The sequence below is a fragment of the Nocardioides sp. genome, from assembly GCF_036274455.1.
In the GTDB taxonomy this organism is placed as follows: Bacteria; Actinomycetota; Actinomycetes; order Propionibacteriales; family Nocardioidaceae; genus Nocardioides.
The window spans coordinates 1-54,943 of sequence record NZ_DASUFR010000120.1 but is presented as its reverse complement, the minus strand read 5'-3'; the positions used below and the strand labels follow the sequence as shown (position 1 = coordinate 54,943).

Annotated in this window: 52 protein-coding genes and 1 tRNA gene; 33 read left to right on the top strand and 20 right to left on the bottom strand. The window is 71.0% G+C overall.

Annotated elements, in window-relative coordinates; translation table 11 throughout:
• Positions 1–785 (bottom strand): acetamidase/formamidase family protein (locus VFV89_RS11505; protein ID WP_329706076.1); only part of this gene is annotated, 785 nt, incomplete at its 3' end.
• Positions 786–799: 14 nt separating this feature from the next.
• Positions 800–2,017, bottom strand: a complete 1,218-nt coding sequence (locus VFV89_RS11500) for an alpha-hydroxy acid oxidase (RefSeq protein WP_329706075.1) — start codon at positions 2,015–2,017, stop codon at positions 800–802.
• Positions 2,018–2,144: 127 nt separating this feature from the next.
• Between VFV89_RS11500 and VFV89_RS11495 the strand changes: the two genes are divergently transcribed.
• Positions 2,145–3,602, top strand: a complete 1,458-nt coding sequence (locus tag VFV89_RS11495) for an APC family permease (RefSeq protein ID WP_329706074.1) — start codon at positions 2,145–2,147, stop codon at positions 3,600–3,602.
• A gap of 23 nt (positions 3,603–3,625) precedes the next feature.
• Here VFV89_RS11495 and VFV89_RS11490 read toward each other — a convergent pair whose 3' ends face one another.
• The 5 genes from VFV89_RS11490 to VFV89_RS11470 form a co-directional block, all read right to left on the bottom strand.
• Positions 3,626–4,285 (bottom strand): glycerophosphodiester phosphodiesterase, encoded by a 660-nt coding sequence (locus VFV89_RS11490; RefSeq protein WP_329706073.1) that lies wholly within the window; start codon positions 4,283–4,285, stop codon positions 3,626–3,628.
• Positions 4,251–5,063, bottom strand: coding sequence for a phosphatase PAP2 family protein (locus tag VFV89_RS11485; protein ID WP_329706072.1), 813 nt, complete (start codon positions 5,061–5,063; stop codon positions 4,251–4,253). Before VFV89_RS11485 ends, VFV89_RS11490 begins: the two co-directional genes overlap by 35 nt.
• A gap of 123 nt (positions 5,064–5,186) precedes the next feature.
• Positions 5,187–6,053: a lysylphosphatidylglycerol synthase domain-containing protein gene (locus VFV89_RS11480; RefSeq protein WP_329706071.1), complete on the bottom strand. Its 867-nt coding sequence runs from the start codon at positions 6,051–6,053 to the stop codon at positions 5,187–5,189.
• 89 nt (positions 6,054–6,142) lie between these two features.
• The gene (locus tag VFV89_RS11475) at positions 6,143–7,585 is read right to left on the bottom strand and encodes a glycosyltransferase (protein WP_329706070.1); all 1,443 of its coding nucleotides are present in this window, start codon (positions 7,583–7,585) and stop codon (positions 6,143–6,145) included.
• 11 nt (positions 7,586–7,596) lie between these two features.
• Positions 7,597–8,073 (bottom strand): GyrI-like domain-containing protein, encoded by a 477-nt coding sequence (locus VFV89_RS11470; protein WP_329706069.1) that lies wholly within the window; start codon positions 8,071–8,073, stop codon positions 7,597–7,599.
• A 202-nt stretch (positions 8,074–8,275) separates the two neighbouring features.
• On the opposite strand from VFV89_RS11470, the gene leuS reads away from it, so the two are divergent.
• On the top strand, positions 8,276–11,149 hold the full coding sequence (leuS, locus tag VFV89_RS11465; RefSeq protein ID WP_329706068.1) for a leucine--tRNA ligase: 2,874 nt from the start codon (positions 8,276–8,278) through the stop codon (positions 11,147–11,149).
• A gap of 25 nt (positions 11,150–11,174) precedes the next feature.
• Complete coding sequence (locus tag VFV89_RS11460) at positions 11,175–12,752, top strand: Na+/H+ antiporter (RefSeq protein WP_329706067.1); 1,578 nt, start codon at positions 11,175–11,177, stop codon at positions 12,750–12,752.
• Between the two features lie 44 nt (positions 12,753–12,796).
• On the opposite strand, the gene VFV89_RS11455 is transcribed toward VFV89_RS11460, so the two are convergent.
• Positions 12,797–12,882, bottom strand: a tRNA-Leu gene (locus tag VFV89_RS11455).
• Positions 12,883–12,970: 88 nt separating this feature from the next.
• On the opposite strand from VFV89_RS11455, the gene VFV89_RS11450 reads away from it, so the two are divergent.
• A complete protein-coding gene (locus VFV89_RS11450) occupies positions 12,971–14,281 on the top strand; it encodes a M20/M25/M40 family metallo-hydrolase (RefSeq protein ID WP_329706066.1) in 1,311 nt (436 codons plus the stop codon).
• A 4-nt stretch (positions 14,282–14,285) separates the two neighbouring features.
• The gene (locus VFV89_RS11445; RefSeq protein WP_329706065.1) at positions 14,286–14,780 is read left to right on the top strand and encodes a GNAT family N-acetyltransferase; all 495 of its coding nucleotides are present in this window, start codon (positions 14,286–14,288) and stop codon (positions 14,778–14,780) included.
• Here the strand turns inward: VFV89_RS11445 and VFV89_RS11440 are convergent.
• Together VFV89_RS11440 and VFV89_RS11435 are read right to left on the bottom strand one after the other, a co-directional pair.
• Positions 14,755–14,979: a DUF5703 family protein gene (locus VFV89_RS11440; RefSeq protein WP_329706064.1), complete on the bottom strand. Its 225-nt coding sequence runs from the start codon at positions 14,977–14,979 to the stop codon at positions 14,755–14,757. The two genes, VFV89_RS11445 and VFV89_RS11440, sit on opposite strands and share 26 nt — an antisense overlap.
• Positions 14,976–15,926, bottom strand: coding sequence for an aldo/keto reductase (locus VFV89_RS11435; protein WP_329706063.1), 951 nt, complete (start codon positions 15,924–15,926; stop codon positions 14,976–14,978). Before VFV89_RS11435 ends, VFV89_RS11440 begins: the two co-directional genes overlap by 4 nt.
• Before the next feature lie 78 nt (positions 15,927–16,004).
• Between VFV89_RS11435 and VFV89_RS11430 the strand changes: the two genes are divergently transcribed.
• On the top strand, positions 16,005–16,832 hold the full coding sequence (locus VFV89_RS11430) for an undecaprenyl-diphosphate phosphatase (protein WP_329706062.1): 828 nt from the start codon (positions 16,005–16,007) through the stop codon (positions 16,830–16,832).
• A gap of 9 nt (positions 16,833–16,841) precedes the next feature.
• Here VFV89_RS11430 and corA read toward each other — a convergent pair whose 3' ends face one another.
• Positions 16,842–17,822 carry a magnesium/cobalt transporter CorA gene (corA, locus tag VFV89_RS11425; protein ID WP_329706061.1) on the bottom strand — a complete coding sequence of 327 codons (981 nt, stop codon included), beginning with the start codon at positions 17,820–17,822 and terminating at the stop codon, positions 16,842–16,844.
• A gap of 32 nt (positions 17,823–17,854) precedes the next feature.
• Between corA and VFV89_RS11420 the strand changes: the two genes are divergently transcribed.
• Genes VFV89_RS11420 through mshC form a run of 4 tightly spaced genes read left to right on the top strand, consistent with a single transcriptional unit; the run spans position 17,855 to position 21,239 of the window.
• Positions 17,855–18,562, top strand: coding sequence for a histidine phosphatase family protein (locus tag VFV89_RS11420; RefSeq protein ID WP_329706060.1), 708 nt, complete (start codon positions 17,855–17,857; stop codon positions 18,560–18,562).
• 33 nt (positions 18,563–18,595) lie between these two features.
• Complete coding sequence (locus VFV89_RS11415; RefSeq protein WP_329706059.1) at positions 18,596–19,171, top strand: DUF3090 domain-containing protein; 576 nt, start codon at positions 18,596–18,598, stop codon at positions 19,169–19,171.
• Positions 19,168–19,938 (top strand): SCO1664 family protein, encoded by a 771-nt coding sequence (locus VFV89_RS11410; RefSeq protein ID WP_329706058.1) that lies wholly within the window; start codon positions 19,168–19,170, stop codon positions 19,936–19,938. Before VFV89_RS11415 ends, VFV89_RS11410 begins: the two co-directional genes overlap by 4 nt.
• A 59-nt stretch (positions 19,939–19,997) precedes the next feature.
• Positions 19,998–21,239 carry a cysteine--1-D-myo-inosityl 2-amino-2-deoxy-alpha-D-glucopyranoside ligase gene (gene mshC, locus VFV89_RS11405; RefSeq protein WP_329706057.1) on the top strand — a complete coding sequence of 414 codons (1,242 nt, stop codon included), beginning with the start codon at positions 19,998–20,000 and terminating at the stop codon, positions 21,237–21,239.
• 51 nt (positions 21,240–21,290) lie between these two features.
• Here mshC and VFV89_RS11400 read toward each other — a convergent pair whose 3' ends face one another.
• Positions 21,291–22,139: a PAC2 family protein gene (locus VFV89_RS11400; protein ID WP_329706056.1), complete on the bottom strand. Its 849-nt coding sequence runs from the start codon at positions 22,137–22,139 to the stop codon at positions 21,291–21,293.
• 233 nt (positions 22,140–22,372) lie between these two features.
• On the opposite strand from VFV89_RS11400, the gene metH reads away from it, so the two are divergent.
• Together metH and VFV89_RS11390 are read left to right on the top strand one after the other, a co-directional pair.
• Positions 22,373–26,107 carry a methionine synthase gene (gene metH, locus VFV89_RS11395; RefSeq protein ID WP_329706055.1) on the top strand — a complete coding sequence of 1,245 codons (3,735 nt, stop codon included), beginning with the start codon at positions 22,373–22,375 and terminating at the stop codon, positions 26,105–26,107.
• A gap of 15 nt (positions 26,108–26,122) precedes the next feature.
• A complete protein-coding gene (locus VFV89_RS11390; protein WP_329706054.1) occupies positions 26,123–26,773 on the top strand; it encodes an HAD family phosphatase in 651 nt (216 codons plus the stop codon).
• 135 nt (positions 26,774–26,908) lie between these two features.
• Here the strand turns inward: VFV89_RS11390 and VFV89_RS11385 are convergent, their stop codons facing one another.
• Positions 26,909–27,799: a PD-(D/E)XK nuclease family protein gene (locus VFV89_RS11385; protein WP_329706053.1), complete on the bottom strand. Its 891-nt coding sequence runs from the start codon at positions 27,797–27,799 to the stop codon at positions 26,909–26,911.
• Positions 27,800–27,871: 72 nt separating this feature from the next.
• Between VFV89_RS11385 and VFV89_RS11380 the strand changes: the two genes are divergently transcribed.
• The 7 genes from VFV89_RS11380 to VFV89_RS11350 all read left to right on the top strand — a co-directional run bounded on the left by VFV89_RS11380 (position 27,872) and on the right by VFV89_RS11350 (position 34,459).
• Positions 27,872–29,014, top strand: coding sequence for a site-2 protease family protein (locus VFV89_RS11380; RefSeq protein WP_329706052.1), 1,143 nt, complete (start codon positions 27,872–27,874; stop codon positions 29,012–29,014).
• 15 nt (positions 29,015–29,029) lie between these two features.
• Complete coding sequence (locus VFV89_RS11375) at positions 29,030–29,989, top strand: tRNA (adenine-N1)-methyltransferase (protein ID WP_329706051.1); 960 nt, start codon at positions 29,030–29,032, stop codon at positions 29,987–29,989.
• Between the two features lie 91 nt (positions 29,990–30,080).
• Positions 30,081–31,295, top strand: coding sequence for a hypothetical protein (locus VFV89_RS11370; protein WP_329706050.1), 1,215 nt, complete (start codon positions 30,081–30,083; stop codon positions 31,293–31,295).
• A gap of 169 nt (positions 31,296–31,464) precedes the next feature.
• Complete coding sequence (gene arc / locus VFV89_RS11365; protein WP_329706049.1) at positions 31,465–33,207, top strand: proteasome ATPase; 1,743 nt, start codon at positions 31,465–31,467, stop codon at positions 33,205–33,207.
• 78 nt (positions 33,208–33,285) lie between these two features.
• Positions 33,286–33,477 carry a hypothetical protein gene (locus VFV89_RS11360; protein WP_329706048.1) on the top strand — a complete coding sequence of 64 codons (192 nt, stop codon included), beginning with the start codon at positions 33,286–33,288 and terminating at the stop codon, positions 33,475–33,477.
• A 7-nt stretch (positions 33,478–33,484) separates the two neighbouring features.
• A complete protein-coding gene (locus tag VFV89_RS11355) occupies positions 33,485–33,607 on the top strand; it encodes a hypothetical protein (RefSeq protein ID WP_329706047.1) in 123 nt (40 codons plus the stop codon).
• Positions 33,608–33,727: 120 nt separating this feature from the next.
• Positions 33,728–34,459, top strand: coding sequence for a hypothetical protein (locus tag VFV89_RS11350; RefSeq protein WP_329706046.1), 732 nt, complete (start codon positions 33,728–33,730; stop codon positions 34,457–34,459).
• 53 nt (positions 34,460–34,512) lie between these two features.
• Here VFV89_RS11350 and VFV89_RS11345 read toward each other — a convergent pair whose 3' ends face one another.
• Positions 34,513–34,977, bottom strand: a complete 465-nt coding sequence (locus VFV89_RS11345; RefSeq protein ID WP_329706045.1) for a YbaK/EbsC family protein — start codon at positions 34,975–34,977, stop codon at positions 34,513–34,515.
• Positions 34,974–35,597, bottom strand: a complete 624-nt coding sequence (locus VFV89_RS11340) for a class I SAM-dependent methyltransferase (protein WP_329706044.1) — start codon at positions 35,595–35,597, stop codon at positions 34,974–34,976. Before VFV89_RS11340 ends, VFV89_RS11345 begins: the two co-directional genes overlap by 4 nt.
• A 40-nt stretch (positions 35,598–35,637) precedes the next feature.
• Here VFV89_RS11340 and dop point away from each other — a divergent pair, with 40 nt between their 5' ends.
• The 11 genes from dop (at position 35,638) to VFV89_RS11285 (ending at position 45,888) form a co-directional block, all read left to right on the top strand.
• Positions 35,638–37,146: a depupylase/deamidase Dop gene (gene dop / locus VFV89_RS11335; RefSeq protein ID WP_329706043.1), complete on the top strand. Its 1,509-nt coding sequence runs from the start codon at positions 35,638–35,640 to the stop codon at positions 37,144–37,146.
• 212 nt (positions 37,147–37,358) lie between these two features.
• On the top strand, positions 37,359–37,556 hold the full coding sequence (locus VFV89_RS11330; protein ID WP_329706042.1) for a ubiquitin-like protein Pup: 198 nt from the start codon (positions 37,359–37,361) through the stop codon (positions 37,554–37,556).
• A gap of 52 nt (positions 37,557–37,608) precedes the next feature.
• Positions 37,609–38,475 (top strand): proteasome subunit beta, encoded by an 867-nt coding sequence (prcB, locus tag VFV89_RS11325; RefSeq protein ID WP_329706041.1) that lies wholly within the window; start codon positions 37,609–37,611, stop codon positions 38,473–38,475.
• A gap of 2 nt (positions 38,476–38,477) precedes the next feature.
• Positions 38,478–39,392 carry a proteasome subunit alpha gene (prcA, locus tag VFV89_RS11320; protein WP_329706078.1) on the top strand — a complete coding sequence of 305 codons (915 nt, stop codon included), beginning with the start codon at positions 38,478–38,480 and terminating at the stop codon, positions 39,390–39,392.
• Positions 39,393–39,477: 85 nt separating this feature from the next.
• Complete coding sequence (pafA, locus tag VFV89_RS11315; protein WP_329706040.1) at positions 39,478–40,839, top strand: Pup--protein ligase; 1,362 nt, start codon at positions 39,478–39,480, stop codon at positions 40,837–40,839.
• 109 nt (positions 40,840–40,948) lie between these two features.
• Positions 40,949–41,917, top strand: a complete 969-nt coding sequence (locus tag VFV89_RS11310; RefSeq protein WP_329706039.1) for an FKBP-type peptidyl-prolyl cis-trans isomerase — start codon at positions 40,949–40,951, stop codon at positions 41,915–41,917.
• A 319-nt stretch (positions 41,918–42,236) separates the two neighbouring features.
• Complete coding sequence (locus VFV89_RS11305) at positions 42,237–43,238, top strand: helix-turn-helix transcriptional regulator (protein WP_329706038.1); 1,002 nt, start codon at positions 42,237–42,239, stop codon at positions 43,236–43,238.
• Positions 43,235–44,296: a WYL domain-containing protein gene (locus VFV89_RS11300; RefSeq protein WP_329706037.1), complete on the top strand. Its 1,062-nt coding sequence runs from the start codon at positions 43,235–43,237 to the stop codon at positions 44,294–44,296. The genes VFV89_RS11305 and VFV89_RS11300 overlap by 4 nt, the downstream gene beginning before the upstream one ends.
• Positions 44,297–44,358: 62 nt before the next feature.
• On the top strand, positions 44,359–44,655 hold the full coding sequence (gene tatA / locus VFV89_RS11295) for a Sec-independent protein translocase subunit TatA (RefSeq protein WP_329706036.1): 297 nt from the start codon (positions 44,359–44,361) through the stop codon (positions 44,653–44,655).
• Positions 44,656–44,668: 13 nt separating this feature from the next.
• Complete coding sequence (gene tatC, locus VFV89_RS11290) at positions 44,669–45,508, top strand: twin-arginine translocase subunit TatC (protein ID WP_329706035.1); 840 nt, start codon at positions 44,669–44,671, stop codon at positions 45,506–45,508.
• Entirely contained in the window at positions 45,508–45,888 is a 381-nt protein-coding gene (locus VFV89_RS11285; RefSeq protein ID WP_329706034.1) for a hypothetical protein, read from the top strand. The genes tatC and VFV89_RS11285 overlap by 1 nt, the downstream gene beginning before the upstream one ends.
• Here VFV89_RS11285 and VFV89_RS11280 read toward each other — a convergent pair.
• Complete coding sequence (locus tag VFV89_RS11280) at positions 45,881–46,501, bottom strand: hypothetical protein (RefSeq protein WP_329706033.1); 621 nt, start codon at positions 46,499–46,501, stop codon at positions 45,881–45,883. The genes VFV89_RS11285 and VFV89_RS11280 overlap by 8 nt on opposite strands.
• 222 nt (positions 46,502–46,723) lie before the next feature.
• On the opposite strand from VFV89_RS11280, the gene VFV89_RS11275 reads away from it, so the two are divergent.
• Together VFV89_RS11275 and VFV89_RS11270 are read left to right on the top strand one after the other, a co-directional pair.
• A complete protein-coding gene (locus VFV89_RS11275) occupies positions 46,724–47,632 on the top strand; it encodes a diacylglycerol kinase (protein ID WP_329706032.1) in 909 nt (302 codons plus the stop codon).
• Between the two features lie 69 nt (positions 47,633–47,701).
• Positions 47,702–50,539: a DEAD/DEAH box helicase gene (locus VFV89_RS11270; protein WP_329706077.1), complete on the top strand. Its 2,838-nt coding sequence runs from the start codon at positions 47,702–47,704 to the stop codon at positions 50,537–50,539.
• Here VFV89_RS11270 and VFV89_RS11265 read toward each other — a convergent pair.
• Both VFV89_RS11265 and VFV89_RS11260 read right to left on the bottom strand, forming a co-directional pair.
• Entirely contained in the window at positions 50,512–51,183 is a 672-nt protein-coding gene (locus VFV89_RS11265) for an SDR family oxidoreductase (RefSeq protein ID WP_329706031.1), read from the bottom strand. The genes VFV89_RS11270 and VFV89_RS11265 overlap by 28 nt on opposite strands.
• A 113-nt stretch (positions 51,184–51,296) precedes the next feature.
• Positions 51,297–52,199, bottom strand: coding sequence for a 5'-3' exonuclease (locus tag VFV89_RS11260; RefSeq protein WP_414690371.1), 903 nt, complete (start codon positions 52,197–52,199; stop codon positions 51,297–51,299).
• 74 nt (positions 52,200–52,273) lie between these two features.
• Between VFV89_RS11260 and VFV89_RS11255 the strand changes: the two genes are divergently transcribed.
• The gene (locus tag VFV89_RS11255) at positions 52,274–52,732 is read left to right on the top strand and encodes an Lrp/AsnC family transcriptional regulator (RefSeq protein ID WP_329706029.1); all 459 of its coding nucleotides are present in this window, start codon (positions 52,274–52,276) and stop codon (positions 52,730–52,732) included.
• 31 nt (positions 52,733–52,763) lie between these two features.
• Here the strand turns inward: VFV89_RS11255 and VFV89_RS11250 are convergent, their stop codons facing one another.
• Both VFV89_RS11250 and VFV89_RS11245 read right to left on the bottom strand, forming a co-directional pair.
• Positions 52,764–53,726, bottom strand: a complete 963-nt coding sequence (locus VFV89_RS11250) for a GNAT family N-acetyltransferase (RefSeq protein WP_329706028.1) — start codon at positions 53,724–53,726, stop codon at positions 52,764–52,766.
• Between the two features lie 77 nt (positions 53,727–53,803).
• Entirely contained in the window at positions 53,804–54,856 is a 1,053-nt protein-coding gene (locus VFV89_RS11245; RefSeq protein ID WP_329706027.1) for a hypothetical protein, read from the bottom strand.
• Between the last annotated feature and the right edge of the window lie 87 nt (positions 54,857–54,943).

The following is a 54,943-nucleotide window of genomic DNA, read 5'->3' as shown; positions in this document are numbered from 1 at the left end:
CCGATCCGCCACGAGTCCTCCAGCGGACGACTCGAGCCCACCGTCATCCAGTGCGCGTCGTCCTCGATCCTCGGCCAGGTCGGCGCGCCGCCCTTGATCAGCTCGACGATCAGCGTCGTCGTCATGGCGCCCTCGACGGCGGTGCCGCAGGCCTCGCCCTCGCCCTGGCGGTAGTGCCCGTCCCCGATCGAGAACAGTCCGCCTTCGACGTTGACCCCGAGGAAGACCGTCGACCCGGCCCGCATCTCAGGGGTGTCCATGTTGCCGCCGAAGCGGTCCGGCACCAGCGAGGAGCGCGCCTCGCCCCCGGCCGGTGCGACCCCGACGGTGCCGAGCATCGGCGCGACGGGCAGCTGGATGCGGTGGTCGCTGTGCCGGGCCGCGAACGACACCGTGCCGGCCTCGCGGTCGAGCTCGTAGATCCACGTGGTGTCGGGGAGCGGCTCCTGGAGCGTGACCACGCGGTCGGTGCTGGTCATGCCGCCGAAGAACGGGATCGCGGCCGAGGCCCCCCAGTCGCGGGCCGGCTCCAGCGAGACCAGGTGCAGCACGAGCGTGTCGCCGGGCTCCGCCCCCTCGACGTGGAACGGCCCGGTCTGCGGGTTGACGTACCTCAGGTCGACCTTCTCGCTCGACAGGTCGTCGACGCTGCGCAGCACGCCGTTGAACGCGTCCTCCGACCACAGCCGGAGCGCCGTTCCGGGCCGGATCCGCATGGCCGGCGGCGCGCCCCCGAACGTGTACGCGAACTGCTCCCGAGTCGGCGTGTACTCGATGACGTCCATCGACGGAAACTACCTCAGCCGGCACGCAGTCGGACATGGTCGCGGGTGAGCTCCTCGACCCGCGTGACACCCAGCAGGGCGAGCGTGGTGCGGACCTCGGCGAGGAGGATGTCGGCGGCCCGTTGCACCCCGCGCTCGCCGCCGGCCATCAGGCCGTAGAGGTACGCGCGGCCGACCAGGCCGGCGCGTGCGCCGAGAGCGACGGCCGCGACCAGGTCGCTGCCCGACAGGATGCCGCCGTCGACGTAGACCTCGGCCCGGTCGCCCACCGCGTCGACCACCTCGCCCAGCGACTCCAGGGGGACCGGGGCCCGGTCGAGCTGGCGGCCACCGTGGTTGGAGACCACGACCGCGTCGGCGCCGGCGTCCACGACCGCGCGCGCGTCGTCGACGTGCTGGATGCCCTTGACCACCAGCGAGCCGGGCCAGACCGACCGCAGCCACGACACGTCCGACATCGTCAGCGCCGGGTCGAACATCCGCCCGACGAGCTCGGCGACCGTGCCTTCGGACCGGGTGAGCGACGCGAACTCCAGGGGCTCGGTGGTCAGCAGGTCGAACCACCAGGCCGGGTGCAGGACGCCCTCGGCGAAGGTGCGCGCTGACAGGGACGGCGGGATCGTCAGTCCGTTGCGGACGTCGCGGAGCCGCGCGCCGGGGACCGGAGTGTCGACGGTGAGCACCAGGGCCTCGTAGCCCGCCTCGCGAGCCCGCTCGACGAAGTCGCGGCTCGCCTCCCGGTCGCGCCAGAGGTAGAGCTGGAACCACAGCCTCGCGTCCGGCGCCGCGGCGGCGAGGTCCTCGATCGAGGTGGTGCCCATCGTGGAGAGTGCGTAGGGGATCCCGACCCGGTCAGCCACCCGCGCGACCGCAGGCTCGCCCTCGGTGTGCATCATGCGGGTGAAGCCGGTCGGGGCGAAGACCAGCGGCAGCGCCGTCCTCCGTCCGAGGATCGTGGTCGTGGCGTCGACCTCCGAGACGTCCCGGAGCACCCGCGACCGGAACTCCACCCGCCCGAAGGCCTCCCGCGACCGGCGCAGGGCGGCCTCCTCGCCGGCCGCGCCGTCGGTGTAGTCGAAGACCGCCCGAGGCGCCCGCCGGCGGGCGAGCAGCCGCAGGTCGGGGACCGCGGCGGCGCGAGCGAGGCGGCGTTCGGTGCCGCGAAGCTGCACCCTGTTCGGTCGCAGGAGGGGCTCCAGCTCCGACCAGCGCGGCCAGCGCCTGGCGGTCACTCCTGTGTTCTACACGACCGCTCCTGCGCCCGGAAGGAGAGCGCGCTCGTCCATCGACTCCCGGGGTCTCCCGGCGCTAGAGTCAGTCGCCGTTCCACGCAGGCCACAACTCTCGGTGGGAGGCCAGATGGCCGACGTTGCCAGTGAGAACCAGACCGGCGAGCTTCGCAGGGGCGCAGTCGGCTTCAGCGGGGTCCTCTTCCAGTCCATCACCTTCATGGCGCCGGCCATCGCCACCGCGCTCTCGATCCCGGCGGGCATCGCCTTCAGCGGCGGGGGCGCGCCGCTGTCAGTGATCTTCGCCCTCGTGGCGTCGCTGCTGGCCGCGGTCTCGATCGGGCAGCTCTCGAAGCACATGCCGACCGCCGGCTCGTTCTACACCTACGTCAGCAACGGCATCCATCCCGCGCTCGGGTTCCTGGTCGGCTGGGGCTTCCTGCTCGGCATCCTGGTCGGCGGCCCGTTCCTGGCCCTCCAGATGGGCTTCATCGTCGCCGGCACCACCAACTCCGAGTGGGGCTGGTCGACGGACCTCTGGTGGGTGTGGACCGTGCTCGTCTGCCTGCTGGTCTTCGTGCTCGGCTACCGCGGCATCGTGGCCTCGACCGGGGCCGGCATCCTGCTGGGCGCGTTCGAGATCCTGGTCTTCGTCGCGCTGTCGCTGACGCTCATCGTCCAGGCCGGCAGCGACAACACGCTCAAGGTGTTCGGGACCCACTACGCCAACAACTCCGACTACTCCGGCTTCTCCGGGGTCATCGTCGGCTCGATCTTCACCATCCTCGCGTTCATCGGCTTCGAAGAGGCGGCGCCGATCGCGGAGGAGGCGCACGAGCCGCACCGCACGGTCAACCGGGCGATCATCTTCTCCTGCCTCGGGATCGGCGTCTTCTACCTCCTCAACACCTACGCCAGCACGATCACGTTCGGGCCGGAGAAGATGACCGGCTTCGTGAGCGCCGGGGACAGCAACCCCTGGCAGAACCTGCTGGCTCGCGACGCCTGGGGCACGGTCGGCTTCGTGCTCGTCTTCCTCGCGCTCATCAACTCGGTGATCGCCAACCAGAACGCCGCCAACAACTCCTCGACGCGCACGCTGTTCTCGATGGGCCGGATCCGGCTGCTGCCGACGCAGTACGGCGTCCTGACCCGTGGCTCCCCGATGCTCGCGCTGGTCACCCAGCTCGTGGTGAGCGTCGGCATCGCGCTGTGGCTGGGCAACCAGTACGACCCCTACACGGGGTTCGTCATCCTGGCCACGATCCTGGTCGACATCTTCGCGCCGATGTACATCCTGCTGAACATCGCCTGCATCCTCTACTTCGCGCGCCGGCGGCGGGACGAGTTCAACTGGTTCCTGCACGGGCTGGTCCCGCTGCTGGGCGCGCTCGCGTTCATCCCGGCCTTCTGCGCCGGGGCGGGGATCCCGGCCTTCAGCTTCATCGAGGCGCTGCCCAAACCGTTCTCGTACGCCGGTCCGGCGGCGGCGATCTGGATGGTGATCGGCGTGGTCTACCTGGTGGTGCTGATCGTGCGCCGTCCGGAGCGGATCACCGAGACCAGGCGCGTGTTCGCGGAGGACTGACGGCGAGCTCGAGTCGGTGCCTGTCAGGTCGCGCGTGCACGCACCGCCCTCAGCACGTCGGCCTCGTTGGTGATGATGCCCGTGGCGCCGAGGGCGAGGACCCGGTCGAGCGTCGTGGCGTCGTCGACCGGCCACGTCATCACGACCTGGACCCGGTCGTGCAGCCAGGCCGTGAGCGGAGCCCGCAGGAGCGAGGCGTGCAGGGACACGCCATGCGGCCTGGGGCTGCTCGCGGAGGACAGCCGGCGACGAAGGGCGGTCAGCTCCGCGCGGTTCCGCGCGGACAGCACGCTCCGGACGAAGTCCAGCTCGGCCACGTGGTCGACGCTCGGCCAGTACCGTCCGCACACCAGGACATCGCGGTCCGGGGCGCAGTCGCGCAGGAGCTGGGCCACCGCGCGCCCGGTGGCGACGCGCCGACCCTTCAGGTCCAGCATGAAGGTCGCTCCCCGGGCCCCGGCCGCGAGGAGCTCCTCGAGGCCGAGCCGGGGCGCCGACGAGGATCGCAACTCCCAGCGGTCCCAGAGGAACGGCAGCGGCCCCGCGGTCTTCAGGTGGCGGACCTCCAGACGGCCTCGGTAGGCATGCACGTCGCACTCGACCACGTCGGCCCCGGCGAGGTTCGCCGCGTGCAGGCCGGCCAGCGAGTTACCGGCCCGGTGTGCGATGGCCAACAAGGTCATGTCGGTGCGATCCGTGGGACGCCGGGGCGTCGGGACGTCGGGACACCCGGGGGGCGCGAGCCGCGCGCCGACGCTCGAGCAGCAGCGCAGCGGCGTACCCGACCAGGGCCAGTGCCAGCCCGGCCGCCACGTCGAGCACGTAGTGGTTCGCGGTCGCGATGACCGCGAAGGCCATCAGTGGGGGCATCACCCAGCCGGCTGAACGGATCAGCAACGTGCCCCCGGCCGTGGCGAGGGCGATCCCGACGAGCAGGTCCCACCCGGCGTGCAGGCTCGGCAGCGCGGCGTACTGGTTGACGAAGTTGGGCGGCTGCAGCACGCGGTAGGAGTAGGAGTGCTGGGTGACGGTGTCGACAAGGGTGGGATCGGCCAGCCGCGGTGGCGCGACGGGGTAGGTCACGAAGACCACCAGCCCGAGACCACCGGACACGAGCATGGCGTCCCGCAGTCGCAGGAAGGCCCAGCGATGGCGCAGCACGAGCCACACCATGGTGGCCACGATCACCGGCCAGTGACCCCAGATGTAGACCCAGTTGGCGACGGTCTCGAGGCCGACGCTGCTCGCGACCGGAGCTTGCACGGCTGCCTCGACGTCGATCCCGAGCGCCTTCTCGATCTCCACGAGGCGATGCGCGTGCTCGGTCGCCAGGTCCGGGTTCCCAGCGGTCAGCCCGCGGACCTGGAAGTAGCAGAAGATCGCGGCGGTCATGAGGGCGACCTGGCCCAGGATCCAGCGCGCCCGGCGGTGTCGAAGCAGGACCTGTCGCGGCAAGAGCATCGCGCAACCTCCCAGCCTCGTGACCGCACGCCTACCCAGGGACGGGACTTCGGACCTTCTCTGATGCTGCTCGAAGTCCCATTGTCGTGTCGCGGGTCCAACGTCCCGAAGTGACTGGGATCCTCAGGCCGTGGCAGGCGCTGGAGGCGAGAGCCGCTTCACCAGCAGGGAGGTGCCGCCCAGGGCCAGCGCAGGCACCCAGGCCAGGGCGGCCTTCAAGGTCACCGCCGCCAAGGCAGCCGCCCAGGGAACGCCGGCTGCGACGAGACCGACGACCAGCGCGCCGTCCCGCGGGCTCGCGCCGTTCGGGCCGGGAACGGCGCCGGCGAGCTGGCTGGCGCCGAAGGCGCCCAGGACGGCGAGGGCCGACACCGTGTGACCGGTCGCCGCCACGGTTCCCATCAGGAGCCCGGCGATCGACAGCTGGTAGCCCGAGGACAGCACGAGACCGTGCAGCAGCCGCCTCGGTCGGGGGAGGGAGGCGGCCGGGAGCAGGTGCGGGGCGAACCTGCGGAGGACCACGACGGCCAGGATCGCGAGCGCGGAGATGGCGGCGACGGGCAGGAGGAGCCGCAGCGGCACGGCCGTGCCGGCAGCGGCCACGAAGGCGGCGAGACCCAGGGCACCGACGAGGCGGTCGCTGCCCACGCTCATCACGGCGTCGCCTCGACCCATTCCGGTGCCCACCAGGCGTCGCAACCTCCACACGTCGGCGCCCACGTGGCCCGGGGTGAGGAGGCCGATCAGCTCGGACTCGGCGTAGGAGCGGAGGAACCAGCGGCGTGACAGGTCGGCGTCGGTGAGTGCCCGCCAACGCAGCGGACACAGCAGGTACTTGCCGACCACCCAGGGCAGCAATCCGGCCACGACCGGCCACGGAGAGACGTGGGGGAGGCGGGGGAGAGTCACGGCCGGGACCAGCAGGCTCACGACCACGCCGACGACGAGCACCGTGCGGGACTCGAGCACGGCGCGTGCACGATCGAGCATGGGGACCTCGTGGTTCGCAGGTAGGAGCCACGCACAGTGTGACCGAAGCACCCAAGGGCCTGCATGTGCGATGCGACCCGGGGACGGGCTCACCCGAGCAAGGAGGCGAACAGGTCGACGTACTGGATGAGGTGCCGGTCGCCGAGGTACTGGTCGCGGACCCGCTCCCGGGCCGCGGCGCCGAGGCGAGCGCGCAGGCCGTCGTCCCTCATCAGGGTGGTGACCGCGCGGCCGAAGCCGGCCAGGTCCCGCGGGTCGTCCAGCAGCACACCGCTCTCACCGTGGACGATCTGGTCCTGGATGCCGCCCACCCGGCTGGCCAGCACGGCGCGTGCCTTCCACATCGGCTCGGTGACGGTGAGCCCGAACCCCTCGGCCACGCTCTTCTGCACGACGAGGTCGGCCCTGCGCTGGAGGGCGTTGACGATGTGCGCGTTCTCGTCGACGTCATCGGTCGGCACGTTGCACAGGTGGATGCGTCTCCTGGCCCGGTCGGGCAGCTCCAGCCAGGTCACCAGGCACTCCTCCGAGACCTCGGCACCCTCGGGGTCGTCGGACACCCCCTCGGGTCGCGGGCCGGCGACGACGAGGTGGACGTCCTCAGGCATCGAGTCCAGGGCGGCCGCGAAGCCCGTGACGACGCCCGCCATGTCCTTGAGCCGGTCCCATCGGCTCACCTGGAGGACGTACCGGACGTCTGGCGCCATCCCGCCGCCCATGACCACGCCCTTGTGCTGACGCACCCGTGCCTGCGAGCCGTCGCGCCGAGCGAAGTCGAGGTGCGCTTCGTCCGCGTCCCCGTCGACGATGCCGGCCGCCCGGAGTGTCGCCTCGACCTCATCGGGTCCGAGCTCGCGGTTCTTGGGGCTGAACGGGTCCAGTGACGGCGGGATCACGACGACCCGGCCCGGGTCGACCCACCGCGGCACGAACTCGGCCCGCGAGAAGATGACCGCCTCCGCGGCCGAGACGTAGGGGCGGAGGAAGGACCAGCCTGCCTCGGTGACCCTGCTGCTCATGTCCGCGCCGATGTGCGCACGCCAGACGACGTGCGCACCGAGCTCCCGGATCCCGGTGACCAACCCTGCTGTCTGCGGGTCGTGCAGGAGAACCAGGTCCCCAGGGCTGATCAGCTCTGTCAGCCCCTCGAGGTTGGCGGCCAGGACCGCTTCGTAGTGCTGCTGCTCCCGCTCGCCCAGGTCACCCTCGTCCCCCAGCGAACCGTGCAGGAAGTTGTGCAGGCGCTTGGTCGTCCGGAAGAAGTCCGGGTCACCGTTGAGGACGAGCCAGCGGGCATCGACGCCCGCGCCCCGGGCGTAGGCGAGAAGGGCGAGGAGCATCTCGGCCACGCCACCCCCCGAAGCCGTGGCGTTGATGTTCCAGACCACCCGGTCCCCGAGCAGGCCGCGGGCCGCCTCGGCGTACGCCTCCAGCCTGGCGGCGCGCTCGGGCTCGAGGAGGCGCGCGAGCAGCTCGAGGGGCAAGGCACCGACCTGCACCTCGGTGAGGCTCGACCTTTGCTGGGGCTTCATCCTCCCTACACCTAAGCAGGTGCTGTCACCGGCCAGTAGATCTCGGTGCGGTTCTCGTCCTCGGGCGTCCCCGGCTCGCTGCAGTACTCCTCCCACACCGGCTGCCCCCACGCAACCGGCCGGCCGGCCCGTTCGGCCTGCTCCTGGACATCGGCGTACGCCGCGGCCAGCCCGCTGTAGGAGCCGACGTGCGTGGCGTGCACGGCGTCGACCGCGTCGAGGTCCAGACGCTCGAGCCCGGGCGGGGGGACGAAGTCGGGCGCCACGTGGAACCCGGTGGCCACGTCGAAGCCATCCCCGGTGGGTTCGTACACCGCCACAGCGGGGCCGTTCGGGATGACGTGGGCCTCGCCGAGGTCGGTCATCACGGCTGCGAACGCGTGCTCCATCCGCTCGCCGATCGTCGCCAACTCGTCGTGCCGGACGTGGAAACGAAGCACTGCAGCCGTGCGGGCCGGGACGCGGACGATCTCGATCGTGTGTGGCATCTGCCTCTCCTTCCGCCACTTCCATTCCCTCGCGACGGCGACGCGACGGATAGGGGCGAAGGTCCTGTGGCGGGTTGCCGGAGGCCGTGAGCCGTCCTCACGCGTGCATGCTCGGGACATCGGCGAGGTCGCTGGAGTCGACGGGCGTGTGCTCGGAAAGGACTATGTTGACCGAAGCGGACGCGGCCGGGGGAGGCGAGCGATGACCACACCCGACGCAACCGTGAGCGGCACGGGTGCGCTGTCTCCTGAGCACCGCTACACGGCGCGGTTGGCCAACGAGATCGAAGCGCGCTGGCAGGCGCGGTGGCGGGCTGACGGGACGTTCGAGACGGCGAACCCCTCCGGCCCCCTGGGCGTCCCGGCGGGACAGCCGTCGCGACAGAAGACCTACGTGCTCGACATGTTTCCGTACCCGTCGGGAGTAGGGCTCCATGTGGGGCACCCACTCGGCTACATCGCCACGGATGTGTTCGGGCGCTTCAAGCGGATGACCGGACATCATGTGCTGCACGCGTTCGGCTTCGACGCCTTCGGTCTGCCCGCGGAGCAGTACGCCGTGCAGACGGGGCAGCATCCACGGGTCACCACCGAGAACAACATCGCGGCAAGCCGCGCCCAGCTACGTCGACTCGGGCTGGCGCACGACGAACGACGCAGCTTTGCGACCACCGATCCGGCGTTCTACCGCTGGACCCAGTGGATCTTCCTTCAGATCTACAACAGCTGGTACGACGAGCAGGACGGGCGGGCACGCCCGATCGATGAGCTCGTGGCGTTGCTCGCGGCGGGGGAGAGGCCGATGCCCCTCGGCGTGCCCGGCGTGACGCAGGATGTCGCGTGGGCTGAGCTCGACGCGGTGTCCCGGCGCAGGGTCGTCGACTCCTTCCGGCTGGCGTACACCGCCGAGGCCCCGGTGAACTGGTGCCCCGCGCTCGGCACGGTCCTGGCCGACGAGGAGGTGACCGCCGATGGTCGGAGCGAGCGCGGGGACTTTCCGGTGTTCAAGCGGGACCTGCGGCAGTGGATGATGCGGATCACCGCGTACGCGCCGCGGTTGCTCGCCGACCTGGAAGCGCTGGAGTGGCCGGAGTCGATCAAGGCCCAACAACGTGCATGGATCGGCCGCTCGGATGGTGCCCGCATCGGCTTCCAGTCATCGGCCGACGGGCTCGATGTCTTCACGACCCGGCCGGAGACGATCTTCGGCGCGACGTTCCTCGTGCTGTCACCCCAGCATCCCGCCGTGGACGAGCTCGCCGGCGGCGCGTGGCCCGCGAAGGCGCCGCAGGCATGGACGGCGGGGGCATCGACCCCCGCCGAGGCAGTGGCGCACTACCGCGAGGTCGTGGCCGGCGCGCTCCATGGGCACCGTGGTCGGGAGCCATCGACGCCCGGGGTGTGGACCGGCGGGTATGCGCGCAACCCGGTGAACGGACGGCAGATCCCGGTGTTCATCGCAGACTACGTGCTGATGACCTACGGCACCGGCGCGATCATGGGTGTGCCCGGACAGGACCAGCGCGACTGGCACTTCGCCGAGCGGATGTCGCTCCCCATCATCAGGACCGTCCAGCCCCCGGCCGACTGGGAAGGAGAGGCGTACCCGGGCGACGGCACCGTGGTCCGCTCCGCCGGCAGCCTCCTCAGCCTCGAGGGGCTGGGCGTCACCGAGGCAAGGGCTCACGTCGTCGACTGGCTCGAACGGACCGGACACGGCCGGCGCGCGGTCGCCTACCGGCTGAGGGACTGGTTGTTCAGCAGGCAGCGATACTGGGGCGAGCCGTTCCCGATCGTCTACGACGAGCACGACATGCCGATCGCGCTCCCCGAGTCGCTGCTCCCGATCGAGCTGCCCGAAGTCGAGGACTACTCGCCGCGGACCTTCGCGCCGGACGACGCCGCCAGCACCCCCGAGTCCCCGCTCGCACGGAACAGCGCGTGGACGACCGTCGAGCTCGACCTCGGCACCGGCCGCCGGAGCTACCGACGCGAGACGAACACGATGCCGCAGTGGGCAGGCTCGTGCTGGTACGAGCTGCGCTACCTCGACCCCTCGAACGACACCCGCCTGGTCGATCCCGACCTCGAGCACTACTGGATGGGCTCTCGCGGAGCCGGCCACCCCGGCGGCGTCGACCTGTACGTCGGCGGCGCCGAGCACGCCGTCCTGCACCTGCTGTACGCGCGCTTCTGGCACAAGGTGCTCTTCGACCTCGGGCACGTGTCCAGCAGCGAGCCGTTCTTCCGGCTGGTCAACCAGGGCATGATCCAGGCCCACGCCTATCGAGACTCGCGTGGCGTCTACGTGCCCGCAGCGGAGGTGAGCGACGACGGCCAGGGCGGGCAGACCTGGCACGGCCGGCCGGTGGCCCGCACCTACGGGAAGATGGGCAAGAGCCTGAAGAACATGGTCTCTCCCGACGAGATCTGCGACGCCTACGGAGCCGACACCTTCCGTCTGTACGAGATGTCCACAGGACCGCTCGACGCCTCGCGACCCTGGGAGACCCGCGCTGTGGTCGGCTCGCAGCGCTTCCTCCAGCGCCTGTGGCGCAACCTCATCGACGAGGAGACCGGCCAGAGCCGCGTCGTCGACGACCCTGCCGACGAACAGACACGTCGCCTGCTGCACCGGACGATCGACGCCGTACGCAACGACCTCGAAGAGCTCAAGGCCAACACCGCCATCGCCCGGCTCGCCGAGCTGAACAACCACCTCACCCAGCAACCCTCGACACCACGTGAGGTCGCCGAACCCCTCGTCCTGATGCTGGCGCCGCTCGCGCCCCACATCGCCGAGGAGCTCTGGTCCCGGATCGGGCACCATTCCTCGTTGGCCTACCAACCCTTCCCGCAGGCCGACCCCGGGCAGCTGAGCGTCGAGTTCGTCACCGCCGTCGTGCAAGTGGACGGCAAGGTCCGCGATCGGCTGGAAGTCCGGGCGACCGCGACCGCAGACGAGCTCCGCGCTCTCGCGCTGGCCTCGGCCACCGTGCAGCGCACACTCAACGGCCGTCCCGTGCTTCGCGTCATCGCCCGCCCACCCAGGCTGGTCAACGTCGTACCGGAGTAACGCGCTCAGCAGCAAGGATGAGCCGGTGTTCGGACTCGAGGTGGTCGTCCTGCTCGGGGTCGCCCTGGTCGCCTGCGGCGCGTTCGCGCGGCGCTACCCGATCGCGCCCGCCGTCCTCCTCGTGCTGGTCGGGGTGCTGGTCGGCTTCGTGCCGCACCTGCGGCACGCCCAGCTGCCGCCGGAGGTCGTGCTGCTGCTGTTCCTGCCTGCGTTGCTGTACTGGGAGAGCCTGACGACCTCGTTGCGCGAGATTCGCAACAACCTGCGGGTCGTGGTTCTGACCAGCACCGCGTTGGTCTTCGCCACCGCCGCCGCGGTCGCCGCCACCGCACACTGGCTCGGCCTCGCGTGGGGGCCGGCATGGGTCCTCGGCGCGGCACTGGCGCCGACCGACGCCACGGCGGTGGGCGTCCTGGCCCACGACCTGCCGCGCCGCACGGTGACCGTGCTCCGCGCCGAGAGCCTCGTCAACGACGGCACCGCCCTCGTCCTCTATGGCCTGGCGGTGGGCGTGACGGTCGGTGAGGAGCACCTCACCGGCTGGCACGTGACCTGGCTGCTGGTGCTGGCCTACGGCGGCGGAGTGCTGGCCGGCGCACTGATCGGACTGGTGAGCTGGCAGGTCCGCCGCCGGATGGACGACCCGATGCTGGAGTCGATCGCGATGCTGGTGACCCCGTTCGCGGCCTTCCTGCTGGCAGACACCATCCACGCGTCCGGTGTGCTGGCGGTGGTGGTGTGCGGTCTGTTCATCAGCCAGGTGACGCCACGCATCACTGGTGCCGTGACGCGGCAGATCGCCATGCCGTTCTGGGCGCTGTCCACCACGGTCCTCAGCAGTGCACTGTTCGTGCTGGTCGGGCTCTCGGCCCAGTCCGCCGTTCGAGGGTTGAGCAGCGCCTCCATCCAGCGTGCGCTCATCGACGTCATCGTGGTCACTGGCGTCGTGATCGGGGTGCGCTGGGTGTGGACCTATACGACGCCGTACGTCGTCCGGCTGCTCGACAGGCGCCCGGCCCAGCGGTTGCGCCGTGTCCCGGCGCGGCAGCGCACGGTCAGCGCGGTGGCCGGGTTCCGAGGGGCCGTCTCGCTCGCGGCAATCCTCGCGGTACCGCACACGCTCGACTCCGGCGCGCCGTTCCCCGGACGAGACCTGATCGTGCTGATCGCCAGTGGCGTGATCCTGCTGACCCTGCTCCAAGCACTGCTCCTGCCGTGGGTGGTGCGGTTCGCGCGGCTCCCGGTCGACAGCTCGGTCGACGACGAGGTCCAGTACGCCGAGGAGTACACCCTCGACGCAGCCATCGAGGCACTGGAGACCACGGCCAGCGAGCTCGGCATCGACGAGATGGTGATCGAGCGGGTTCGTCACGAGCTGGACAAGCAACGCACGCTGATAGCGGCTGCCGGCGCAGAGGCCGACCCTGCGGTCCAGTACGACGACCAGTACACGAGCCTCCAGCTCGCACTCATCAGCAGGCGGCGTGAAGCCCTCCTCGAGCTGCGCGACGAACAGCGCATCGACGACATCGTGCTGCGCCGCGTACAGGCACGCCTCGACATAGACGAGGTGCGGTTGCTGCGAGCAGACCCTCTCGAGTGAAGGCCGCCCTGCCCTTGGATCCGGCGGGAATGCCCCGGTGTGAGTGTCCGAGGGGGGACTTGAACCCCCACGCCCGTTAAAGGGCACTAGCACCTCAAGCTAGCGCGTCTGCCAATTCCGCCACCCGGACGAGTGCGCCGGGAACTTTAGCACCGGACGAGTGCCGCTCCCGCATCGGCAGGACCCTTCCGCGACGGCGTCCGTGACATGCTCGGGGCATGGCCGACGAGGGCGCTGGGAGCGTGACGCGGACCGAGGTCGTCGACCTGTGCCGCGACCTGATCCGGATGGACACCTCGAACTTCGGTGACGACTCGGGACCGGGGGAGCGCAAGGCGGCCGAGTACGTCGCCGGGCTGCTCGAGGAGGTCGGGATCGAGACCCGGCTGCACGAGTCGGAGCCGGGCCGGACGTCGGTGCTCGCGCACTGGGGCGGCGCGGAGGGCGAGGGGCTGCTGCTGCACGGCCACCTCGACGTCGTACCGGCCGAGGCGGGCGACTGGAGGCTCGACCCGTTCAGCGGGGAGATCGAGGGCGGCTACCTGTGGGGCCGCGGCGCGGTCGACATGAAGGACTTCGACGCGATGCTGCTCACTGTGGTCCGGCAGCGCCAGCGCGAGGGGCGGCTCCCCGAGCGGCCGATCACGCTGTGCTTCACCGCCGACGAGGAGGCCGGCGGCCACCGCGGAGCCGAGGTGCTCGTCAACGACCTGCCGGAGGAGTTCGAGGGCGTGACCGCGGCGGTCGGCGAGGTCGGCGGGTTCAGCACCACGGTGCGCGGCCGGCGGGTCTACCTCATCGAGGCCGCCGAGAAGGGCATGGCCTGGATGAAGCTCACCGCCCGCGGCCGGGCCGGCCACGGGTCGATGCTCAACCCCGACAACGCGGTGGCTCGGATCACGGCCGCGGTGGCCCGGCTCGGGGCCTATGAGTGGCCGGTCCGCCTCACCCCGACGATGCAGGTGCTGCTCGGAACGGTCGCGGACCTGGCCGGCACCGAGGTCACTCCCGACAACGCGCGGGCGCTGGTCGAGGAGTTCGGCGGCGCCACCCGGATGCTGGGCGCGGTCATCAGCAACACCGTCAACCCGACGATGCTCAGCGCCGGTTACAAGGTGAACGTGATCCCCACGGAGGCGACTGCCCACGTGGACGCGCGCAGCCTGCCGGGCTACGAGGACGAGTTCCGCGACACCCTGAAGGAGCTGATCGGCGAGGGGATCGAGGTCAGCTACCTCTCCGACCAGCAGCCGTGGGAGACGCCGTACGACGGTGCGCTGGTCGACGCCATGAACCGCAGCCTGCTCGCCGAGGACCCGGACGCGATCGTGGCGCCGTACCTCATGAGCGGTGGCACCGACGCCAAGCACTTCCGCAGGCTCGGGATGCGCTCCTACGGGTTCGCGCCGCTGCGGCTGCCCGACGACCTCGACTTCACCGCGCTCTTCCACGGTGTCGACGAGCGGGTGCCGACCGACGCGCTGGAGTTCGGGGTGCGGGTGATGGACCGGTTCCTGGACGAGGTCTGACCGCGTGGCCGTCCGGGACGCCGTCGCGGCGGACGCCGAGACGGTGGCCGCCTTCCTCGACGAGCACGGCTCGGCGGTCGTGGCCCGGCACGGCGAGCTCCTCGAGGCGACCGGCCGGCCGGCGCTGCTCGCCGAGGAGGACGGCCGGCTGGTCGGGGTCCTCACCTACGTCGTCACCGGGACCGACTGCGAGGTCCTCACCCTGCACGCCGACCCGCCACAGACGGGCGTCGGCACCGAGCTCGTCGAGGCCGTGGCCACCGCCGCAGCACGCCTGGGTTGCGACCGGCTCTGGCTGATCACCACCAACGACAACGTCGACGCACTCCGCTTCTACCAGCGGCGCGGGTTCCGGCTCGTCGGGCTGCACCCGGGTGCCGTGGACCGGTCCAGGCGCGAGCTCAAGCCACAGATCCCGGAGTTCGCGGACAACGGGATCCCGATCCGCGACGAGCTCGACCTCGAGCGTCCGCTCACGCCGTCCGCACCGCCCGGATGATGCGGCGGCGCAGGATCACCCGCCGGGTTCCGTCTGCGGTGATCCGCACCCGGTCCAGCTCCCAGCCGCCGTGCTCGGCCCGCTCCACCAGGACCTTCGTCACGACGTTGCGCGGGTAGTCCCGCGAGAACGTCACCTTGTCGAACTCCCACTCGACCCCGCGGCTCAGCCGCGGTCGTTGGTCGCGTGGGGTGGTCACCTGCGGTCCGCCGAGACGTCGTCGAGGGCCTCCATGATCTCCGGCGGGAGCACCTTGTCCTCGACCGCGAGGGCCTGACGGAGCTGTGCGGCGGTCCGGGCGCCCACGATCGGTGCGGTCACTCCCGGCTGGTCGCGGACCCAGGCGAGGGCCACCTCGAGCGGGGTCCACCCGAGCCCGTCGGCGGCCTTGACCACCGCCTCGACGACGGCCGAGGACGAGTCGTCGCGGTAGCCGTCGACGAAGCCCGACATCTCCGAGGCGCCTCGGGAGTCGGCGGGGGTGCCGGTGCGGTACTTCCCGGTCAGGACCCCACGGCCGAGTGGCGACCACGGCAGGATGCCGAGGCCGAGCTCGATGGCGGCGGGGACGACCTCGTGCTCGATGCTTCGGTTGAGCAGGGAGTACTCGACCTGGGTGGAGACCAGGGGCGCCCGGCCCGGCACCGCGCGCTGCCAGGTCGCTCCCTGGGCGGTGCGCCAGCCGCTCCAGTTGGAGATGCCGGCATAGACGGTGCGACCGGTCGACACCGCGTAGTCCACGGCGGAGAGCACCTCCTCCATCGGGGTGCGGTCCGACCAGACGTGCACCTGCCACAGATCGAGGTGGTCGACCCCGATCCGGCGGAGGGAGAGGTCGAGGCAGCGCAGCAGGTTTGCGCGGGAGGTGTCCACGCGGCGCTGGTCGTTGGTGCGGACCAGCCCGGCCTTCGACGCCACGACCACGTCCGCGCGCGGGACGACGTCGTCCAGCAGCCGGCCCAGGAGCTCCTCCGAGGCGCCGCCGCCGTAGGTGTGCGCGGTGTCGAGAAGCGTGCCGCCGGCGTCGACGAAGGCGGTCAGCTGGTCGCGGGCCTCGTGCTCGTCGGTCCGGTTGCCCCAGGTCATCAACCCCAGGCCGAGCCGCGAGACCGCGAGGCCGGACCGACCCAGGGACCTGTGGTGCACGCGCACACGGTATCCGGCCCGGGGCTGAATGCGAGCCAAGCAGGGCAATGGCACCCGTCGCCCGTACTCTCCTGTCGCGTGGACTACTTCGATGCGATCGTGCTGGGCGTGGTCGAGGGGCTGACGGAGTTCCTCCCCGTGTCGAGCACGGCGCACCTCACCATCGCCGAGAAGGCGCTCGGCCTGGAGGTCGACGACCCGGCAGTCACGGCGTACACCGCGGTGATCCAGATGGGTGCCATCGCCGCGGTGATCCTCTACTTCGCCAGGGACATCTGGAAGATCATCAGGGCCTGGTGCCTGGGGCTGGTGAGGTCGGAGTACCGCGGGCAGCTCGACCACCGGATGGGCTGGTACGTCATCGTGGCGACCATCCCGGTCGGCGTGGTCGGCCTGCTCGCCAAGGACCTCATCACGGGGCCGCTGCGCTCGCTGTGGGTGATCGCGGTGGCGCTCATCGCCTGGAGCGCGGTGATGTACGCCGCCGAGCGGGTCGCGCGCCAGGACCGCCCGGAGCGCGACCTCAACCTCAAGGACGCGGTCGCGATCGGCCTCGGCCAGGCGGTCGCGCTCATACCGGGTGTCTCGAGGTCGGGGGCGACGATCTCGATCGGCCTGTTCCGTGGCCTGGACCGGGTCACCGCGACCAAGCTCAGCTTCTACATGTCGATCCCGGCCCTGATCGCGGCCGGGCTCTTCGAGCTCAAGGACGCCTTCTCCGGCGACATCGGCGTCGGGGTCGCGGTGGTCGGCGTGGTCGTGGCGTTCGTGGTGGCCTATGCGTCGATCGCGTGGCTGCTGCAGTTCGTGGCCCACCACCCGATCTCGTGGTTCGTGCCCTATCGCGTCGCGCTCGGCGTGCTGCTGCTCGTCCTGCTGGGGTCGGGGGTCATCACCGCCACGTGAGCCGGGTCCCTACAGCCAGCCCGACCTCTTGAACAGCATCCACAGGCCCGCCGAGACCGCGACCATGAGGAGCAGCGCGAGCGGGTAGCCGAAGGTCCAGCTGAGCTCGGGCATGTGCCTGAAGTTCATCCCGTAGATCCCGGCGATCAGGGTCGGCACCACCACGAGCGCCGCACCGGCGGAGATCTTGCGCATGTCGTCGTTCTGCTGGACGGTGATCCGCGCCAGGTGCGCGTCGAAGGCGGTGGAGAGCAGCGAGTCGAGGCTGTCGACGACCTCGGCGGCCTGGTTGAGGTGGTCGAGGACGTCGCGGAAGAACGGCCCGGCCTCGCGCTCGACGCCGTGCACGAGCCCGTCGGCGAACTTCCGCATCGGCTCGCGCAGTGGCATGACCGCGCGGCGCACCTCGGCGATCTCGCGCTTCAGGACGTAGATGCGGCTGGAGTCGTTGGTGCGGGCGGGAGAGAACACCGAGGTCTCGATCTCGTCCACGTCCACCTCGAGCTCGGCCACCACGTCGGTGTAGCCGTCGACGACGGTGTCGCAGACCGCGTAGATCACCGCGGACGGGCCGTGGGTGAGCACCGACTCCTGAGCCTCGAGCCGGGACCGCGCCGAGTGCAGCTCCGAGCCGCGGCCGTGCCGGACCGTGACCACGAAGTCGGCGCCCGCGAACAGGTTGATCTCGCCGGTCTCCACGGCGTCCTCGGCGTCGACGTACCAGAGTGTCTTGAGGGTGAGGAACAGGCTGTCGTCGTAGCGCTCGAGCTTGGGCCGCTGGTGCGCCTTGAGCGCGTCCTCGACCGCGAGCGGGTGCAGCCCGAACGACTTGGCGACGTCGTCGAGCTCGCCCTCGCTGGGCTTGTAGAGGCCCACCCAGACGAAGTCGCCATCCTCGCTGGCCTCCGCTCGCAGCTTCTCGAACTCGTGCGGGAAGCAGTCGACCTCGATGCGCTGCCCCCTGCGGTAGAGCGCGCTGTCGACGATCACGCACCAACGGTAGTGCCCGTAAGGTCTGCGAGGTGGCAACCGTGATCCTCGTGCGACACGGCCGCACGACGGCCAACACCTCGGGTGTGCTCGCCGGTCGTACGGCGGGTGTGCGGCTCGACGACGTGGGGGTCACGCAGGCCGAGCGCACCGCCGAGCGGCTGTCGGTGGTGCCGCTGGTCGCCGTCGTCACCAGCCCGCTCGAGCGGTGCCGGCAGACCGCGCGGGCCATCGCCAGGGCGCAGCAGGGGACGCCGGCCACCGCGACCGAGCGCGGGATCACCGAGTGCGACTACGGCTCCTGGCAGGGCCGTTCGTTGCGGGACCTCGCCAAGGACCCGCTCTGGAAGACCGTGCAGACCCAGCCGTCGGCCGCGGCGTTCCCGGACGGCGAGGCGATGGCGACGATGCAGGCCCGCTCGGTGGCCGCCGTACGCCGCCTGGACGCGCTCTACGAGGCCGAGCACGGCCCGGGCGCGGTCTGGGTGGCGGTCAGCCACGGCGACATCATCAAGTCAGTGCTCGCCGATGCCCTCGGCATGCACCTCGACCTGTTCCAGCGCATCCAGGTGGACCCGGCGTCGGTCTCGATCGTGCGCTACACCGCGACCCGCCCCTACGTCCTGGCAACCAACACCCACGCCGGCGACCTGTCCTGGCTGAAGCCGGCGCAGAAGCGGCGGTCGCGGCGGAAGTCGGACGACGCCGCGGTCGGGGGCGGGGCCGGGCCCGCCTCGTAGGGCCCTCGGGTGCGCTGTGCCTAGGGTGTCGGTATGCCGCTGATCCACGGATACGACCCGCCGGAGCGCTTCGTCACCGGCACGGTCGGCGCGCCCGGACAGCGGACCTTCTTCCTCCAGGCCCGCAGCGGCTCGCGGATCACCAGCGTCTCGCTGGAGAAGCAGCAGGTGGCGGCGCTCAGCGAACGCATCGACCAGCTGCTCGACGAGGTGATGGCCGCCGAGACCACCCAGTCCGTGATCCCGGCAGTCGCCCCGCTCGGGCTGGAGGACTCCGACCCGCTCGAGCAGCCGATCGAGGAGGAGTTCCGCGCCGGCACGATGACGCTGTCGTGGGACCCGAGCGACGAGCGGGTCGTCATCGAGGTCTTCCCCTACACCGAGGCGGCGGTGGTCAGCCCCGACCAGCTCGACGAGGAGCTCACCGAGCCGGAGCCCGACGAGGTGTTCCTGGTGCGGATCGACGCCGGGAGCGCGCGGGCCTTCGTCAAGCGCGCCGAGCAGGTGCTCGAGGCCGGCCGGCCCAGCTGCCCGTTCTGCGGCAACCCCATCGACCCCGACGGGCACCTCTGCGTGCGCGCGAACGGCTTCCGGCGCCGGGACCCGTGAACGCGCTGACGGAGGAGCTGCAGTGCGGCGAGCTCCTCCTGCACGGCCGGATCATGCCGGCGTCGAACGCCACCTTCCTCGGTCAGGTCGCAGAGCACCGGGTGGTCTACAAGCCGATCTCGGGGGAGCGGCCGCTCTGGGACTTCCCGGTCGGCACCCTCGCCGACCGCGAGGTCGCGGCGTACCTGGTGTCGGAGGCGCTGGGCTGGGACGTCGTACCACCCACCTGGCTGCGCGACGGGCCGCACGGGCCCGGGATGGTCCAGCTGTGGCAGGAGCCCGACCCCGAGCAGGAAGCGGTGACCCTGGTCGCCGAGGGCGAGGTCCCGCCGGGGTGGAAGCACGTCTTCGACGGCATCGACGGCCGTGACCAACCGGTCTCGCTCGTCCACGAGGACAGCGAGCCGCTGCGCCGGATGGCCGTCTTCGACGTAGTGGTCAACAACGCCGACCGCAAGGGCGGCCACGTGCTGGAGATGCCCGGCGGCCACCGCTACGGCGTCGACCACGGCGTCACCTTCCACGTCGAGCACAAGCTCCGCACGGTGCTGTGGGGGTGGCTCGGCGACCCGGTGCCGGAGCAGGACCTCGAGGACGTCGCCCGGCTGGGCAAGGAGCTCTCGGGCCCGCTCGGCGACACGCTGTCGGTCCACCTGGTCGACCCCGAGATCGACGCGGCGGTCACCCGGTGCCGGCGGCTCGCCGAGCGCGCGGTGATGCCCGCGCCGCGCGGGTCCTACCCTGCGATCCCCTGGCCGCCGTTCTGACGGGACGGTCGAGACACTCCGAAGCGAGGGCTCCCAACCCACCCCTTAGGCTTCCGCCCATGCGTGCGTGGTCGGCCCCGGAGGTGCCGCAGCTTCGGGAGAAGGGTCCCGCGGTGGCGTTGTTCGACACCGCCACCCAGGCCAAGGTCACGACGGTCCCGGACGGCCCGGCCCGGCTCTACGTCTGCGGGATCACGCCCTACGACGCAACGCACATGGGCCACGCGGCCACCTACGTCGGGTTCGACCTCCTCAACCGGGCCTGGCGCAACGCCGGCCACGAGGTCGTCTTCGTCGAGAACGTCACCGACGTCGACGACCCGCTCCTTGAGCGCGCGGCCAAGGTCAGCGTCGACTGGACCGAGCTGGCCGAGCGGGAGACCGAGCTGTACCGGCAGGACATGCAGGCACTGCGGGTGATCCCGCCCGACCATCTCGTCGGCGCGGTGGAGTCGATCCCACTCGCCGTCGACCTGGTCGAGAAGCTCGAGGAGACCGGCTCGATCTACCGGGTCGACGACGACCTCTACTTCTCGGTGACCGCCGACCCGGCGTTCGGCCACGAGTCGAACCTCGACCGGGAGACGATGCTCGAGCTCTACGCCGAGCGCGGCGGCGACCCGGACCGCCCGGGCAAGAAGGACCCGCTCGACTGCGTGGTCTGGCGCGGACCACGCGAGGGCGAGCCGAGCTGGGAGAGCCCGCTCGGTCCCGGCCGGCCGGGATGGCACATCGAGTGCGCCGCGATCGCCCGCGAGCACCTCGGGGCCGCCTTCGACGTGCAGGGCGGAGGCAGCGACCTGGTCTTCCCACACCACGAGATGTGTGCCGGCCACGCACACGTCGCCGACCCGTCCGCGCCGTTCGCGAAGGTCTACAGCCACGCGGGCATGGTGGCCTACGACGGCGAGAAGATGTCGAAGTCGCGGGGCAACCTGGTCTTCGTCTCAGCACTGCGCAACAGCGACGTCGACCCGATGGCGATCAGGCTGGCGCTGCTTCGCCACCACTACCGTTCCGACTGGGAGTGGCTGGACAGCGACCTCTGGGACGCCGTCGACACGCTGGCCGACTGGCGCCGGGCGCTGTCCCTGGGGGCCGGCGCCCCGGCCGGGCCGGTCGTGACCGAGGTGTTGGCGGCCATGGCCGACGACCTCGACGCCCCGCGGGCGGTGGCCGCCGTCCAGGGCTGGGTGGACGCCACGCTCGGCACCACCGGCCACCTCGCCGACACCTCCGACGAGGACGCCTCGATCACCATCCACGCGCTGCTCGACGCGGCGCTGGGGCTGGCGCTGTAGCTGCCGGCGTCAGCCCTGGGCTGCTGTGTGGAACTGGCCGGGTCAGAGCGGCTACTCGCCGGCCTGGCGGCGCTTGAGGTAGCGCTCGAACTCCCGGGCGATCGCCTCACCGGACGCCTCGGGGAGCTCGGTGGTGTCGCGGGTCTCCTCGAGGCTGCGGACGTACTCCGCGACGTCCTCGTCCTCCTCGGCGAGCTCGTCCACGCCGCGTTCCCACGCGCGGGCGTCCTCCGGGAGGTCCCCGAGCGGGATGCTGGCCTCGAGGAGGTCCTCGAGCTGGCCGAGCAGCGCGAGGGTCGCCTTGGGGCACGGCGGCTGCGCGACGTAGTGCGGCACCGCGGCCCAGTAGGACACCGCCGGGATGTCCAGCCGCGCGCAGGCGTCCTGGAGCACGCCGACGATGCCGGTGGGGCCCTCGTAGGTCGACTGTTCGAGCTTGAGCCGGTCGACCAGCTCCGGCTCGGTGGCGGTGCCTGAGACGGGGATCGGGCGGGTGTGCGGGGTGTCGGCCAGCAGCGCGCCGAGCGTGACCACCAGCTGTCCGCCCAGGTCGTCGCAGGCAGCGAGCAGCTCGGCGCAGAACTGCCGCCACTTCATGTTCGGCTCGATGCCCCGCATCAAGATGATGTCGCGGTCCAGGTCGGGGGGAGAGGCGATCGCCAGCGTCGTCCCTGGCCAGGTGATCCGCCGGTGACCCGACTTGTCACCGCCGACCAGGGGCCGGTTGACCTGGAAGTCGTAGAACTCGTCGGGGTCGATCGCGCCGACGACCCGGGCGTTCCAGACGCGCATGAGGTGGTCGACCGCGGACGAGGCGGCGTCGGCCGCGTCGTTCCACCCCTCGAACGCCGCGATCACGACCGGGTCGACGAGCCCTTCGACCTCATCGAGCTCGATCATCTCGGCGAGCCCCCGCGAAGGCACGCGCTCCCGGCGCGCGGCGCTCCGACCCGTGCAGCTGCGTGGGGTGAGGTCACCCATTGAGTGTAGGTCTCGGGCGGGGATTCGGAGGGCGGGACGGGCCGGTGCCACCATGCGGGAATGCAGTCCAGCACCTGGACGCTGTTCGTAGGCTCGTCACCTGCACGGACCGCACGCGTCCGAGATCCGGGCCGAGCGCGAGAGGAGGCACCGTGAACGACCCGCAGCGCGACTGGCGTCCGGACGCCACCGAGCCCCTGACGGCCGCGCTCTCCGAGCGGATCCTGGTCATCGACGGCGCGATGGGCACCGCGATCCAGCGAGACCGTCCCTCCGAGGCCGGCTACCGCGGCGAGCGGTTCGCGGACTGGCCCACCGACCTGCAGGGCAACAACGACCTGCTGACGCTGACCCAGCCCGAGATCATCGCCTCGATCCACGGCGAGTACCTCGACGCCGGCGCGGACATCATCGAGACCAACACCTTCAACGCCACCGCGATCTCGCTGGCCGACTACGGCATGGAGGAGCTGGCCTACGAGCTCAACCTCGAGGCGGCCCGCCTGGCGCGCTCGGTCGTGGACCGGGTGTCCACGCCCGAGCGGCCACGGTACGTCGCGGGAGCGCTCGGCCCGACCACGCGCACCGCCTCGATCTCGCCGGACGTCAACGACCCGGGCGCCCGCAACGTGACCTTCCACCAGCTGCGCGCGGCGTACGCCGACGCCGCCCGCGGCCTGCTCGACGGCGGCGCCGACCTGCTGTTCATCGAGACGATCTTCGACACCCTCAACGCCAAGGCCGCGATCTTCGCGGTCGAGACCCTCTTCGAGGAGTACGGCCGCCGCTGGCCGGTCGTCGTGTCCGGCACCATCACCGACGCGTCCGGCCGCACCCTGTCCGGCCAGGTCACCGAGGCGTTCTGGGCCTCCATCCGGCACATCCGCCCGCTCGCGGTCGGCCTCAACTGTGCCCTGGGGGCCAAGGAGATGCGGCCCTACATCGCGGAGATGTCACGGGTCGCCGACTCCTTCGTCTCCTGCTACCCCAACGCCGGGCTGCCCAACGCGTTCGGGGAGTACGACGAGGTGCCCGAGGAGACCGCCGCCGTGCTCGGCGAGTTCGCCGAGGCGGGCTTCGTCAACCTGGTCGGCGGCTGCTGCGGCACCACGCCGGCGCACATCGCGGCGATCGCGAAGGCGGTCGAGGGCAAGAAGCGGCGCGAGACCCACGGCATCGAGCCGGCCATGCGGCTCTCCGGGCTGGAGCCGTTCACGATCACCGAGGACAGCCTCTTCGTCAACGTGGGGGAGCGGACCAACATCACCGGGTCGGCCCGGTTCCGCAACCTCATCAAGGCCGGCGACTACGACACCGCGCTGTCGGTCGCTGCCCAGCAGGTCGAGAACGGCGCCCAGGTCATCGACATCAACATGGACGAGGGCATGATCGACGGGGTCGCGGCGATGGACCGGTTCACCCGGCTCGTCGCGAGCGAGCCCGACATCAGCCGGGTCCCGGTCATGGTGGACTCCTCCAAGTGGGAGGTCATCGAGGCCGGGCTGAAGAACATCCAGGGCAAGCCGATCGTCAACTCGATCTCCATGAAGGAGGGCGAGGATAAGTTCCGGGAGCAGGCCCGGCTGTGCCGCAAGTACGGCGCAGCCGCGGTCGTCATGGCCTTCGACGAGGACGGGCAGGCCGACAACCTCGAGCGCCGCAAGGCGATCTGCGAGCGGGCCTACCGCATCCTCGTGGACGAGGTCGGCTTCCCGCCCGAGGACATCATCTTCGACCCCAACGTGTTCGCGGTCGCGACCGGCATCGAGGAGCACGCGTCGTACGGCCGGGACTTCATCGAGGCCACCCGCTGGATCAAGCAGAACCTCCCCGGCGCCAAGGTGTCCGGCGGCATCTCCAACGTCAGCTTCTCCTTCCGCGGCAACAACCCGGTCCGCGAGGCCATCCACGCGGTCTTCCTCTACCACGCCATCAACGCCGGCCTGGACATGGGAATCGTCAACGCCGGCGCGCTGGCGGTCTACGACGAGGTCGAGCCCGAGCTGCGGGAGCGGATCGAGGACGTCGTCCTCGACCGCCGCCCCGACGCCGCCGAGCGACTCCTCGAGATCGCGGAGGCGCACAACAAGACCGGTGAGGCCGCCGAGGAGGCCGCCGAGGAGTGGCGCTCGCTGCCCGTGCACGAGCGGATCACCCACGCACTGGTCAAGGGCCTCGACGGGTACGTCGAGGAGGACACCGAGGAGCTCCGCCGGGAGATCGAGGCGCGTCGGGGCCGGCCGATCGAGGTGATCGAGGGCCCGTTGATGGACGGGATGGACGTCGTCGGCGACCTGTTCGGCAGCGGGAAGATGTTCCTGCCGCAGGTCGTCAAGTCCGCCCGGGTGATGAAGAAGGCGGTCGCCTACCTCATCCCGTTCATCGAGGAGGAGAAGGCGCGCAACCCCGAGCTTGCGGCCCAGAAGGAGACCAACGGCACGATCGTGATGGCGACCGTGAAGGGCGACGTCCACGACATCGGCAAGAACATCGTCGGTGTCGTGCTCCAGTGCAACAACTACGAGGTCATCGACCTCGGCGTGATGGTGCCGGCCCAGAAGATCCTCGACACCGCGGCCGAGGTCGGCGCCGACATCATCGGACTCTCCGGGCTGATCACGCCGTCTCTCGACGAGATGGTCGGCTTCGCGACCGAGATGCAGCGGCTCGAGATGGACATCCCGCTGCTCATCGGCGGCGCCACCACATCACGGGCCCACACCGCGGTCAAGGTCGACCCGAAGTACGACGGGCCGGTCGTCTGGGTCAAGGACGCCTCCCGCTCGGTCCCGACCGCGGCGGCCCTGCTCCACGAGGAGCGGCGCGTGAAGCTGCTCGCCGACGTACGCGAGGACTACGACGCCCTCCGGGCCCGGCACGCCGCCAAGCACGAGCGACCACAGCTCACCCTGGCCGCGGCGCGCGCCAACGCGACGCCCGTCGACTGGAGCGGCTACGAGCCGCCGCAGCCGAAGCAGCCGGGGGTCCATGTGCTCGACGACTACGACATCGCCGAGCTGCGCGACTACATCGACTGGCAGCCGTTCTTCAACGCCTGGGAGATGAAGGGCAAGTTCCCCGACATCCTCAACAGTCCCACCCTGGGCGAGGCGGCCCGCAAGCTGTACGACGACGCGCAGGCCATGCTCGACCGGATCATCGCCGAGAAGTGGGTCACCGCCCGCGGTGTCTACGGCTTCTTCCCGGCCGCCTCCGAGGGCGACGACATCGTCACCTTCACCGACGAGAGCCGGACCGAGCGCGGGGTGACGCTGCACCAGCTCCGCCAGCAGGGTGAGCACCGCGAGGGCGTGCCGAACCGGTCCCTGTCCGACTTCGTGGCACCGGTCTCGACCGGTCTGCCCGACCACGTCGGAGGGTTCGCGGTGACCGCTGGTATCGGGCTCCCGGCGAAGATCGAGGAGTTCAAGGCCGACCTCGACGACTACAGCGCGATCATGCTCGAGGCCCTCGCCGACCGGCTGGCCGAGGCGTTCGCCGAGCGGCTGCACCAGCGGGTCCGGACCGAGTTCTGGGGCCACGCCTCCGACGAGGAGCTCAGCAACGAGGACCTCATCGCCGAGCGCTACACCGGGATCCGGCCCGCCCCCGGCTACCCCGCGTGCCCGGACCACACCGAGAAGAAGTCGCTGTGGGAGCTGCTCGACGTCGAGGCGCGGACCGGCATCGAGCTGACCGAGTCGATGGCCATGTGGCCGGGTGCCTCGGTCTCCGGCGTCTACTACAGCCACCCGCAGGCGCAGTACTTCGTGGTCGGCCGGCTCGGTCGCGACCAGGTGGTCGACTACGCCGAGCGCAAGGGCTGGACCCTCGAGGTGGCGGAGCGCTGGCTCTCGCCAAACCTCGGCTACGACCCCGACGACTGACCGGCTTCGGTGCGCATGGACGCAGTCCTCTGGGACATGGACGGCACGCTGGTCGACACCGAGCCCTACTGGATCGCCACCGAGTTCGCCATGGCCGAGAAGTACGGCGCGCAGTGGGACCACGGCAACGCCCTGGACCTGGTGGGCAGCGACCTGCTGGACTCCGGTCGCTACATCCGGCGGGTGATGGGCCTCGACCAGAGCCCGGAGGCGATCGTCGAGGAGCTGCTCGACGGCGTGGTGGAGAAGGTCGAGCGCACCGTCCCGTGGCGCCCGGGCGCCGTGGAGCTGCTGGCCTCGCTGGCGGCCGCCGGGATCCACTGCGGCCTCGTCACGATGTCCTACCAGCGGTTCGTGGCGCCCATCCTGGCCCACCTGCCACCGGAGACGTTCCGGGTCGTGGTGACCGGCGACCAGGTCGAGCTCGGCAAGCCACACCCGGAGCCCTACCTCACCGCCGCGGCCGCCCTCGGCGTACGACCGGAGGACTGTGTGGCGATCGAGGACTCCAACACCGGCGCCAAGTCGGCCGAGCAGGCGGGCTGCCTGGTCCTCGTGGTCGAGAACCACGTGCCGGTGCTCGAGGGGCCGCGGCGGGTCTTCCGGGACAGCCTGGAACGCCTGACCGTCGAAGAGCTCCGATCGCTCGGCGCCAACGGTGGCTGAGGTGCGACGAGCCCAGCGAGGAGCCTCGAAGCCTCGCAGCCAACCACCGGGACCGTGATCGCAGGACCGGGCCGGGCTGCGTCCAGCCCCGGGTCACCCGGCTTCGAGGCTCAGGCGCCAGCGCGCCTTCGCACCTCAGCCACCGTGACGGCGGCGCCGGCGCCAGCGCCGCCAGCGGCGTCGCAGCGACCGCTTGAGCCGGGCCCAGGGCGAGGGCGGCCTCGGCATCGGGAGGATCGAGCCGCCGAAGGCCGGGCAGTGCGCCTTGAACGCGCACCAGTCGCACTGCCGGCCGGGGCTGGGCTCGAACTCGCCGGTGCTCTGGGCCAGCTCGATCGCCTCCCAGAGCGCCTCGATCTTGTGCTCGGTGGCGAGCAGGTCGGCCCGGTCGGGCTCGTAGCGGACCATCTCGCTCGTGGCTCCGAGGTAGACCAGTTGGAGCATCCGGGGCACGACGCCCCGGGCGCGCCACAGGATCAGTGCGTAGACGCGGAGCTGGAACAGCGCCCTGGACTCATAGCCCTCGGAGACCGCCGAGCTCGTCTTGTAGTCGACGATCCGCAGGGCGCCGTCGGGCGCCTGGTCGAGCCGGTCGATGATGCCTCGCAGCTGCAGCCCGTTGTCGAGGGTGGCCTCGACGTAGGCCTCCCGCTCCAGCGGCTCGAGCCGGGTCGGGTCCTCCAGGACGAACCAGCGGTCGAGGACCTCATGGGCCGAGGCGAGCCAGGCCGGCTCGTCGAGCGTCGCCGCCACCTCGCGCGCCTGGGGCGAGCGCTGCTGCAGGGCCGTCCAGGCCGGCTCGAGCATGCGATGGGCCGCAGCCGGGACCCGGTCGCTCGCGGGCAGGTCGAAGATGTCCTCCAGCACCTGGTGGACCAGCGTGCCCCGGACCGCGTCGGGGGAGGAGCCCTCGGGCAGCCGGTCGATCGTGCGGTAGCGGAACAGCAGCGGGCAGGAGAGGAAGTCTGCGGCGCGGCTCGGCGAGAGGGCGCCACGCGACCTGCGGTCGATCGGTGCCGCGCTCATCGAGCCCATGGTCGGCACCTTAGGCGGGGCCGCCGACAGTCAGTCCAGCATGCTGCCGGATACCGTTGGTGTGTGTCCGGACAGCAGGCAGCTCCGCGGCCGCGTCCACCGGGCACGGTCAAGGTCGGCACGATCGCCGGGAGCGACGTGCTGGTCACCTCGTCCTGGTTCGTCGTCGCGGTGCTGATCGCCGTCGTCATCGCGCCACGGGCCGAGGCGGTGCATCCCGGGCTCGGGCCGTGGAAGTACGTCGCCGGCCTCGCCTTCGCGATCCTGCTCTACCTGTCGGTGCTGCTGCACGAGGCCTCTCACGCGCTCATGGCCCGGCACTTCGGCTTCCCGGTCTCGCACATCACCCTGCACTTCCTGGGCGGGCTGACCTCCATCGAGGCGGAGGTGAAGAAGCCCCGCCAGGAGTTCTGGATCGCGGTGGTCGGACCCCTCACCTCGGTGGCCGTGGGGCTGGTGTCGCTCGGCCTGTGCTTCGTGGTCCCGGACGGGCTCCTGCTGATGGCCGCCCAGGGCCTGGCCGTCACCAACCTCCTGGTCGGCGCGATCAACCTGTTCCCCGGCCTGCCGCTCGACGGCGGGCTGGTGCTGAAGTCCGCGATCTGGAAGCTCACCGGCAACCAGTATCGCGGCACGCTCGTCGCCGCCTGGGGCGGACGCTTCTGCGCCTTCCTGGTGCTGTTCTGGCCGTTCCTGCAGCAGGCGCTGTTCGGGGTGCAGCCCGACGTCTTCGACTTCCTGTTCGCGTTCGTGGTCGGCTTCTTCCTCTGGAACGGCGCCACGGCCGGGCTCCAGGCCGCCCGGATCCGCAGCCGGCTGCCCAGCCTCGTGGCCCGCGACCTGGCCCGCCGTACGCTCGCGGTTCCCGAGGACCTCCCGCTCGCCGAGGCGGTGCGCCGGGCGCGGGAGGCGCAGGCCGGTGCCATCGTCACGGTGACCGGCAGCGGCCGCCCCGTCGGGGTGGTCAACGAGGCGGCCCTGATGGCGACCCCGGAGGAGCGCCGGCCCTGGCTCGCGACCTCCACGGTCGCGCGCGGGGTCGACAGCGGGCTCTCGCTCCCGGTCGGCATCGCCGGCGAGGACCTGGTCCGCGCCATCACCCGCGCACCCGCCACCGAGTACCTCCTCGTCGAGGACGACGGGACGGTCTACGGCGTCCTGACCACCGCCGACGTCGACCGGGCGTTCCGCTCGGTCCCGCAGTGACCGTAGGTTCAGCCGGTGCCCGAGCTCGAACACGACCCCGCGTGGTCAGGTGTCCACCGCGGCCCGCTGCGCGCAGGGGAGTGGGTGCGCCTTGTCGACGGCAAGGGTCGGCGCCACAACTTCTGCCTCGAGCCCGGCAAGCGGTTCTTCTCCAACAAGGGCCATCTCGACCACGACGACCTGATCGGCCGCGAGGAGGGTTTCACGATCACCTCGTCCGGGGGAGGGGAGTACCTCGTCTTCCGGCCGCTCCTCTCGGAGTTCGTGATCTCGATGCCGCGCGGCGCTGCGGTCGTCTATCCCAAGGACTCGGCCCAGATCGTGGCGATGGCCGACGTCTTCCCGGGCGCCCACGTGGTCGAGGCGGGCGTCGGCTCGGGAGCGCTCACGTGCTCGCTGCTGCGGGCCGTGGGGCCGACCGGCAGGGTGACGTCGTACGAGCGGCGCGAGGAGTTCGCCGACGTGGCCCGGCGCAACGTCACGCAGTTCTTCAACGCCGACGACGAAGGGCGGAGCCACCCGGCCTGGACGCTGCACGTCGGTGACCTGGCCGAGCTGCTGCCAGCGGAGGTCGAGCGGTCCGGCGAGCGGTGCGACCGGGTGATCCTCGACATGCTGGCACCCTGGGACTGCCTGGAGGCCGCCGCCGGCGCGCTGCGGCCGGGCGGGATCCTGTGCGCCTACGTCGCCACCACCACCCAGCTGTCCCGGTTCGTCGAGACCGTGCGGGCACACGGCGGTTTCACCGAGCCCGCCGCGTGGGAGTCGCTGGTCCGCGACTGGCACGTCGAGGGGCTGGCCGTCCGCCCGGGGCACTCGATGATCGGCCACACCGCGTTCCTGGTGACCGCCCGGCGGATGGCGCCGGGGCAGCGGGCCCCCCTCAAGAAGCGCCGCCCCGCCCCGGGTGCCTACGGCCCCGACTACACCGGCCCGCGACCGCCGGGCGTGCCGAGCGAGGCGGCCGAGGACTGAGGCCAGGACCGAAGCGAGGACTGAGCATCCCGCTCCGCCCGGGACCGCAGACCCGTGCCCCTGGGTCGGGGCCGGCCCGACGCTGGCCGGCATGGCGGAGATCCACCTGCACGTCGGTCTGCCGAAGACCGGCACGTCGACGATCCAAGGGGCGCTGACCGCCCGCGCCGACGCGCTGGCCGGCGCCGGCGTGCTCTACCCCGGCGGATGCCACCGAGCTCAGCGCACCGCGGCCTACGACCTCCTCGGGCAGCGGGTCCGCGGCGACGACGCCGTCGTCGTTCCAGGCTCGTTCCAGCGGCTGGTCGACGAGGTCCGCGCCTTCGGCGGGCCACGAGTGGTGATCTCGGCCGAGGAGCTCGGGCTGGCGCGGGCGCGCCACGTGCGCCGAGTGGTCCGGGCCCTGGGTCAGGACCGGGTGCACGTCGTGATCGGCGTGCGGGACATGGCACGCACAGTGGTTTCCGCCTGGCAGCAGAACGTCATGGCGGGCAGCACGACTCCGTGGCACGAGTTCATCGCCGCGGTGCGCGACCCCGGGAGCGCGGTGGTGCCGGACGCGACCGCGTTCTGGCTGCGCCACGACCTCCTGCGGGTGCTCGACGCCTGGGGCAGGGCCGTCCCGCCGGAGCGGATCCAGGTCGTGACGGTGCCGCCACCGGGTGCCGACGGACGCTGCCTGCTCGACCGCTTCGCGGCCGCGACCGGGCTGCCTCAGGGGCTCTGGGACGACGCAGAGACCCCGCAGCTCAACGTCTCACTCGGCGCGGCGGAGACCGAGGTGGTCCGGTGCCTCAACGCCGTGGTTCGGCCGCTGCTCAACCAGGACCAGCACCGGTTCGTCGTCGAACAGGGGCTTCGCCCCCGGCTGGCCGCGGCCCGTCAGCGGCCGTTGCGGCTGCCGAAGGAGCACCTGCCCTGGGCCGTCGAGTACGCCGAGGGGCTCGTCGGCGAGATGCGCCGTCGCGGCGTCCGGGTGGTGGGTGACCTCTCGGACCTGGTCCCGGACGCGAGGGTCGCCGCAGACCGCCCCCTCGACGACGTGACCGGGCCCGAGCTCCTGGAGGCCGCGGAGGCCGCGCTCGCCGGGCTGGCGGTGGCACACGGCCGCCTGTTCCGGCGCTACCGGCGCGCGTTCCTGGCGCGCGAGGGGCGGCTGCCGAGCCCCCGGGAGGTGGTCGGGAGCTCCCTTCGGGCCGCGGTGTTCGGCGCGCAGAAGGCCGCGCTGCGGCGCTCTGCCGGCAGCCGGCTGCTGGGCCGCGCCGCCCGCGCGTACCTCGCCCGCACCGCGGGCCGCCGGGGGTGACGTGCCATCAGCAACGCATGGGTACCTGTGGGCCCAGGTCTCACCATGTGACAGGAGCGCAACCTTCATGCAACCGGACTGGTGCTGAATTCGTGACCAACACCGGACGGATAACCGCTTGGACGACCGTCGTTCGCGAGTAGGGTCATTTGCACAGGAGGTGACGGCCATGACATCCGACAGCGCTGGGGACAGGAGCCCCGAGGAGCTCATGAGCCAGGTGCGCTTCCTCGAGGCCGAGGTGGCAGACCTGCGCAGGCGGCTCCACGACGCGCCGACCGGCTCCCGCGGGCTCGAGCTCCGGCTCACCGACGCGCAGCGCTCGCTGGCCGCGGTGACCTCCCAGAACGAGCGGCTTGCGCAGACCCTGCGCGAGGCGCGCGACCAGATCACCAAGCTCAAGGAGGAGGTCGACCGGCTGGCCCAGCCGCCGGCGGGCTTCGGCACCTTCCTCGGCCGCAACGACGACGACTCGCTCGACGTCTTCACCGGCGGCCGCAAGCTGCGGGTCAACGCCAGCCCGAGCGTGAGCCTCGACGACCTGCGCCCCGGGCAGGAGGTCATGCTCAACGAGGCGCTCAACGTCGTCGCCGCCTTCGACTACGAAGAGGTCGGCGAGGTCGTGATGTTCAAGGAGCTGCTCGCCGACGGCGACCGCGCCCTGGTCATCGCCAGCGCCGACGAGGAGCGGGTGGTCCGGCTCGCCGAGCCCCTGCGCAAGGACACGATCCGGGCCGGCGACTCCCTGCTGCTCGACGCGCGGGCCGGCTACGTCTACGAGAAGGTCCCCAAGTCGGAGGTCGAGGAGCTCGTCCTCGAAGAGGTCCCCGACATCGCCTATGAGTCGATCGGCGGGCTGGCCGGCCAGATCGAGGCGATCCAGGACGCGGTCGAGCTTCCCTACCTGCATCCCGAGCTGTTCAAGGAGCACCAGCTCCGGCCGCCCAAGGGCGTGCTGCTCTACGGCCCGCCCGGCTGCGGCAAGACGCTGATCGCCAAGGCGGTGGCCAACTCGCTGGCCAAGCAGGTGGCCGCCAAGACCGGCCAGGAGGGGAAGTCCTACTTCCTCAACATCAAGGGCCCCGAGCTCCTGAACAAGTACGTCGGCGAGACCGAGCGGCACATCCGGCTCGTGTTCCAGCGGGCTCGTGAGAAGGCCAGCGCCGGCACCCCGGTGATCGTGTTCTTCGACGAGATGGACTCGCTGTTCCGCACCCGCGGCTCCGGGGTCTCCTCCGACGTCGAGAACACCATCGTCCCCCAGCTGCTGAGCGAGATCGACGGGGTCGAGGCGCTCGAGAACGTCCTGGTGATCGGCGCCTCCAACCGCGAGGACATGATCGACCCGGCGATCCTGCGCCCGGGCCGGCTGGACGTGAAGATCAAGATCGAGCGTCCGGACGCCGAGTCCGCGCGCGACATCTACTCCAAGTACCTCACCGCGGACCTGCCGCTGCACGCCGACGACCTCGCCGAGTTCGGCGGCGATCGGGAGGCATGCGTGGCCGGGATGATCCGGGCCACCGTCGAGCGGATGTACACCGAGACCGAGGAGAACCGCTTCCTCGAGGTGACCTACGCCAACGGCGACAAGGAAGTTCTCTACTTCAAGGACTTCAACTCCGGCGCGATGATCCAGAACATCGTCGACCGCGCCAAGAAGATGGCGATCAAGGACTTCCTGCTCCACCAGCAGCACGGGCTCCGGGTCTCGCACCTCCTGCAGGCGTGCGTCGACGAGTTCAAGGAGAACGAGGACCTCCCCAACACGACCAACCCCGACGACTGGGCCCGCATCTCGGGCAAGAAGGGCGAGCGGATCGTGTTCATCCGGACGCTCATCACCGGCAAGCAGGGCACCGAGCCGGGTCGTTCTATCGACACCGTCCCAAGCACCGGCCAATACCTCTGAGCGGCAGTTCGCGAACCTGCCCGCCTCCTGCACGTGGTTCGGTCATACTGCTAGCACTCGACCGTATGGGAGGCTGGCATGGGTGTCCTGATTGCAGTCGTGGCCGTCGTCGTCGTCGGCATCGCCCTGGCGTGGTGGTGGTCCGGACGGGCCCGCGCGGTCGAGCGCGATGCCCGCACCGCGGCGCGGCGCGCCGAGGTCGACGCCCGGATCATGAACCAGTACCGCCCGTCCGGTGGCAACCCGCCGACCACCCCGGGCGGCGTGTGAGGCGCTGATGCTCTTCTGGTCGGGCGTGAGCGCCGTCCTGCTGGTGGTCTGCGGGCTCTTCGGCCTGGCCTGGTGGTCCAGCGGCCGGTCGCGGCGCGGCCTGCGCGGCAGCGCCGACCACCGGTGCTAGCACCGAAGGACTCGATCCAGGCGGTCGTGGGCTCCGACATGGCCCGAAGGTGCCATGGAGGCTTCGGCTCAGCGGGCCTTGGATGGGTAACCGTCCGTTCGTCGTCGGAAGGTCCTCACCATGTCGTCGCACCGTCTGCTCCACCGTGCCCGGACCGGCCTCGCCGTGATCGGGGCCGCTGCACTGCTCGTCGCCGGGGTCGATCTCGGCGCCCAGGCCGCACAGCAGGCCAAGCCCCTGCTGCTCGGCAAGAGCAACAAGGCCGGCAAGGTCACCAAGCTCACGAGCAAGAAGGGCCCCGCGCTCTCGCTGAAGTCGAAGAAGGGACCGGCCCTGGCGGTGAACAGCTCCGACCTCGTGGCTCACCTGAACGCGGACCTGGTCGACGGCAAGAGCGCCAACGAGATCGTCCCCGGGACCACGCAGTACCTCGCCGGAGCACCGCACGTCGGGCCCGGGAGCTACATCTTCCAGACCACGCTGCAGCCTGGGACCTACCAGATGAGCATGCACGCCAGCTTCCAGGAGGACTCCGGTGGCGCCGGGTTCAGCGCCACGTGCCTCGTCCTCGACCCAGCGGTTCTCACCCCTCCGCTGAAGCCCGAGCTGATCTTCCTCGCGGATGCCATCGACGAGACGTCGGTACCGACGCTGGTCCAGGACGCCTCGCTGGTCACCTTCACCACGGCGACGACGATCGACTACGGGTGCCTGCTCAGCGGTGACGCGACGTTCGGCCGCGGCTTCGTGCTCGCCGTGACGCCGGTGCCGAACCTCGCGACCGGCACGGGGACCCCGACGTCGCTCAGTCGCACCCAGGCCGACCGGCTGCTCCGACAGCTCGGCCGCTGAGGCGCCGAGCCGGCCGCATCACCTCAGGCCGCATCACGTCAGGCCGGATCACGTCAGCCAGTCACGTCCGCGGTCGCCGCGCCCAGCGCGGCGACCACGGCGGCGGCGTCGACCATGAACGCAACGCCCGGTGCACCGCCACCGAGGCTGATCTGCCCAGCCAACGAGCTGTCGGCAATCACCCGGAGCGGGGTGAGGCTGCCGAGCGGGGTGATCGTGCCGCGGACGTAGCCCGTGACGTCGTACGCCTCCTCGACGGAGGCCATCGTGAGCCGGTTCACTCCCAGCAGGGCGCGGAGCTTGGGCCAGGCGATCTCGCGGTCACCGGGGACGAGGACGAACACGTGCTCTCCCTCGGACACCCGCACGACCATCGTCTTGACCACCTGGTGCGGGTCCACGCCCCGGGCGGCCGCGGCCTCCTCCAGCGAGCGGACCGGCCCGTGCCGGGTGACCTCGAAGGCCAGGCCGAGGCCCTCCGCCGCCGCCACGGCGCGCTCGGAGCCGTCGTCGCTCACCGCTTCCTCGCGGTCACGACGTAGCAGTACGCCCACGGCTTCGAGATCGCCGGGCCAGGGAGGTAGTCCTGCTCCAGGCGCTCCACGACGAGGCCCACCTCGGTGAGCAGCGCCGGCACGTCCCGCGTCAGGTGGCAGCCGCCGGCCATCCGCTTCTGCAGCGGCTCCATCCGGCGCTGCCAGGTCGCGACCCGGGCATCCGGCGAGCTGCCGTGCTCGAGCACGTGCATCGCCCCGCCCGGCCGCAGCACCCGGTGCACCTCTGCCAGGGCGGCCCGGACGTCGGGGATCGTGCAGAGCGTGAACGTCGACAGCACCGCGTCGTACGTCGCGTCCCGAGCGTCCAGTCGCTGGCCGTCCAGGCCGACCCGCCGGACCGGGACTGGGATCCGGGCGCGGCGCGCCTCGGAGAGCCCCCAGGCCACGTCGGAGGGCTCCACGGCGTCGATCGCGGTGACCGCCGGCGGGTAGGCGTCGGCGTTCAGCCCACTGCCGTACCCCAGCTCCAGCACTCGCCCGGACAGCCCGGTGCAGACCTCGCGGCGCAGCTCCATGACCGGCCGGGCGGCGAGGGTCTTCTCGTTCAAGCGCGGGAGGACGCGCTCACTCCACCAGCCCATGTCGATCGAAGATAGGACACACCACCCGTACGCTGGATGCATGTCTGTGCGTCGAGTCATGGGCACCGAGGTGGAGTACGGCATCTCGGTGGTCGGCCAGCCCCTGGCCAACCCCATGGTGGCCTCGTCGCAGGTCGTCAACGCCTACGCCTCGGCGACCGTCAAGGCACGCCGGGCGCGCTGGGACTTCGAGGAGGAGTCGCCGCTGCGCGACGCTCGCGGCTTCGACATGTCCCGGCAGATCGCGGACCCGACCCAGCTCACCGACGAGGACCTCGGCCTCGCCAACGTCATCCTGACCAACGGCGCCCGGCTCTACGTCGACCACGCGCACCCGGAGTACTCCACTCCCGAGGTGACCACGCCTCGCGACATCGTCAGGTGGGACAAGGCGGGGGAGCAGGTGATGCTCGACGCCTCGCGCCGCGCGGGACTCCTCCCAGGCGGGTCCCCGATCGTCTGCTACAAGAACAACACCGACAACAAGGGCGCCTCCTACGGCGCGCACGAGAACTACCTGATGCGGCGGGCCACACCGTTCGCCGACATCGTGCGGCACCTCACGCCGTTCTTCGTCAGCCGTCAGGTCGTGTGCGGTGCGGGACGGGTGGGCATCGGCCAGGACGGCCGCGAGCACGGCTACCAGATCAGCCAGCGGGCCGACTACTTCGAGGTCGAGGTGGGCCTCGAGACCACGCTGAAGCGGCCGATCATCAACACGCGGGACGAGCCGCACGCCGACCCGGAGAAGTACCGCAGGCTGCACGTGATCATCGGCGACGCCAACCTGGCCGAGGTCTCGACCTATCTCAAGGTCGGCACCACCGCGTTGGTGCTGTCGATGATCGAGGAGCGGTTCATCTCACGCGACCTCACCATCGACGGGCCGGTGTCCGCGCTGCGCGCGGTCTCGCACGACCCGACGCTGCGGCAGACGCTGACCCTCACCGACGGCCGCACCCTGACCGGCGTACAGCTGCAGCTGGAGTACCTCGACCTGGCCAAGAAGTACGTCGAGGACCGACTGGGCGCCGACGCGGACGAGCAGACGCTGGACGTGCTCGCCCGCTGGGAGTCGGTGCTCGACCGGCTGGAGCGCGACCCGATGCTCTGCGCGAGCGAGCTGGACTGGGTGGCGAAGCTGAAGCTGCTCGAGCAGTACCGCCAGCGCGACGGCCTGGACTGGGACGACGCCAAGCTGCAGCTGATCGACTACCAGTACTCCGACATCCGGCCTGAGAAGGGGCTCTACCACCGCCTGGCGCGAGCCGGCCGGATCGAGCGGCTGCTCGACGACGCCTCGATCGAGGCGGCCATGCACGACCCGCCGGAGGACACCCGCGCCTACTTCCGCGGCCGGTGCCTGGAGAAGTTCGCCTCCGCGGTGGCCGCGGCGTCCTGGGACTCGGTGATCTTCGACCTGCCCGGCCGGGAGTCGCTCCAGCGTGTCCCGACCATCGACCCGCTCCGGGGCAGCAAGGCCCATGTGGGCGAGCTGCTGGACCGCTCCGACACCGCCGAGGCCCTGGTCGCCGCGCTCACCCGCTGAGGGTGGCTGATGTGCGAGGTGCCCACCCGGGTAGTGCCCACCCTGCGGGGGTCTCGACAGGCTCGACCAGCGGTGGTTGAGCGGGCGCGACGTCCGGGACCGCTCATCGAGCTTGTCGAGATGCCCGCAGCGAAGGCACCCAGCGCGCTCGCAGCGTCGGGCCTCGGGGTGGTTGCACCCTGTGGCGACCGAGGAGTGGATAGGGTTTCGGTATGGCCCAGGAGCAGAAGCAGCCTCGCAAGTCCTCGGAGGTGGAGGAGACCCCCGAGGCCGCCACCGAGAGCGACGTCGCCGAGCGCAAGGAGGCGCTCGACGACGACGTGGACGCCATCCTCGACGAGATCGACGACGTGCTCGAGACCAACGCCGAAGACTTCGTGAAGTCGTTCATCCAGAAGGGCGGGGAGTGATCACCCCACCGATCCGCTCGATGCACTCGCGTATCGACGGGGACCTCGAGAAATGACCACAGACCCCCGCCTCCCGGCCGCGTTCCTGCAGCCGGGCGTTCCTTCCTTCGCCGACTTCCTCGCCGGGCAGGCACCCGACCTGCTTCCCGGACGCCGTTCCGTGCCGCAGGGGTACGCCGGCGACCTGGCGCCACACGGCACCACGATCGTCGCCGCGACGTTCCCCGGTGGCGTGATGATGGCCGGTGACCGTCGGGCCACGATGGGCAACGTCATCGCCCAGCGCGACATCGAGAAGGTCTTCCCCTCCGACGAGTTCTCCGCCATCGGCATCGCCGGCACGGCCGGGGTCGGGGTCGAGGTGGTCCGGCTGTTCCAGACCGAGCTCGAGCACTACGAGAAGATCGAGGGCACGACGCTGTCGCTGGACGGCAAGGCCAACCGGCTCTCCGCCCTGATCCGCGGCAACCTCGCGATGGCCATGCAGGGGTTGGCCGTCGTCCCGCTGTTCGCCGGCTTCGACCTCGAGGTCGGCCAGGGACGAATCTTCAGCTACGACGTCACGGGCGGCCGCTACGAGGAGACCGCGTTCCACGCCGTCGGGTCGGGCTCGATGTTCGCCCGCGGGGCGCTCAAGAAGCTCTACCGGGAGGACCTGTCGGCCGAGGAATGCGTGGAGGCCGTCGTCCAGGCGCTCTACGACGCCGCCGACGACGACTCGGCCACCGGTGGCCCCGACCTCACCCGGCGGATCTTCCCCGTGGTCCAGATGATCACCGCCGACGGCGGCCGCCGGCTGCCCGACGACGAGGTCGCCGTCATCGCGGACCGGGTCATCGCGGGCCGGATGAACCGACCCGACGGCCCATCCGCGCCCCTCTCGAGCGGGGGACCGTCGAGCGGGGGGAGTGCATCGTGAGCATGCCGTTCTACGTCTCGCCCGAGCAGCTGATGAAGGACCGGGCCGACTTCGCCCGCAAGGGCATCTCGCGGGGCCGGTCAATGGTCGCGGTCCACTACGCCGAGGGCATCCTGCTCGCGTCGGAGAACGTCTCCCAGGCCCTGCACAAGATCTCCGAGATCTACGACCGCATCGCGTTCGCCGCAGTCGGCCGCTACAACGAGTTCGAGAACCTGCGCATCGCCGGCGTACGCCTCGCCGACATGCGCGGCTACGCCTACGACCGCCGGGACGTGACCGGCCGCGGGCTGGCCAACGCCTATGCCCAGACCCTCGGCACGATCTTCTCCAGCGGTGGCGAGAAGCCCTACGAGGTCGAGATCTTCGTCGCCGAGATCGGTGACACGGCGCAGGACGACCAGATCTACCGGCTCACCTACGACGGGCAGGTGGCCGACGAGCAGGAGTACGCCGTGATCGGGGGTGCCGCCGACGTCGTCTCGACCTACCTGTCCGAGCACTACAAGGAGGGGTCCTCGCTCACCGAGGCGCTGACGCTCGCGGTCAACGCCCTCGGCCGCCAGAACAACGAGCGCGGCGAGGCCGACAACCGGGTGATCCCGGTCAAGAACCTCGAGGTCGCCGTGCTCGACCGGACCCGGACCCAGCCGCGCAAGTTCAGCCGGATCGGTCCGAACCGGCTGGAGTCGCTGCTCGGGACCCGCGAGCCGGCCAGCGCGCCCGCGCCGGAGCACCCCGCCGAGGAGCACCCGCCCGGCACGGCGGCCGTCGACGCGGACCCGGACGACCCCAGGGACCCGACGGACCAGGAGAGCGGCGACGCACCCCCACTGGCGGATCCCACCCGGGAGGACCTGCCGCCGGTGGCGCCGCCACCGCCTCCGCCGGCCGATGGTGGGGACCAGCAGAGCTGACCGGGTGCCCGCGCTGCGGGATCTCGACAGGCTCGATCAGCGGTTGTTCCGTCCGGCCGCATCGTCGCGGCCGTAGGGTTGTCACGTGGACCGGCGGATCTTCGGCATCGAGAACGAGTACGGCGTCACGTGCACGTTCAAGGGCCAGCGCCGGCTCAGCCCCGACGAGGTGGCTCGCTACCTGTTCCGCAAGGTCGTCAGCTGGGGGCGCAGCAGCAACGTCTTCCTGCGCAACGGGGCCCGGCTCTACCTCGACGTGGGCAGCCATCCGGAGTACGCCACGCCCGAGTGTGACGACGTCGTCGACCTCGTCACCCACGACAAGGCGGGGGAGCGGGTGCTCGAAGGGCTGCTGCTCGACGCCGAGCAGCGGCTGCACGACGAGGGCATCGCCGGCGAGATCTACCTGTTCAAGAACAACACCGACTCCGCCGGCAACTCCTACGGCTGCCATGAGAACTACCTGGTGGGCCGGGCCGGGGAGTTCAGCCGCTTGGCCGACGTACTGATCCCGTTCCTCGTCACCCGCCAGATCGTCGTGGGCGCGGGGAAGATCACCCAGACACCCCGCGGGGCGTCCTACAGCGTCTCGCAGCGCGCCGAGCACATCTGGGAGGGCGTCTCGAGCGCCACCACCCGGTCGCGGCCGATCATCAACACCCGGGACGAGCCGCACGCGGACGCCGAGAAGTACCGCCGGCTGCACGTCATCGTGGGCGACTCCAACATGAGCGAGACCACGACGCTGCTCAAGGTTGCCTCGTGCGACCTCGTTCTCCGGATGATCGAGGAGGGCGTGGTGATGCGCGACCTCACGATGGAGAACCCCATCCGCGCCATCCGCGAGATCAGCCACGACGTGACCGGGCGGCGCAAGGTGCGGCTGGCCAACGGCCGCGAGGCGTCGGCGCTCGAGATCCAGCAGGAGTACCTCGCCAAGGCGCGGGACTTCGTCGACCGTCGCGGCATCAGCACCCCGACGATCGAGCAGTCGCTCGACCTCTGGGAGCGGGGACTCAAGGCGGTCGAGTCCGACGACCTCGGCCTGGTCGACCGGGAGATCGACTGGGTGATCAAGTGGAAGCTCATCGAGCGCTACCGCGCCCGCCACGGCCTCCCGCTCGGCCACCCGCGGATCGCCCAGCTCGACCTTGCCTACCACGACATCCACCGGGGCCGGGGGCTCTACTACCTGCTGGAGCGCCGCGGTGCGGTGGCGCGGGTGACGAGCGACCTGAAGATCTTCGAGGCCAAGTCGGTGCCGCCGCAGAACACCCGGGCGCGGCTGCGTGGTGAGTTCATCCGGCGCGCGCAGGAGCGCCGGCGCGACTTCACCGTCGACTGGGTGCACCTCAAGCTCAACGACCAGGCGCAACGCACCGTGCTCTGCAAGGACCCGTTCCGGGCCCACGACGAGCGGGTGCAGCGGCTGATCGACGGGATGTGACCGCGCCGCCGGCCGGGAGTAACGAGCGGTCGGTCACGTTCTCGTATCGGCGTGGAGGGAATGTGAGAACTCTCAGGGTCTCCCGTTATGGTTCCGTCCCGTGTTTCTCGTGCGTCGGCCTCGTCACCGGGCCCTGGTCCCTGCGCTGCTCGCGTGCTTCGCCCTGATCCTCACCTCGTGCGGTGACGACAACGGCAGCTCGGACCCCCTGGAGACGGGGAAGTCCTACGACCGCCTCGACGCGGTGACCATCTCCGGAGACGTGGGCACCGCGCCCGAGGTGACGTGGAAGGGCCGGATGGACGCCGGGAAGGTCGAGACCACGACGCTGAGCGAGGGCGACGGGGCTCCCATCAAGAGCAACGACAACGTGCTGGCTCAGGTGTGGGTCGGGAACGGCTACTCCCAGCAGCAGTCGTTCAGCACCTACGACCAGAAGAGTGCCGAGCTGGTCACGGTCGACGAGCAGCTGCCGCCGTTCCTCGCCGGCGTCCAGGGTGCCAAGCTCGGCTCCCGGCTGGCGATCACGGCCTCCGCGGAGGAGGCGTTCGGCGAGACCGGCAACAGCCAGCTCGGCATCGCCAACAAGGACACGGTCCTGGTCATCGTCGACCTGGTCTCCGAGGTCAAGGACCAGCCCGAGGGCTCGACGACCCCCGCTCCGGACTGGATGCCCAGGCTGAAGATGAAGAAGGGCGTGCCCAGCGGCTTCGACTTCACCGACACGCCGCAGCCGACCGACGACCTACGCAAGGTCCAGCTCATCAAGGGCACCGGCCCCAGGGTCAAGAAGGGCCAGACGATCGCGGTCCGCTACCTCGGCCAGGCCTTCGACGGCGACAAGCCCTTCGACGAGAACTTCGGTGACACCGGCACCGGTCAGCCCACCACCTTCGGTATCGGCACCGGGCAGGTCATCAAGGGCTGGGACCAGGGGCTGGACGGCATGCCGGTCGGCTCGCGGGTGGTGCTCGAGATCCCGCCGGAGCTCGGGTACGGCGCCGAGGGCCAGCCGGACAGCGGCATCCCGAAGAACGCCACCCTGGTGTTCGTGATCGACATCCTCGGCGCGGCCTGACCCCTGCGGGGATCTCGACGGGCTCGATCGGCGGTGGGCCAGGACGGTGGCTGAGGTGCGAGGCGCCCCAGCGCCGAGCCTCGAAGCCTGGTGACCCGGTGCTGGGACTGCGCGAGTGCCCAGCCCGCGGTCTCGACCGGGCTCGATCGGCGGTGGGCCATCACGGTGGCTGAGGTGCGAGGCGCCCCAGCGCCGAGCCTCGAAGCCTGATGACCCGGTGCTGGGACTGCGCGAGTGCCCAGCCCGCGGTCTCGACCGCGCTCGATCGGCGGTGGGTCATCACGGTGGCTGCGGCATCGGGGATGGCAGGATCGGGGGCATGGCGGCGGGGAAGAGCGAGCGGCTCCTCAACCTGCTGATCATGCTGCTCGTCCAGCGGCACTACGTCTCCAAGGAGCGGATCCGGGAGATCCTCTACCCCGACTCCACGCCCGACGCGTTCGAGAAGATGTTCGAGCGTGACAAGGACGAGCTGCGCAGCCTCGGCGTACCCATCGAGGTCGGGCAGATGGACGCGTTCTTCGACGACGAACCCGGCTACCGCATCCGCCCCGACGAGTTCGCGCTGCCGGAGATCAGCCTGACCGCCGACGAGGCAGCGGTGATCGGCCTGGCCACCAAGGTCTGGCAGCACGCCCGGCTCGCGGAGGCCACGACCGAGGCGGTCCGCAAGCTCGCCGCGCTCGGCGTCGACGTCGACCTGACCGCCCTGGACATCGTCGAGCCGCGGCTCAGCGCCGACGAACCGTCGTTCGACGTCTTCTGGGAGGCCACGCAGGAGCGGGTCCCGGTCGTCTTCGACTACGTGCGGTCCGGGGACACCGAGGTCCGGACCCGGCACCTCCAGCCGTGGGGCGTGGCGCGCTACTCGGGCCGCTGGTACGTCGTGGGCTTCGACACCGACCGGCAGGCCGAGCGGATCTTCCGGCTCTCCCGCGTGCAGGGCAAGGCCACGAAGCGGGGACAGCCGGGCTCCTACGAGATCCCGCCGGGGACCGACGTCAGCCAGGTGGCGCGCCGGCTCGCTCCCGAGCCCTCGACCGAGCGGGTCGTGCTGCTGGTGCGCAAGGGCGCCGGACACACCCTGCGGAGAGGGGCAGACGTGGTGGAGGAGGGCGTCCCCGGGCCGGACACCGAGTCCTCCTGGGACCGTCTGGTGCTCGAGCGCGGCTCGGTCGGACTGGCCGACGAGGTGCTCGGCTACGGCGCCGACGTCTACGTCGAGGAACCGACGCTGCTCCGCGAGCGCGTCGTGGGCCGGCTGCGCGAGGCCGTGGCACGCGAAGACGGCCGGGTGCGCTCCGCCCAGGAGCCGGCATGAGCACGCCAGACAACTCGAAGCCGGCGATCCCCAAGCCCGCCGGCCCGAAACCTGTCAGCGCCAAGGACCAGGTGGCCCGGCTGCTGACCCTGGTGCCCTACCTGCACGCCCACGGAGAGGTCCGCGTCGACGAGGCCGCTGCGGCCCTCGGCGTCGACCCGGACCAGCTCTTCCGCGACCTCAAGGTGCTGTTCATGTGCGGGCTGCCCGGCGGCTACCCGGACGACCTCATCGACGTCGACATCGACGCGCTCGAGGGCCCGGACGGCGTACGCACCGACGCCGTGATCCGCGTCTCCAACGCCGACTACCTGTCCCGCCCGCTGCGGCTCAACCCCACCGAGGCCTCGGCCGTGATCGTGGCGCTTCGGGCGCTCCGCAACGGCGCGAAGGACGACACCCGCGAGGTGGTCGACCGGGCCCTGGCCAAGCTCGAGACGGCCGCCGCGCAGGGCGCCCCCGGATCGGGTCAGGGGCCGGCGCCGGCCGTTGCCCGGATCGACCCGGGCGCGGACGCCGACACCGACCTGGCCCTCCTCGCCCGCCGGCTCCAGGGGGCCGCGGACCAGGGCCGGCACGTGCGGCTCAGCTACTACGTCCCGAGCCGGGACGAGCAGTCCGACCGGCTGGTCGACCCCCGGGGCGTCGTCACCTCCGACGGCCACCTCTACCTGGACGCCTGGTGCCACAGCGCCGAGGCGCCGCGGCTGTTCCGGCTGGACCGGATCGACCAGGCGGAGGTGCTCGACGACCCCGTCGAGAAGCCCCAGGAGGGGCCGCGCGACCTGGGCGACGGTATCTTCAGCCAGTCCTCCGACGTGACCCCGGTCACGCTGCTCCTCGAGCCCGAGGCGCGCTGGGTCACCGAGTACTACCCCGTCGAGGAAATCCGCGAGGTGGGGCAGGACCGAATCGAGGTCGTCCTGCTCGTCGCCGACGAGCGATGGCTGACCAGGTTGATGCTCCGGCTGGCACCCCACGCGACGGTGCTGTCCCCGGCGTCGTACGCAGCCACGTTCGCCGCGGCGGCGCAGCGGGCACTCAGCCTGTACGCCTGAACTCGTGCAGCTGGGGAGCGGGGTAGCCTAGTAAGGCACCGCACCGACAATGTGAGGACCTCATGACCGCGCTTGCCATCGGAGGACTCGGCACTCCCGAGCTCCTGATCATCCTGGCCGTCCTCATCCTGCTCTTCGGCGCCGCCAAGCTCCCCGAGCTGGCCCGCGGCAGTGGCCGCGCCCTGCGGATCTTCAAGGCCGAGACCAAGGGCCTGATGGACGACGACGAGGAGGCGACTCCCGACCCCGCCAAGACCCAGGCGCAGCTGGAGCTCGAGTCGAAGCAGCGCGACCTGGCCAAGCGACAGGCCGAGCTGGACGCCGAGGCCGAGCGACTGAACCGCGGCGACACCGCCTGACGCAGCAGTCCCCTTGATCAAGCGCCTCGCCGGGCTCCTCAAGGGGAGTCCGCAGCACCCTGTGGGCCCGGACGGGCGGATGGCGCTGTCCGACCACATGCGCGAGCTGCGGGCCCGCATCCTGCGCTCCACGCTGGTCGTGGTGATCGCGTTCGGCGTGGCTCTGTACTTCTACGAGGACCTCTACCAGCTGATCCTGCGCCCCTACGAAGAGGCTCGGAAGAACCTGCCCAGCGGCACCAGGAGCGAGCCGGTCCTCAACGGGGTCACGGCCGGACTCACCTTCCAGCTCAAGCTCTGCGGCCTCGCCGCTCTGGTCGGCTCCTCGCCGTACTGGCTCTACCAGATCTGGGCGTTCATCGTCCCCGGCCTCCACCCCAACGAGCGCAAGTGGACGCGGATCTTCGCCGCCATCGCCGGGCCTCTGTTCTTCCTCGGCGTCGCGGTCGGCTACTACGTCCTGCCGAAGGCCATCACGGTCCTGATCGGGTTCACGCCCGCCGACGTCACCAACCTGGTCGAGTTCACCCAGTTCTTCTCCTTCATCAGCCGGATGCTGCTGATCTTCGGCATCGCGTTCGAGATCCCGCTGTTCGTGATCATGCTCAACCTCGCCGGCGTCGTCTCCGGCAGGGCGCTCGGCAGGTACCGGCCCTGGATCATCATCGGCACGTTCGTCTTCGCCGCGGTGGGCACACCGTCGACCGACCCGTTCTCGATGCTGTTCCTCGCCATTCCGATGCTGCTGCTGTTCCTCCTGGCCGAGGTCATCGCCCGCCTGGTCGACCGCGCGCGAGGCCGGGGTCGCGACTCGACCGACCAGTGGGCCGACGACGAGGTGTCGCCCCTGTGATGGCGTGGGCCGAGCTCGACCCGTTCGACCTGCCGGACTGGGTCGGCGAGAGTGAGGTCGTCTGGGCCGCGGAGCGCGGCCTGAGCGGCCACCTGGTCCCCGGGCGCCTCGCGGGTGGCTCCGGGGAGGAGCTTCCGTGCGACCTGCTGGCTGTCGACCACGCCTATCCCGTGCCGGTGGTCGACGAGGCGACCCGCACCCGGGTCCACCAGAGCTGGCGGCACGGGCAGGTGCTGCTGCTGAGCCACGAGGGGCGGGCGACGGTGGCGGTGCCAGGGACGTCCTTCGCGGCGGACCAGGTGCTGGAGGCGTTCAAGCGCATGACCCGCGCGGTCGGTGCCGATCCGGCGCGTTGGTCCGTGCGGTTGACCCTCAACTAGCCAGCTGACCGTCCTCGCATCCGGGGGCATGGGCACTCCGGACGGCGATGTAGTCAGCCAGAACGGCCACGGCTTCCGGTTGCGTCATACCTGGTAGGTCATTCGACAGGGCGTGCCTCAGCCCGGAGGTGAAGGCGAGAACAGCCCTGACCACCTCGTGCGGAGGCACGGCTGAGCAGCACTGGGACCTCATGCGCAGCTTGAGCAGGGCGAGTTCCTCCTGGTGCAGTCGATCGAGATGACGCTTCGGGGCGTCGTTGCCCCGCAGCCTCTCCGCCTCGGCCAGCTGCAGGAGGGCGTTGTGGACCCGAACTCCAAGCTTCTCGTCCTCGGTGGCCGGCAGTCGGACCGGAACCTCTGCGGGCGACGGCCCCCACACAGACTCCATGCCGGACCACTGGAGCCAGCGAGTCTCGAAGCAGATGCACACGAGCTCGAGCACTCGAGCTCGACTGAACTCCCCGAGCACCGTCGATGGGACCACTCGCATCCATCGGGCGATCCCGCGCACGCTGAACCGATCGATGCCCTTGGCACCCAGCACGTGCACTGTGGCATCGGTGAGCACGTCGGCGTAGACGGGACTGTCTGGTCGAAGAAACGGCGAGTCCATGCCGGGATCATTCCCGTCGATTCGTGGCCCGCACCGGTTTCCACAGGCCACATCCAGATGGCACGCCTGTCGCAGCCGACCCATCGACTGATCGGTCGGGCCACCACCCGACCGATCGATCGGCGGGACCGCCACCCGACCGACTGATCGGCGGGCCTGCGACCCGACCGATCGATCGGAGGGTTGCTCCCAAACGGCCTCGTGGGCCCTAGTCTTCGGCGCGTGGCCCACGACATCGCCCTGCTCACCAACCCGACCGCGGGGAAGGGTCGCGGTGCGAAGGCCCGTGCGGCTGCCCTCGAGCGGCTGCGTGGCGCGGGCCGGACGGTGCGGGACCTCAGCGGGCGCGATGCCGACGAGGCGCTCGACCTGGCGAGGGCCACCGTGGCCGACGGCGTCGAGACGCTCGTCGTGGTCGGCGGCGACGGGATGGTGCACATCGGCGTCCAGGCGCTGGCGGGGACCGGGACCGCACTCGGGATCATCCCGGCCGGCACCGGCAACGACGTGGCGCGCTACTTCGACCTGCCGCGCAAGGACCCGGTCGCGGCTGCCGACGTGGTGCTGAACGGTGCCACCAGGGCGGTCGACCTAGCGCGCAGCGGCAACAGGTACTTCGCGACGGTCCTCGCCGCCGGTTTCGACGCACTGGTCAACGAGCGGGCCAACCGGATGACCTGGCCGAGGGGGCAGATGCGCTACAACATCGCGACCCTGGCGGAGCTGCGGGTGTTCCGGCCGCTGCACTACACCCTCGACCTCGACGGCGAGCAGCTGGTCCTCGACGCCATGCTGGTCGCGGTCGGCAACGGGCCGAGCTTCGGGGGCGGGCTGCGGATCACCGAGGGCGCCCTGCTCGACGACGGCATGCTCGACGTGGTCGTGATCAAGCCGATGAGCCGCGGCTCCCTGGTCCGCACCTACCCGAAGCTGTTCAACGGCACCCACGTCACCCACCCGCAGTACGAGCACCACCGAGTCCGCAGTGTGACCGTGGCAAGCCCGGGGATCACGACGTACGCCGACGGCGAGCGGTTCGGTGAGCTCCCGCTGACCGTGGAGTGCGCACCGGGGGCGTTGACGGTCCACACGTCTGCACCTGGGGCCGACGACCAGTGGGCACCGCCCTAGCGTCCACCACCTAGTGTTGGGGAGGTGAGCACCGACGAGCTGTCTCCGTCGGAGCGGTACGCGGCGCACATGAAGGACAAGGGCCATCCGGTGGTCCGCGACTTCAGCGCCCTCTACGACTTCCCGCTCGACGACTTCCAGCTGCGCGCCTGCCGCGAGATCGAGGACGGGCGCGGTGTGCTCGTGGCTGCCCCCACGGGCTCCGGCAAGACGGTGGTCGGGGAGTTCGCGATCCATCTCGCGCTGACCACCGGCCGCAAGTGCTTCTACACCACGCCGATCAAGGCGCTGAGCAACCAGAAGTACCACGACCTCGTCGACCGATACGGGCCCGATGAGGTCGGGCTGCTCACCGGCGACAACGTGGTCAACGGCGAGGCGCCGGTCGTCGTGATGACCACCGAGGTGCTCCGCAACATGCTCTACGCCGGTAGCCGGACGCTCCTCGGGCTCGGCTTCGTGGTGATGGACGAGGTCCACTACCTCGCCGACCGCTCACGAGGAGCGGTGTGGGAGGAGGTGATGATCCACCTGCCCGAGTCGGTGACGGTGGTCAGCCTCAGCGCGACGGTGAGCAACGCCGAGGAGTTCGGCGAGTGGCTGGAGACGGTTCGCGGCGAGACGACCACGATCGTCGAGGAGCGCCGCCCGGTGCCGCTCTACCAGCACGTGATGGTGGGCAAGCGGCTGCTCGACCTGTTCGCGTCCTCGGACGTCGACGCCGCCTCCGGCTTCGTCAACGAGGGCGCGCCGGTCAACGGCGAGCTGATGAAGGTCGCGCGCGACGACTGGGCCAGCACCCGGCTGATGCGCGACCGGCGCTCACCCCGCAAGGGGCGGCCTGGGAGCTCCAAGAACCCGAGGAGCGTCGGCAACGGGCGCCGGGTGTGGATCCCCAGTCGGGTCGACGTGGTCGAGCGGCTCGACCGCGAGGGGCTGCTGCCCGCCATCGTGTTCATCTTCAGCCGGGTCGGCTGCGACGCGGCGGTGCAGCAGTGCCTCAACGCCGGGGTCCGGCTGACCAGCCCCGAGGAGCGGGACACGATCTTCGAGTACGTCGAGGCCGCGTGCCGGGACCTGCCCGAGGAGGACCTCCACGTCCTCGGCTACAACGACTTCCTGGACGGGCTGACGCGGGGCATCGCCGCTCACCACGCCGGGATGCTGCCGGCGTTCAAGCACGTGGTCGAGGAGCTGTTCGTCCGAGGCCTGTGCAAGGTCGTCTTCGCGACCGAGACCCTCGCGCTGGGCATCAACATGCCGGCCCGCACCGTGGTCATCGAGAAGCTCACGAAGTGGAACGGCGAGACCCACGCCGACATCACGCCGGGGGAGTACACCCAGCTGACCGGGCGTGCCGGCCGCCGCGGCCTCGACGTCGAGGGCCATGCGGTCGTGCTGTGGCAGCCGGGCATGAACCCGCGCGAGGTCGCGGGCCTGGCGAGCACCAGGACCTACCCGCTGCGCTCTTCGTTCCGGCCGTCGTACAACATGGCGGTCAACCTCGTTGACCAGTACGGCCGCGAGACCGCGCGGGAGCTGCTCGAGCAGTCCTTCGCACAGTTCCAGGCCGACAAGGCGGTCGTCGGGCTGGCTCGGCAGCTGCGCAGGTCGGAGGAGGCACTCGACGGATACGCCGAGGCGGCCAGCTGCGAGCTCGGCGACTTCATGGAGTACGCGCGGCTGCGGCGGCGCATCTCAGAGCTCGAGAAGGGCGCCAGCCGGGCCCGGAAGGCGGACCGGCGCGAGGAGGTCATCGAGGCGCTCCGGCTGCTCCGGAAAGGCGACGTGATCGAGGTGCCGACCGGCAAGTTCGCCGGGTACGCCGTCGTGGTCGACCCCGGATGGGACGCCGAGCACCCGCGCCCGTACGTCGTCACCGCCGACCGGCAGGCGCGCCGGCTCGCCCTGGTCGACTTCCCGGTGCCGGTGACCTCGCTGGCCCAGGTGAAGGTGCCCAAGTCGTTCAACGGCCGCAACCCGCAGATGCGCCGCGCCCTCGCCTCGGCACTGCGCTCGCGGACCCACGGCCTGGCGCCGCCCCCGCCGGGCAAGCAGTCGGGCAAGCAGTCGGGCAAGCGGTCGGGCGGGCGGTCGGGCGGGCAGTCGGGCGGGCAGTCGGGCACCGGACCGAAGCGAGGCGTCGAGTCCGCGGCCGACGGCGAGATCGCCGCGATCCGGGCCCAGCTGCGCGAGCACCCGTGCCACGCCTGCCCCGACCGCGAGGACCACGACCGCTGGGCCCAGCGCTGGTTCAAGCTCGAGCACGACGCCGCGACGCTGCGCCGCCGGGTCGAGAACCGCACCAACACGGTGGCCCGCCAGTTCGACCGGGTCTGCGACGTCCTCACCGCGCTGGGCTACCTCGTGGAGGAGGACGGCCGGGTGCGCGTCACCGGCCAGGGCCGGCGGCTGATGCGGCTCTACTCCGAGCTGGACCTGGTGGCCGCGGAGTCGATCCGGGTCGGGCTCTGGGACGACCTCTCGAGCGCCGAGCTGGCTGCAGCGCTCTCCGTACTGGTCTTCGAGGCCCGGCGGCCCGACGACGCCTCACCGCCGCGGGTGCCCGGCGAGCGGTTGCGCGACGTCATCAAGCAGATGGTCCGGCTCTGGGCGCAGCTGGACGCGCTGGAGCGCGACCACCACCTCGACTTCCTCCGCCAGCCGGACGCGGGCTTCGCCTGGGCGGCGTACCGCTGGGTCGAGGGCGATGAGCTCGACGACGTACTGGGCGTCGTCGAGCTGGCGGCCGGTGACTTCGTGCGCTGGATGAAGCAGCTGCTCGACCTGGCCGGCCAGGTGGCCGACGCGGCCGGCGAGGGGCCCCTGCGCGAGACCGCGCGCGACGTGGTCACCGCCATCCGTCGCGGCGTGGTCGCCTACTCCGGCCTCGGCGACGACGACTGACGCACCGCCTCCGCCACTGGCACGTCGCCGTTGACCAGGTTCCACTGCCTCCCGACCGTGCCGGGCTCGTCCAGCACCGCGGCCAGCACCGTCGCCACGTCGACCCGGGTCACGTCGCCACGCCCCACGTCCGGTCCGAGGGAGACCAGCCCCGTGGGCGCGTCGTCGGTGAGCCGGCCCGGCCGGATGATCGTCCAGGCCAGGTCGCTCGCGCGCAGCGCGGCGTCGGCGTCGCGCTTGGCCTCGACGTAGGCCCGCCAGACGTCGTTCCCGTCTGCTCGCGCAGGGTCGTCGACGCCGATCGCCGAGACCTGGACGAACCTGTCGATCCGGGCCTGTCGGGCACCCTCGATCGACTTCAGGGAGCCCTCGAGGTCGACGGTGCGCTTGCGCTCCTTGTTGCCGTCCGGGCCTCCACCGGCGGCGAAGACCACCGCGTCGCAGCCCTCGAACGCCGCCGCGAACGCCGCTGCGCCCGAGCTCTCGATGTCCAGCAGCCGGACCTCGGCGCCGCGGGACTCGAGCTCGGCACGGTACGCCTCGCGCCGCACGAGCGCCACCGGGTCATGACCCGACCCGCGCAGCGCGACGAGGAGATGACGGGCCACCTGGCCGTGGCCCCCGACAACGGCGATCCGGGACATGTCCGCCACGCTACGCACCCCTCGCTGATCGAGCCCGTCGAGAGTCCCCGCAGCCCGCAGTGATCGAGCCCGTCGAGATCCCCGCAGCCCGCGCTGGCACCCACCCAGCGGACTCAGCGCATCAGCGCCTCGACCAGCCGCGTTGCCGGCCCCTCGAGGTTGTAGCGGTCGGCAAGACCCTTGACCTTCTCCGGGTCGCGCGGCGTGACGGGTCGTTCCATCCCGGTCCGGTCCAGGTCGAGGTCCCGGGCCACCGCGACGACCTTGGGTGCCACGAGCAGGTAGTCCGCGGCCGCCTTGATCTTGCCGCGCGGACCCGGCCCCAGGTCAGAGGTGGGGTCCTCGGCTGCCGCGACGATCCCGACCATGTCGCCGAACCTGCCCAGCAGCGTGGCGGCCGTCTTCTCACCGATCCCTGCGACGCCCGGCAGGCCGTCGGAGGCGTCGCCGCGGAGCGTGGCGAAGTCGGCGTACTGCGACGCGGCGACGCCGTACTTCGCGCGCACCCACGCGTCGTCGACGCGCTCGTGGTTGCCGACGCCCCGGGCGATGTAGAGGACACGTACGCCGGCGTCGTCGTCGACCACCTGGAACAGGTCCCGGTCCCCGGTCACCACGTCCACCGGGCCGCCCGCGCCCGTCGAGAGGGTGCCGATGACGTCGTCGGCCTCGTAGCCGTCCGCACCGCGCACGGTGATCCCGAAGGCGTCGAGCACCTCGAGGATGATCGGCACCTGCACCTCGAGCGGGTCCGGCACCTCCTCGATGTCCGGGGCGGAGGCACGCTCGGCCACCACCCGATGTGCCTTGTAGGTCGGCAGCAGCTCGACCCGCCAGTGCGGCCGCCAGTCGTTGTCCCAGCAGCAGACAAGCTCGTCGGGGTCGTACTGATCGACCAGCCGCGAGATGAAGTCCATGAAGCCACGGACCGCGTTGACCGGCGTCCCGTCCTCGGCGGTGATCTCGGGGACCCCGAAGAAGGCCCGGAAGTACATCGAGGCGGAGTCGAGGAGCATCAGCCTGGGTCGGTTGCCAGTTGCGGCGCGATTCACGGCTGCATCCTGTCAGAGCGTCCGACTACGCTGCCGCCGTGACGTCGTCCAGCGTCGAGGCCACCGACCGACAGATCCTCCAGCTGCTCGCGGAGGACGGCCGGATGTCCTACACCGACCTCGGGAAGGCCACCGGGCTGTCCACCTCGGCGGTGCACCAGCGGGTCAAGCGCCTCGAGCAGCGCGGGCTGATCCTCGGCTATGGCGCCACGGTCAACCACGACGAGATCGGGCTGCCGCTGACGGCGTTCATCTCGATCCGGCCGATCGACCCGTCCCAGCCCGACGACTCGCCGGCCCGGCTCGAGGCGGTCCCGGAGATCGAGTCGTGCTGGTCGGTGGCCGGCGACGAGTCCTACATCCTCAAGGTCAGGATGGCCCGCCCCAGCGACCTCGAGGACCTGCTGGCCCGGATCCGCGCGGCCGCGAACGTCTCGACCCGCACCACCATCGTGCTGTCGACCTACTACGAGAACCGCCCCGTCACGGGCGGCTGATTCACGGGCCGCTGATTCACGGGCCGCTGAGTCACGGGCGGCTGAGCCGCAGCCGCACGGCCTCGTCGACCGCGACGTAGCCGAGGGCGTCGTAGAGCCCGCGGGCCACCGTGTTGTGGCCGAAGACGTTGAGGCCGAGCACCTCGAGGCCAAGCCCCCGGCAACGGCCGGCGGCGAGCTCCATGAGTGCTCGCCCGTAGCCGCGGCCGCGCTCGGCAGTGTCGACCTCGACGTCGTAGACGAATCCAGCACGGCCCTCGTGGAAGAGCCAGAGATGGCCCACGCGCCGGCGGTCGCCGGCGTCCTCGGCAACCAGGAAGTCGTGACCGGGGGTCCCGGCGCCCTGCGGGAGGAGCTGCTCGTGAAGGCGCTCGGCGCCTTCGACGGCGTCCTCGCGGCCGAGCAGCGGGTCCGCAGCCATCGTCTCCTCGGCGAAGACCTCGACGGCCGTGGCGAAGTACGCCGCCACCTCGGCGGCCGTCATCGGCCGGACCACGACCCTCGCGGCCCGGTCATCGGCCCGGTCATCGGCACGGTCGTCGGTCTGCACGTGACCCAGGTCGAGCTGCATCTGCGTCGCGATGACGTCGTAGGCCTGGCCGGCCACGAACGCCGACGTCGCAGGCTCCACTGCGACCACGTTGAGCGACAGCGACTCCGCGCCGGCGACCCGGACCCGCGCGGTGACCAGCTCGCGCACCTCGGCGGCGTCGGCCGGGTCGATGGCCAGGTCCCCGACCTGCGCGGCGGTCGAGGCCGGCCAGAAGAGCACGATCGTCCCCCGTCGCCCGGCGCCGTCCATCACCTCCAGCACCTCGGCGTTCGGTGCCGGCCCGGCCGCGGGCAGCAGCGTCCCGTTGTTCCGCTCGGCGCGAGCCTTCGCCAGGCCGGGGTCGAGTCCACGCATCCGCGGACCGGCGGCGCGCCGGGCCAGGAACCCGGCACGCCACGCGGCGTACTCCTGCGGCGGGAACGAGCTGAGGGCGAGAGTCACACCCACAGTCTGGCCCGCCGAGCCCGGGCCGGAGGGGTTGCGCGGCAACCCGCTCCGGGCCCGGGATCGGCGTCAGCTCACGAGCACGGCAGGTAGCTGCGCTCGACCGTGACCTTGCCCTTGCCCTTGCCGGAGAGCGTGAGCTGGGCGCTCACATCGAGCGTGTCGGTGTCCGGCAGCCCGGAGAGCGTCACCGTGGTGTTCTTGTTCGGCTTCTTCACCGTCTTGACCTTGGCGTCGTTGACGAAGAACACCGCCTTCGTGATCACCGGCTTCTTGCCCTTCTTCGCCTTCTTGCCTGCCTTCTTCTTGAAGTCGGCCTTCAGCGAGTGCGACGCACAGGTCAGCCCGTTGGCCAGGTCGAGGTACTTGGTTCCGTCGCCCGTGGCCGGGCCGTCGGCGACCCCGAACCCCCTGAACACGCCGTTGACGATGGCGTGCGCGTTGGACGTCGGGGTTGGCTGGTTCGCGGTGTTCGTGCCGCTGGAGACCGCCTCCACGACCACCTGAAGTGTGTAGTCGCCGGGAGCGAGAGAGACCAGCGTGTGCGTGCGCGCGGCACCACCGATGTGAGCGACCACGTTCTGGGACGCGAGGGGGTTGCCGGTCTTGATGAATATCAGCTGGACGACGCCGGTACCGCTGCCGAACAGCTTCACGTTCACGTCCCACAGCCCGCCGTTCGACGTGAGCGTACCTGTCACCAGGGCGATCGCCGTGCTGTTCCACGTGCAGGCGCTGGCGGCGCCCAGGGCCCGGTTGACAGACGTCGCCGCGGTCGCGTCGGCGCTGAAGTCGGTGAGCGCACCACCGGACTCGTGTGCCACGAACGACCCGCCGAGGGCGGCGGACAGCTGAGCGGTGTCCGGCCCGGTGGGACCGACCCCGTTGGTGGACTCCGACTGCGCCAACGACACCGGCGCACCCGCCACGAAGTTGGTGGTCGGCGAGGTGGTGCCGGGGCTGACGGAGCAGCCGGTGCCCGTGGCAGAGAACGTGGTCTGCTTCTGGAGCTGGCCGGCGAACGGCGCGGCCGTGGCCGGCGCCGCGACCAGCGCCAGCGGGGTGAGGGCGAGGGCACCCGCACCGGCGATGCCGACGAGACGTCGGACGAGGGACTTCTGGTTCATTGCTGAGCTCCCAGCGAAAGGGGGCGGCCTCGAGCACCACCCAAGGGTCCCTTGCGAACCTAGAGAGGTCCCGGCCCGCCGGATACG

Coding starts and splice junctions, on each gene's coding strand:
- VFV89_RS11355 (WP_329706047.1), top strand. CDS start 33,485: ATGCTCTTCTGGTCGGGCGTGAGCGCCGTCCTGCTGGTGGTCTGCGGG.
- VFV89_RS11415 (WP_329706059.1), top strand. CDS start 18,596: ATGCCGCTGATCCACGGATACGACCCGCCGGAGCGCTTCGTCACCGGC.
- VFV89_RS11400 (WP_329706056.1), bottom strand. CDS start 22,139: ATGATCGAGCTCGATGAGGTCGAAGGGCTCGTCGACCCGGTCGTGATC.
- VFV89_RS11305 (WP_329706038.1), top strand. CDS start 42,237: ATGGCGGCGGGGAAGAGCGAGCGGCTCCTCAACCTGCTGATCATGCTG.
- prcA (WP_329706078.1), top strand. CDS start 38,478: ATGCCGTTCTACGTCTCGCCCGAGCAGCTGATGAAGGACCGGGCCGAC.
- VFV89_RS11470 (WP_329706069.1), bottom strand. CDS start 8,073: ATGCCACACACGATCGAGATCGTCCGCGTCCCGGCCCGCACGGCTGCA.
- VFV89_RS11260 (WP_414690371.1), bottom strand. CDS start 52,199: ATGCTCCTCGACTCCGCCTCGATGTACTTCCGGGCCTTCTTCGGGGTC.
- VFV89_RS11495 (WP_329706074.1), top strand. CDS start 2,145: ATGGCCGACGTTGCCAGTGAGAACCAGACCGGCGAGCTTCGCAGGGGC.
- VFV89_RS11385 (WP_329706053.1), bottom strand. CDS start 27,799: ATGAGCGCGGCACCGATCGACCGCAGGTCGCGTGGCGCCCTCTCGCCG.
- tatA (WP_329706036.1), top strand. CDS start 44,359: ATGACCGCGCTTGCCATCGGAGGACTCGGCACTCCCGAGCTCCTGATC.
- prcB (WP_329706041.1), top strand. CDS start 37,609: ATGACCACAGACCCCCGCCTCCCGGCCGCGTTCCTGCAGCCGGGCGTT.
- VFV89_RS11360 (WP_329706048.1), top strand. CDS start 33,286: ATGGGTGTCCTGATTGCAGTCGTGGCCGTCGTCGTCGTCGGCATCGCC.
- VFV89_RS11245 (WP_329706027.1), bottom strand. CDS start 54,856: ATGAACCAGAAGTCCCTCGTCCGACGTCTCGTCGGCATCGCCGGTGCG.
- arc (WP_329706049.1), top strand. CDS start 31,465: ATGACATCCGACAGCGCTGGGGACAGGAGCCCCGAGGAGCTCATGAGC.
- VFV89_RS11270 (WP_329706077.1), top strand. CDS start 47,702: ATGAAGGACAAGGGCCATCCGGTGGTCCGCGACTTCAGCGCCCTCTAC.
- VFV89_RS11475 (WP_329706070.1), bottom strand. CDS start 7,585: ATGAAGCCCCAGCAAAGGTCGAGCCTCACCGAGGTGCAGGTCGGTGCC.
- mshC (WP_329706057.1), top strand. CDS start 19,998: ATGCGTGCGTGGTCGGCCCCGGAGGTGCCGCAGCTTCGGGAGAAGGGT.
- VFV89_RS11370 (WP_329706050.1), top strand. CDS start 30,081: ATGGCGGAGATCCACCTGCACGTCGGTCTGCCGAAGACCGGCACGTCG.
- VFV89_RS11350 (WP_329706046.1), top strand. CDS start 33,728: ATGTCGTCGCACCGTCTGCTCCACCGTGCCCGGACCGGCCTCGCCGTG.
- VFV89_RS11330 (WP_329706042.1), top strand. CDS start 37,359: ATGGCCCAGGAGCAGAAGCAGCCTCGCAAGTCCTCGGAGGTGGAGGAG.
- VFV89_RS11490 (WP_329706073.1), bottom strand. CDS start 4,285: ATGACCTTGTTGGCCATCGCACACCGGGCCGGTAACTCGCTGGCCGGC.
- dop (WP_329706043.1), top strand. CDS start 35,638: ATGTCTGTGCGTCGAGTCATGGGCACCGAGGTGGAGTACGGCATCTCG.
- VFV89_RS11300 (WP_329706037.1), top strand. CDS start 43,235: ATGAGCACGCCAGACAACTCGAAGCCGGCGATCCCCAAGCCCGCCGGC.
- VFV89_RS11340 (WP_329706044.1), bottom strand. CDS start 35,597: ATGGGCTGGTGGAGTGAGCGCGTCCTCCCGCGCTTGAACGAGAAGACC.
- VFV89_RS11390 (WP_329706054.1), top strand. CDS start 26,123: ATGGACGCAGTCCTCTGGGACATGGACGGCACGCTGGTCGACACCGAG.
- VFV89_RS11485 (WP_329706072.1), bottom strand. CDS start 5,063: ATGCTCTTGCCGCGACAGGTCCTGCTTCGACACCGCCGGGCGCGCTGG.
- VFV89_RS11480 (WP_329706071.1), bottom strand. CDS start 6,053: ATGCTCGATCGTGCACGCGCCGTGCTCGAGTCCCGCACGGTGCTCGTC.
- leuS (WP_329706068.1), top strand. CDS start 8,276: ATGACCACACCCGACGCAACCGTGAGCGGCACGGGTGCGCTGTCTCCT.
- VFV89_RS11280 (WP_329706033.1), bottom strand. CDS start 46,501: ATGGACTCGCCGTTTCTTCGACCAGACAGTCCCGTCTACGCCGACGTG.
- VFV89_RS11285 (WP_329706034.1), top strand. CDS start 45,508: ATGGCGTGGGCCGAGCTCGACCCGTTCGACCTGCCGGACTGGGTCGGC.
- VFV89_RS11265 (WP_329706031.1), bottom strand. CDS start 51,183: ATGTCCCGGATCGCCGTTGTCGGGGGCCACGGCCAGGTGGCCCGTCAT.
- VFV89_RS11450 (WP_329706066.1), top strand. CDS start 12,971: ATGGCCGACGAGGGCGCTGGGAGCGTGACGCGGACCGAGGTCGTCGAC.